This window comes from Vibrio sp. TRT 2004, assembly GCF_050113735.1.
Classification (GTDB): domain Bacteria; phylum Pseudomonadota; class Gammaproteobacteria; order Enterobacterales; family Vibrionaceae; genus Vibrio.
In genome coordinates, this window is record NZ_JBNJOH010000002.1 from 115344 (window position 1) to 172706 (window position 57363).

The 57363-nt window shown below is 45.3% G+C and carries 57 protein-coding genes, 1 riboswitch and 1 other annotated feature (2 of these 59 running past the window's edge); of the genes, 36 read left to right on the forward strand and 21 right to left on the reverse strand.

Annotated elements, in window-relative coordinates:
• A protein-coding gene (locus ACQEXR_RS01490) for a methyl-accepting chemotaxis protein (protein ID WP_427019644.1) crosses the window boundary here: on the forward strand, positions 1–2069 show its 3' portion. It extends 49 nt beyond the left edge of the window; 2069 of the gene's 2118 nt are visible here — the last part of the coding sequence; its start codon lies beyond the left edge, outside the window; its stop codon occupies positions 2067–2069.
• Positions 2070–2177: 108 nt separating this feature from the next.
• On the opposite strand, the gene rsmS is transcribed toward ACQEXR_RS01490, so the two are convergent.
• Genes rsmS through dinG form a run of 4 tightly spaced genes read right to left on the reverse strand, consistent with a single transcriptional unit; the run spans position 2178 to position 5791 of the window.
• A complete protein-coding gene (gene rsmS, locus ACQEXR_RS01495) occupies positions 2178–2348 on the reverse strand; it encodes a pleiotropic regulatory protein RsmS (RefSeq protein WP_331415928.1) in 171 nt (56 codons plus the stop codon).
• Positions 2348–2896: a primosomal replication protein gene (locus tag ACQEXR_RS01500; protein WP_331415927.1), complete on the reverse strand. Its 549-nt coding sequence runs from the start codon at positions 2894–2896 to the stop codon at positions 2348–2350. The genes rsmS and ACQEXR_RS01500 overlap by 1 nt, the downstream gene beginning before the upstream one ends.
• An 11-nt stretch (positions 2897–2907) precedes the next feature.
• Positions 2908–3687 (reverse strand): sulfite exporter TauE/SafE family protein, encoded by a 780-nt coding sequence (locus ACQEXR_RS01505; protein WP_138970282.1) that lies wholly within the window; start codon positions 3685–3687, stop codon positions 2908–2910.
• Positions 3688–3718: 31 nt separating this feature from the next.
• On the reverse strand, positions 3719–5791 hold the full coding sequence (dinG, locus tag ACQEXR_RS01510) for an ATP-dependent DNA helicase DinG (protein WP_427019645.1): 2073 nt from the start codon (positions 5789–5791) through the stop codon (positions 3719–3721).
• Between the two features lie 516 nt (positions 5792–6307).
• Between dinG and ACQEXR_RS01515 the strand changes: the two genes are divergently transcribed.
• Positions 6308–7276: a porin gene (locus ACQEXR_RS01515; protein ID WP_331415925.1), complete on the forward strand. Its 969-nt coding sequence runs from the start codon at positions 6308–6310 to the stop codon at positions 7274–7276.
• 138 nt (positions 7277–7414) lie between these two features.
• Positions 7415–8089 carry a DUF2057 family protein gene (locus ACQEXR_RS01520; protein ID WP_331415924.1) on the forward strand — a complete coding sequence of 225 codons (675 nt, stop codon included), beginning with the start codon at positions 7415–7417 and terminating at the stop codon, positions 8087–8089.
• A 53-nt stretch (positions 8090–8142) separates the two neighbouring features.
• On the opposite strand, the gene bioA is transcribed toward ACQEXR_RS01520, so the two are convergent.
• Entirely contained in the window at positions 8143–9423 is a 1281-nt protein-coding gene (gene bioA, locus ACQEXR_RS01525) for an adenosylmethionine--8-amino-7-oxononanoate transaminase (protein ID WP_427019646.1), read from the reverse strand.
• Positions 9424–9555: 132 nt separating this feature from the next.
• Here bioA and bioB point away from each other — a divergent pair, with 132 nt between their 5' ends.
• The 4 genes from bioB to bioD are packed head-to-tail and all read left to right on the forward strand — an operon-like array spanning position 9556 to position 13226.
• The gene (gene bioB, locus ACQEXR_RS01530) at positions 9556–10608 is read left to right on the forward strand and encodes a biotin synthase BioB (RefSeq protein WP_138970287.1); all 1053 of its coding nucleotides are present in this window, start codon (positions 9556–9558) and stop codon (positions 10606–10608) included.
• Positions 10595–11740, forward strand: coding sequence for an 8-amino-7-oxononanoate synthase (gene bioF / locus ACQEXR_RS01535; protein ID WP_427019647.1), 1146 nt, complete (start codon positions 10595–10597; stop codon positions 11738–11740). The genes bioB and bioF overlap by 14 nt, the downstream gene beginning before the upstream one ends.
• Entirely contained in the window at positions 11740–12540 is an 801-nt protein-coding gene (bioC, locus tag ACQEXR_RS01540; protein ID WP_427019648.1) for a malonyl-ACP O-methyltransferase BioC, read from the forward strand. Before bioF ends, bioC begins: the two co-directional genes overlap by 1 nt.
• Positions 12537–13226 (forward strand): dethiobiotin synthase, encoded by a 690-nt coding sequence (gene bioD, locus ACQEXR_RS01545; RefSeq protein ID WP_331415920.1) that lies wholly within the window; start codon positions 12537–12539, stop codon positions 13224–13226. The genes bioC and bioD overlap by 4 nt, the downstream gene beginning before the upstream one ends.
• A 52-nt stretch (positions 13227–13278) precedes the next feature.
• Here the strand turns inward: bioD and ACQEXR_RS01550 are convergent, their stop codons facing one another.
• Positions 13279–13446: a hypothetical protein gene (locus ACQEXR_RS01550; RefSeq protein ID WP_269377266.1), complete on the reverse strand. Its 168-nt coding sequence runs from the start codon at positions 13444–13446 to the stop codon at positions 13279–13281.
• Between the two features lie 308 nt (positions 13447–13754).
• Between ACQEXR_RS01550 and htpX the strand changes: the two genes are divergently transcribed.
• The 9 genes from htpX to ACQEXR_RS01595 all read left to right on the forward strand — a co-directional run bounded on the left by htpX (position 13755) and on the right by ACQEXR_RS01595 (position 20847).
• Positions 13755–14618 (forward strand): protease HtpX, encoded by an 864-nt coding sequence (gene htpX, locus ACQEXR_RS01555; protein ID WP_138970292.1) that lies wholly within the window; start codon positions 13755–13757, stop codon positions 14616–14618.
• A 182-nt stretch (positions 14619–14800) separates the two neighbouring features.
• Complete coding sequence (locus ACQEXR_RS01560) at positions 14801–15220, forward strand: nuclear transport factor 2 family protein (protein ID WP_331415919.1); 420 nt, start codon at positions 14801–14803, stop codon at positions 15218–15220.
• Positions 15217–15945, forward strand: coding sequence for an SDR family oxidoreductase (locus ACQEXR_RS01565; protein ID WP_331415918.1), 729 nt, complete (start codon positions 15217–15219; stop codon positions 15943–15945). The genes ACQEXR_RS01560 and ACQEXR_RS01565 overlap by 4 nt, the downstream gene beginning before the upstream one ends.
• Before the next feature lie 10 nt (positions 15946–15955).
• Positions 15956–17233, forward strand: a complete 1278-nt coding sequence (locus ACQEXR_RS01570) for an NAD(P)/FAD-dependent oxidoreductase (protein WP_427019649.1) — start codon at positions 15956–15958, stop codon at positions 17231–17233.
• A gap of 1 nt (position 17234) precedes the next feature.
• Positions 17235–18017: a DUF1365 domain-containing protein gene (locus tag ACQEXR_RS01575; RefSeq protein WP_427019650.1), complete on the forward strand. Its 783-nt coding sequence runs from the start codon at positions 17235–17237 to the stop codon at positions 18015–18017.
• Between the two features lie 15 nt (positions 18018–18032).
• Positions 18033–19280 carry a class I SAM-dependent methyltransferase gene (locus ACQEXR_RS01580; RefSeq protein WP_427019651.1) on the forward strand — a complete coding sequence of 416 codons (1248 nt, stop codon included), beginning with the start codon at positions 18033–18035 and terminating at the stop codon, positions 19278–19280.
• A gap of 16 nt (positions 19281–19296) precedes the next feature.
• Entirely contained in the window at positions 19297–19818 is a 522-nt protein-coding gene (locus ACQEXR_RS01585; protein WP_427019652.1) for a DUF2878 domain-containing protein, read from the forward strand.
• Positions 19772–20320: a chalcone isomerase family protein gene (locus ACQEXR_RS01590; protein WP_138970299.1), complete on the forward strand. Its 549-nt coding sequence runs from the start codon at positions 19772–19774 to the stop codon at positions 20318–20320. The genes ACQEXR_RS01585 and ACQEXR_RS01590 overlap by 47 nt, the downstream gene beginning before the upstream one ends.
• The gene (locus ACQEXR_RS01595) at positions 20317–20847 is read left to right on the forward strand and encodes a DUF3833 domain-containing protein (protein WP_426950518.1); all 531 of its coding nucleotides are present in this window, start codon (positions 20317–20319) and stop codon (positions 20845–20847) included. The genes ACQEXR_RS01590 and ACQEXR_RS01595 overlap by 4 nt, the downstream gene beginning before the upstream one ends.
• A 186-nt stretch (positions 20848–21033) precedes the next feature.
• Here the strand turns inward: ACQEXR_RS01595 and purB are convergent, their stop codons facing one another.
• The 3 genes from purB to mnmA all read right to left on the reverse strand — a co-directional run bounded on the left by purB (position 21034) and on the right by mnmA (position 24335).
• Positions 21034–22404, reverse strand: a complete 1371-nt coding sequence (gene purB / locus ACQEXR_RS01600) for an adenylosuccinate lyase (protein ID WP_427019653.1) — start codon at positions 22402–22404, stop codon at positions 21034–21036.
• Between the two features lie 145 nt (positions 22405–22549).
• Positions 22550–23170 carry a high frequency lysogenization protein HflD gene (gene hflD / locus ACQEXR_RS01605; RefSeq protein WP_138970302.1) on the reverse strand — a complete coding sequence of 207 codons (621 nt, stop codon included), beginning with the start codon at positions 23168–23170 and terminating at the stop codon, positions 22550–22552.
• 28 nt (positions 23171–23198) lie between these two features.
• Positions 23199–24335, reverse strand: a complete 1137-nt coding sequence (gene mnmA, locus ACQEXR_RS01610) for a tRNA 2-thiouridine(34) synthase MnmA (protein WP_138970303.1) — start codon at positions 24333–24335, stop codon at positions 23199–23201.
• Between the two features lie 195 nt (positions 24336–24530).
• Between mnmA and ACQEXR_RS01615 the strand changes: the two genes are divergently transcribed.
• Both ACQEXR_RS01615 and ACQEXR_RS01620 read left to right on the forward strand, forming a co-directional pair.
• Positions 24531–24800 carry a hypothetical protein gene (locus tag ACQEXR_RS01615; protein ID WP_427019654.1) on the forward strand — a complete coding sequence of 90 codons (270 nt, stop codon included), beginning with the start codon at positions 24531–24533 and terminating at the stop codon, positions 24798–24800.
• 260 nt (positions 24801–25060) lie between these two features.
• Positions 25061–26365 carry an inosine/guanosine kinase gene (locus tag ACQEXR_RS01620; RefSeq protein ID WP_331415908.1) on the forward strand — a complete coding sequence of 435 codons (1305 nt, stop codon included), beginning with the start codon at positions 25061–25063 and terminating at the stop codon, positions 26363–26365.
• 100 nt (positions 26366–26465) lie between these two features.
• Here the strand turns inward: ACQEXR_RS01620 and ACQEXR_RS01625 are convergent, their stop codons facing one another.
• Entirely contained in the window at positions 26466–26873 is a 408-nt protein-coding gene (locus ACQEXR_RS01625) for an H-NS family nucleoid-associated regulatory protein (RefSeq protein WP_427019655.1), read from the reverse strand.
• 566 nt (positions 26874–27439) lie between these two features.
• Positions 27440–27621: riboswitch (Lysine riboswitch) on the forward strand.
• Positions 27622–27734: 113 nt separating this feature from the next.
• Between ACQEXR_RS01625 and ACQEXR_RS01630 the strand changes: the two genes are divergently transcribed.
• The 9 genes from ACQEXR_RS01630 to hisIE all read left to right on the forward strand — a co-directional run bounded on the left by ACQEXR_RS01630 (position 27735) and on the right by hisIE (position 36857).
• Entirely contained in the window at positions 27735–29336 is a 1602-nt protein-coding gene (locus ACQEXR_RS01630; protein WP_427019656.1) for a Na+/H+ antiporter NhaC family protein, read from the forward strand.
• A 176-nt stretch (positions 29337–29512) separates the two neighbouring features.
• Positions 29513–29649 (forward strand) — a sequence feature (His leader region).
• A gap of 53 nt (positions 29650–29702) precedes the next feature.
• Positions 29703–30599, forward strand: a complete 897-nt coding sequence (hisG, locus tag ACQEXR_RS01635; protein ID WP_138970308.1) for an ATP phosphoribosyltransferase — start codon at positions 29703–29705, stop codon at positions 30597–30599.
• A 5-nt stretch (positions 30600–30604) separates the two neighbouring features.
• Entirely contained in the window at positions 30605–31897 is a 1293-nt protein-coding gene (hisD, locus tag ACQEXR_RS01640; RefSeq protein ID WP_426950527.1) for a histidinol dehydrogenase, read from the forward strand.
• Positions 31898–31907: 10 nt separating this feature from the next.
• Positions 31908–32948, forward strand: coding sequence for a histidinol-phosphate transaminase (gene hisC, locus ACQEXR_RS01645; protein ID WP_426950528.1), 1041 nt, complete (start codon positions 31908–31910; stop codon positions 32946–32948).
• A 58-nt stretch (positions 32949–33006) separates the two neighbouring features.
• Entirely contained in the window at positions 33007–34080 is a 1074-nt protein-coding gene (gene hisB, locus ACQEXR_RS01650; protein WP_427019657.1) for a bifunctional histidinol-phosphatase/imidazoleglycerol-phosphate dehydratase HisB, read from the forward strand.
• A gap of 10 nt (positions 34081–34090) precedes the next feature.
• Positions 34091–34705 carry an imidazole glycerol phosphate synthase subunit HisH gene (hisH, locus tag ACQEXR_RS01655; protein WP_331415903.1) on the forward strand — a complete coding sequence of 205 codons (615 nt, stop codon included), beginning with the start codon at positions 34091–34093 and terminating at the stop codon, positions 34703–34705.
• A gap of 27 nt (positions 34706–34732) precedes the next feature.
• The gene (hisA, locus tag ACQEXR_RS01660; protein ID WP_427019658.1) at positions 34733–35470 is read left to right on the forward strand and encodes a 1-(5-phosphoribosyl)-5-[(5-phosphoribosylamino)methylideneamino]imidazole-4-carboxamide isomerase; all 738 of its coding nucleotides are present in this window, start codon (positions 34733–34735) and stop codon (positions 35468–35470) included.
• Positions 35452–36225, forward strand: coding sequence for an imidazole glycerol phosphate synthase subunit HisF (gene hisF, locus ACQEXR_RS01665; protein WP_138970314.1), 774 nt, complete (start codon positions 35452–35454; stop codon positions 36223–36225). The genes hisA and hisF overlap by 19 nt, the downstream gene beginning before the upstream one ends.
• Positions 36222–36857, forward strand: a complete 636-nt coding sequence (hisIE, locus tag ACQEXR_RS01670; RefSeq protein WP_331415893.1) for a bifunctional phosphoribosyl-AMP cyclohydrolase/phosphoribosyl-ATP diphosphatase HisIE — start codon at positions 36222–36224, stop codon at positions 36855–36857. Before hisF ends, hisIE begins: the two co-directional genes overlap by 4 nt.
• A 169-nt stretch (positions 36858–37026) precedes the next feature.
• On the opposite strand, the gene ACQEXR_RS01675 is transcribed toward hisIE, so the two are convergent.
• Entirely contained in the window at positions 37027–38232 is a 1206-nt protein-coding gene (locus tag ACQEXR_RS01675) for a putative manganese transporter (RefSeq protein WP_427019659.1), read from the reverse strand.
• Between the two features lie 323 nt (positions 38233–38555).
• On the opposite strand from ACQEXR_RS01675, the gene ACQEXR_RS01680 reads away from it, so the two are divergent.
• Positions 38556–39461 (forward strand): manganese-dependent inorganic pyrophosphatase, encoded by a 906-nt coding sequence (locus ACQEXR_RS01680; protein WP_269377291.1) that lies wholly within the window; start codon positions 38556–38558, stop codon positions 39459–39461.
• Between the two features lie 67 nt (positions 39462–39528).
• Positions 39529–39906, forward strand: a complete 378-nt coding sequence (locus ACQEXR_RS01685; RefSeq protein WP_138970318.1) for a DUF2750 domain-containing protein — start codon at positions 39529–39531, stop codon at positions 39904–39906.
• On the opposite strand, the gene ACQEXR_RS01690 is transcribed toward ACQEXR_RS01685, so the two are convergent.
• The 7 genes from ACQEXR_RS01690 to pspF form a co-directional block, all read right to left on the reverse strand.
• Positions 39903–40685, reverse strand: coding sequence for a DUF2927 domain-containing protein (locus tag ACQEXR_RS01690; RefSeq protein WP_427019660.1), 783 nt, complete (start codon positions 40683–40685; stop codon positions 39903–39905). The two genes, ACQEXR_RS01685 and ACQEXR_RS01690, sit on opposite strands and share 4 nt — an antisense overlap.
• Positions 40686–40693: 8 nt before the next feature.
• Entirely contained in the window at positions 40694–41479 is a 786-nt protein-coding gene (locus tag ACQEXR_RS01695; protein WP_138970320.1) for an ATP-binding cassette domain-containing protein, read from the reverse strand.
• Entirely contained in the window at positions 41476–42474 is a 999-nt protein-coding gene (locus ACQEXR_RS01700) for an oligopeptide/dipeptide ABC transporter ATP-binding protein (RefSeq protein WP_426950537.1), read from the reverse strand. Before ACQEXR_RS01700 ends, ACQEXR_RS01695 begins: the two co-directional genes overlap by 4 nt.
• On the reverse strand, positions 42474–43361 hold the full coding sequence (sapC, locus tag ACQEXR_RS01705; RefSeq protein WP_138970322.1) for a putrescine export ABC transporter permease SapC: 888 nt from the start codon (positions 43359–43361) through the stop codon (positions 42474–42476). The genes ACQEXR_RS01700 and sapC overlap by 1 nt, the downstream gene beginning before the upstream one ends.
• Positions 43348–44310 carry an ABC transporter permease gene (locus tag ACQEXR_RS01710; RefSeq protein WP_138970323.1) on the reverse strand — a complete coding sequence of 321 codons (963 nt, stop codon included), beginning with the start codon at positions 44308–44310 and terminating at the stop codon, positions 43348–43350. Before ACQEXR_RS01710 ends, sapC begins: the two co-directional genes overlap by 14 nt.
• The gene (gene sapA, locus ACQEXR_RS01715; protein WP_427019661.1) at positions 44310–45929 is read right to left on the reverse strand and encodes an ABC transporter substrate-binding protein SapA; all 1620 of its coding nucleotides are present in this window, start codon (positions 45927–45929) and stop codon (positions 44310–44312) included. Before sapA ends, ACQEXR_RS01710 begins: the two co-directional genes overlap by 1 nt.
• 116 nt (positions 45930–46045) lie before the next feature.
• Positions 46046–47038 carry a phage shock protein operon transcriptional activator gene (pspF, locus tag ACQEXR_RS01720; RefSeq protein ID WP_426950540.1) on the reverse strand — a complete coding sequence of 331 codons (993 nt, stop codon included), beginning with the start codon at positions 47036–47038 and terminating at the stop codon, positions 46046–46048.
• 202 nt (positions 47039–47240) lie between these two features.
• On the opposite strand from pspF, the gene pspA reads away from it, so the two are divergent.
• The 7 genes from pspA to ACQEXR_RS01755 all read left to right on the forward strand — a co-directional run bounded on the left by pspA (position 47241) and on the right by ACQEXR_RS01755 (position 54590).
• Positions 47241–47909, forward strand: coding sequence for a phage shock protein PspA (gene pspA, locus ACQEXR_RS01725; RefSeq protein ID WP_427019662.1), 669 nt, complete (start codon positions 47241–47243; stop codon positions 47907–47909).
• A gap of 80 nt (positions 47910–47989) precedes the next feature.
• On the forward strand, positions 47990–48223 hold the full coding sequence (gene pspB / locus ACQEXR_RS01730) for an envelope stress response membrane protein PspB (protein WP_138970327.1): 234 nt from the start codon (positions 47990–47992) through the stop codon (positions 48221–48223).
• Entirely contained in the window at positions 48186–48605 is a 420-nt protein-coding gene (gene pspC / locus ACQEXR_RS01735) for an envelope stress response membrane protein PspC (protein WP_171052107.1), read from the forward strand. The genes pspB and pspC overlap by 38 nt, the downstream gene beginning before the upstream one ends.
• Before the next feature lie 141 nt (positions 48606–48746).
• Positions 48747–49778 carry an efflux RND transporter periplasmic adaptor subunit gene (locus tag ACQEXR_RS01740; protein ID WP_427019663.1) on the forward strand — a complete coding sequence of 344 codons (1032 nt, stop codon included), beginning with the start codon at positions 48747–48749 and terminating at the stop codon, positions 49776–49778.
• A gap of 1 nt (position 49779) precedes the next feature.
• Positions 49780–50868: an efflux RND transporter periplasmic adaptor subunit gene (locus tag ACQEXR_RS01745; RefSeq protein ID WP_138970330.1), complete on the forward strand. Its 1089-nt coding sequence runs from the start codon at positions 49780–49782 to the stop codon at positions 50866–50868.
• The gene (locus ACQEXR_RS01750; RefSeq protein WP_426950542.1) at positions 50861–53962 is read left to right on the forward strand and encodes an efflux RND transporter permease subunit; all 3102 of its coding nucleotides are present in this window, start codon (positions 50861–50863) and stop codon (positions 53960–53962) included. Before ACQEXR_RS01745 ends, ACQEXR_RS01750 begins: the two co-directional genes overlap by 8 nt.
• Before the next feature lie 64 nt (positions 53963–54026).
• On the forward strand, positions 54027–54590 hold the full coding sequence (locus ACQEXR_RS01755) for a DNA-3-methyladenine glycosylase I (protein ID WP_426950543.1): 564 nt from the start codon (positions 54027–54029) through the stop codon (positions 54588–54590).
• 11 nt (positions 54591–54601) lie between these two features.
• On the opposite strand, the gene ACQEXR_RS01760 is transcribed toward ACQEXR_RS01755, so the two are convergent.
• From ACQEXR_RS01760 to ACQEXR_RS01770, 3 genes are all read right to left on the reverse strand, one after another.
• Entirely contained in the window at positions 54602–55456 is an 855-nt protein-coding gene (locus tag ACQEXR_RS01760; RefSeq protein WP_427019664.1) for a lipase secretion chaperone, read from the reverse strand.
• A gap of 10 nt (positions 55457–55466) precedes the next feature.
• Complete coding sequence (locus ACQEXR_RS01765) at positions 55467–56402, reverse strand: lipase family alpha/beta hydrolase (protein ID WP_426950546.1); 936 nt, start codon at positions 56400–56402, stop codon at positions 55467–55469.
• A 232-nt stretch (positions 56403–56634) separates the two neighbouring features.
• Positions 56635–57363, reverse strand: the 3' portion of a protein-coding gene (locus ACQEXR_RS01770) for a cystathionine beta-lyase (protein WP_427019665.1). The gene runs 477 nt beyond the window's last position; the window shows 729 of its 1206 coding nt (coding positions 478–1206); its start codon lies beyond the right edge, outside the window; it ends in the stop codon at positions 56635–56637.

The following is a 57363-nucleotide window of genomic DNA, read 5'->3' on the forward strand; positions in this document are numbered from 1 at the left end:
GTCTTCTTATCACATCTCTCTCATTGATCGGCTTTTCTGTCTATAACGCTGTATCAAATCAGCAGCAAATTAAGCAGCAAAGTTCTCAATCTGTGATTAATAAGTCTGAACAGATTGTTGAGACACGCGCCTTGCTCAATGCCACAGAAGTTACTCAGTTTTTGAACGAAGCGCTCTACCGTGCAGAAATGCTGGCATCCAGTGCTATGTTCCAAAAGACGTTAAGTGAAGAGAATTTCGGTGACAGTGAAGAGCTGCGAACCGCTTTAGATGAGATGGTGCGCCGCTCTGTATTGAGTTTTGAGACCATTCAGGGTGCTTACTTAGTATTTCGACCAAATATGCTCGATAACGAAGACAGCAATTACGAGAATGCTGAGTATGTCGGCTCCAATGAAATTGGTCGCTTTGCTCCTTACTGGCTAACATCGCAAAATGGCGAAAACGTTGTGGCTAATGTACTGTCAGAAGCGGTATTGGCTGACGCGATCAACAGTGAACGCTTTTATTGCCCTATGGCGTCCAGCACCGCGTGTGTGACCACGCCGAGGTTAATTAACCAAGATGGAACTACTTTCTTAACCAGTTCAATATCTGTCCCGCTCATGCTCGACGATACCCCCATTGGGTTTTTCGGTATCGATTTGCGTCTTGATAGCCTCACAAATATCGTTGCGGAATCTGACCAACTGCTTTTCTCTGGCACGGGTTCGATTAATTTAGTCAGCCTCGACGGTTCTTTAATTGCAAGCGATGATGTGACTCAAACCATTGGTCAGCCTTATAGCAGTGATATTGTCTCAAGCGATCAATTGACCGATTTGTTGTTTGGTCAAGAGGTGAAAACTCAGTGGAGTAGTGATGGTAACTGGCTGAATGTTTTTGCGCCTATCATGGTGGCTAACCAGACATGGGGTGTGTTGTTTGACATGCCGCGTGAGAGTGTCTTGGCTGATGCGGAAGCACTGGATACCATTATTAGCGAACAAGTGGCTTCAAGTGTAAAAACTGAAGTGATCGCTGGTGCAGCTTTGATGCTACTCGGTCTTGCTACTATCGCGGTCGCGGCGTCACGTCTAGTGAAGCCTATTCGAGAAGTGGTGGTGCGCTTGAATGATATTGCGTCTGGTGAAGGTGACTTGACGCAACGATTGGAAGTTAAATCTCAAGATGAGATTGGCCGATTAGCGATTGGCTTTAACCAATTCCTTGATAAATTACAGTCAATCATCAGTGATGTGGTGGACACGACGCTTCAGATCGGTACCACCACACATCAGTCTCGTGTAGCTGCACAGCAAACTCGCACCAGCAGTGATTCACAGTTTAAAGAAGTCGATCTCGTGGCGACCGCTTCTGAAGAGATGACGCAAACTGCTAGCTTAGTGGTTCAAAACGCTGAAATCGCAGTGAGGGCAGCAGAGCAGGCCAATGAAGCCGCTGCGACTGGGCAACGTGTTATTGAGCTGTCTCAAGCGGAAATGGTTAGATTAGTTGATCGTATGACGGCTGCTGTACCTGTTGTGGAAGAGTTAGCAGCAAACAATGCGAATATAACGGACATTCTATCGGTTATCGAGGGTATTTCTGAACAGACTAACTTGCTTGCTCTTAATGCCGCGATTGAAGCGGCTCGAGCGGGGGAACAAGGGCGCGGTTTTGCGGTTGTGGCTGATGAGGTCAGAAACCTAGCCAGCCGTACTCAAGAGTCAGTGGGTGAAATCCGTAAAGTGATAGAGAACGTGCAAAATGGTACACGGGATGTGGTTAAGGCAATCCAAGACGGAAATGACTTAGCGAATGACTCCGCGCAGCAAGTTCAGAATGCTGCAGCAGAACTGAACCAAATTTTTGAAGCTATCGCGTCAATCAACGATATGAATACGCAAATAGTGAAAGCGGCTGAAGAGCAGCAATCTGTCTCCGCAGAGGTCAATCAAAGCGTGAGTAATATTCGTGATTTAAGTGCTCAAATCTTAACTCAAGCCGAAGAGTCGGAGATGGTAAGTAGGCAAATTGGCGACTTGTCTGATAAACAACAGCAGTTGGTCAATCAGTTTAAAGTGTAGCGCTGAGCCATGATCAGATAAATGCGAAAAGGGCTTCGAATCATCGAAGCCCTTTATTCATTGTTGTGGCAAGATCAGCTTATCCAATCGGTATTGGTCTAATCGTTCTTAATCTGCGTGAGTTTGTCGTAATCTCTTCTCAATATCCGATTGAACAATTTGCAGTGCTTTTAAAGCGATATCTGGCTCTACTTCGTTGCTTTCTAAGAGGTAAATAAGATCAACCGCTAGTTTGATTTCATCCGGAGCGTTTTCAAGTCCTTCATTGGTCGACGACATTATTGGTTCCTTTCACGATAGGTTATCTGCTTTTCAACTTTCAGTTTGGCTTCTTGGCAGCGTTTAAGTCTCTGCTCGGTAGCAATCAAAGCTTGCTGTGCCGCTTGCTGTTGAAACGGAGGAGCATACTGTAGAGCCAGCTCCTTGTCGCGAACCATTTCAAGTAAGCGACGCTCCCACTCCTGATGCTGAGCAAGATTTTGATATAGCTCGTTGATCGGTTTTTGAAAGTGGCTTTTATGCTTAGGCTCTTGTTTACGAATCTTTGTGGTTGCGAGTTCTCGTTGTAGCGCGCTTACTTGTGAGAGCAAACGCTCCGTTAGATATTCCGCTCGCAGTGCCGTTAGTTTGCCGGCGGTCTGTTCTCTAATGATGCTTTCAAGAGTCCCTTGAGTCTCTTTAACACATGGAACGAGCAATTTGGAACGACTTTGGAACAGTCGTTCGTCAAATAGTGGCTGGTGGTGCTCGCCCCTTTTGCGGTCGAGTGCAGCAGCATCGACAGCAAGCTGTTCCAAGGTTGATTGAAGCTGATTGAATTTGCTCATGGCGTTCTCAACTATAGATTAACAAACCAAGCTTCGTAGGCCAGTTTGACGGCTAAGATACTTACGACTGTAACAAAAACTGGTCGGATAAACTTGGCTCCGAATCGTATTGCTGAATGTGCGCCGACGAAAGCCCCTGCCATGAGACAGAGACCCATAGTCAATCCGAGTACCCAATCGATATGCCCCAGAATTGCGAAAGTAACTAATGAAGTAAAATTACTTGTGAAATTCATTGCCTTGGCCAGCCCCGAAGCAAGAAGAATATTGAGACGATACAGAGCCATCGAACTTACTGTCCAAAACGCGCCAGTACCAGGGCCTGCAACACCGTCGTAGAAACCTAAAGTCAAACCTTGCGCGTACTGTTTTTTGTTAAGTACTGGACAAGGCTGAGGCGTATCGTTCTTTACCGTGCTAGGGGTTTTATGCCAAATGGTATAAATAGCCGCGGCGAGGATCACCAATGGCAGAATTTTTTCCAGCCACTGTGTACTAATGAGGTCTACCACCAAGGTGCCGATAATTGCTCCGATCAAAGTCGAGAAGAAAGCACGTTTCCAGCAACTTGGTTTAAATAGCTTCTTACGGTAGTAGGTAAAAGCCGCGGTTGATGATGCAAAGGTGGCGGCTAATTTATTCGTTCCTAATGCAATATGGGGTGGTAAACCTAACGACAGTAGTGCAGGGACGGTCAGCATACCACCCCCACCAGCAACAGCATCAATAAACCCAGCAAGGAAAGCAACCAGTGCCAACACCAACAGTACGGTTGGCTCAAACAATTCCATAAAATAGTTCTTCTTATATAAATACGGATACTTATTCGATGATCCGCTTGAATGGTGGCAGTGAATCGAGTAGGGCGCTGCCATAGCGTTTGGTGATCACGCGACGATCGAGAATGATGACTTTACCAGAATCCCTCTCTTTACGCAGCAAGCGTCCGACAGACTGGATTAATTTTTTACTCGCTTCAGGAACCGTGATCTGCATGAAAGGATTTCCCCCTCGACTTTCTATGTATTCCGCATGCGCCTGCTCTACTGGTGAAGTCGGTACAGCGAAAGGGATTTTGGTGATGATCAAGTTTTCTAGCAATTCACCAGGTAAATCTAATCCTTCCGAGAAACTGCCAGTGCCAAATAAAATGCTGGTCTTTTGGCATTGAACTAAGGTTTTATGTTTTTTGAGTATTTCTGAGCGCGACTCCTTACCCTGAACTTGCAGTGCCCAGCCTCTTTTTACGAAATCGGTTGAGAGGGCTTGCGCGACTTGATTCATCTGCCAGTATGAAGAAAACAGGACTAAATTGGCTTTTTTGTCTGCAATTAAATCAGGCAGCTTTTCAATCAAGTGTTCAGTGAATTGTGGCGCTTGCGGTTCATACGCCATTTTAGGGACATAGAGCTCCGCTTGATTCTGATAGTCAAAAGGCGATGCTAAAGCCAAAAATCGCACACCATCTTCGCCCTTTTCACTGATGCCTGCTTGACGACAGAAAAAGCTAAACGAGTTTAAAGCACGCATAGTGGCAGAAGTGAGTACCGCGCCAATGCAACGACTCCAAAGTTGCTGGTCAAGTTGCCAGCCTACTTCCAAAGGTGAAACGTTGACGATGAAGTCGCCTTCACGCTCGGGGCTGACTTCCAACCAGCGAGCTAACGGCGCACCTTTTTCCCTTTGTGGTTCGGCCATTAGGTTCCATACCTGAGCGAGATTATCCATACGTTGGATATAAAATCCCAGTTCAGCAAGAGCTGGCTCTGCCAATCGATTTGAAAGTTCACCTTCTTTAACTCGTTCGGCAATCAGGTCTGCAATTTTTGCGACTGCTAGCGAACCTTTGTGGCTGAGTTTTTTGAGTTCTATAGATTCCTCTGTGAGCCACTGAGGCAACTCGCCATTCTCAAAACGATAAATGTTTTCTTCGAAATGGGCGGGATCAAAGCGAGTTGCTAGCTGAGTTAACGATGGGATCAGTTGCTGAACTGAGTCTTGTAGTTCGTTTCGAAATCGAGCGACACGTTTTTCGTCTGCCATATTGGCAAATTTCGTCACCGCTTGGTTAAGGCGTTCTAGCCAGCTAGCCGCGCCCTTCAGGCTTGCTGCGGCAGAAGAGTGGTCCCTGGCTACGTGTGGTAGGTGATGCGCTTCATCAAAAACATAAATTGTATTTTCTGGTTCAGGCAGAATGACACCACCACCAAGGCCCGCATCAGCCATGACTAAGCTATGGTTGGCGATGATGACATCTGCTTTATCCATTTCAGAGCGCGCTTTTTGAAACGGACAGTTGCGATGCGCTGGCATACTATTGTTGCAGCTATGTTTATCGCTAACGATTAATTGCCAAATATCATCGGCGATTGGCTTAGGCCAGGAGTCTCTATCGCCGTCCCACTTATTTTGCGCTAGTGAACGGTACATTGTTTCGAGTTGTTCGATATCTTTCTTCTTAGGTTTTGTCTCGAACATGGCTAACTGACCACCATCAACGCCACTGGCGGTTGCAAGTTTCTCGGCACAACAATAGCGCTGACGTCCTTTCGCTAAAATAAAAGAGAACTCACGATCAGTCAGGCGGCGATATAAAGGTAAATCCTTATTGACCAGCTGTTCTTGTAAAGCCACTGTCGCAGTAGATATGACCACTTTTCTATTGTTATGAATCGCGACAGGGATGGTCGCCATTAAATAGGAGAGGGACTTACCAATTCCAGTCCCAGCTTCTGCAACGAGCATACGGGTAGATTTGTGATATTCACCGCATAATGTTTTCGCTATCTCCGCAACGAGGTAATTTTGAGCTCGACGAGGCACAAAGTTTTCAAGCTGAGATTGGAGGTTTTGATAACTCGTTCGAATGGATTGTTGGATTTTACTGGTATTCATATTGTGACCTGTATTGCGGGTAGCGCATCATAGCACAGTTTGCTAAACGCTACTTAGTTCACGAAATAGAATCCTTAATAACGAAATGTGGATCTTCTTCACAAAAAAAAACTGAACCTTCAGATACTTACAATTAATTCTAAATGTAAAAAATATATCACGCCAAACTTGGGATTTGACTGGAATAATATTCTGATTTTTATGTTTCAGTATGTAGTTTTAGGGTTTATATGCTGTATTGGTGGTTTGTTAAGTTTTCGATACTGCGAGGCTAAAAGTTATGAGGTCGCTCGAAATTTGCTCATAATTTTATGTAAATAATTGATTTTAAATGAATAAATGTTTTTTTATTTTCTGTTTTTAGAATATTTGACACGCCGAATAATCTTTTGCAATCTAGACCTCGAAATTTAGTGACGTTGATATCCGACCCATTAGAGGAAGGAATCATCATCAAAAAACATAAAGGGAACCGGACAAGGATTTCCCATTCTATAGAAAAGGCAGTGGATTATTATGAAAAAGACTCTAGTAGCTCTTTCAGTTCTAGCAGCAGCTTCGTCTGCTCAAGCAATCGAACTTTACAACCAAGACGGTGTAACTGTTAACCTATCTGGTGATGTAGAAGTACGTTACCTAAAAGATATCGGCGTAGACCAAATCACTAAGCAAGAGATCGACGATGCTGATTTCGGTTTCGACACTCGTTACGCTGTAAACGACGACTTCCAAGTTGGTGCTTTCCTTGAGTTTTCTGGTGACAACGATGACCGTGCGAAAGGTAACTCTTCTGTAGGTAACGTTTACTTCGGTTTCTACCACAACGCTTACGGTACTCTAAAAGTTGGTAAACTAGATACTCAACTTGACGACGCTGGTATCGGTTCTGATTACCTTTTCGGTGTTAACTCTTTCTTCAACGATGCTAGCTTCGGTGGTGATGAAGCAGTACGTTACGATTACGACAACGGCTCTTTCTACGCAGGTCTAGGCCTAATCCAAGACAAACACGATGAAGATGCTATTGGCGAAGATGGTCACTACTTCGACGCTAAAGTTGGTTACCGTGTAGCTGACTTCGACTTCACAGTTTTCTACGGTGATGCAGAGCTTAAAGGTGTAGACAGCGATTCTGTTGCTCTAAACAAAGAAGAAACTCTAATCGCTGGTGAGATTCGCTACGCTGGTATCGAAAACCTAAACCTAGAACTAGGTTACTACAAAGTAGACACTAAAGAATCTGGTGCTTCTTCTGATGTAGATACTCTAGCAGTTGCTGCAGACTACACATGGAACAAAGTTACATTCGCTGGTGGCTTCAGCACAACTGATTACAGCGATGCAGCTACAAAAGACTTCGATCAGTGGTTCCTAAACGCGGGTTACGGTATTGCACCTAACACTACTGTTTACGTAGAGATCGGTGACAACGACAAAGACAACACTGACCTAGGTTACGGTGTTGGTATCAAAGCTTCTTTCTAATTGAAAGTCTTTGATTAATAACACGAAGCCACCCTTTGGGGTGGCTTTTTATTTTTTATAACAATGGCTTATTACTTTTAACTTGTTTAAGCTGCTGTTAAAATCAACCCCAATTGTCGCAGAATTAAAGAGATTTTTATGATGAAATGGATGCTAACGTTTTGTGCGCTGTTTTCTTTTACAGCAAGTGCTGCAGTCTTAACCCCAGCAAAAGGTTTATCGGTTCTTTACATAAATGGTGAACAGTCTGAGTCCAAAATTGGTAAATTGGATATACCTCAAGGGAGTGTTCAATTGGTTGTTCAAATGGATAAAGAACTAGGTCGTGGTAATTCTGCAAAAGTGTTTACTTCTTATCCATACGTTATTAATTTCAACGTGACAGGTAATGATATCGTTATTGATCACCCAACAGCGAGAAGCACCCAAGAAGCGGTAAATGCTTTCAAGTCAGAACAGCCAGAGTGGAAACTGTCTCAAGATGGCCAGTCTCTGAACTATACTCAAGACTTGTTGCCTTCAAACGGAAGTTTGTTTCCATACGTAGCCATGGATAAGCTAGTTGCAGAGTACAACCAGTCAAAAGGAATTTTCTTTGAAGGTGGCAAGCTAATTGACAAACCTGTAGAAGCTCAAGTTATTGCAGTAGCGACTACAAGCACAGCTGTTACATCAACAGCAAGTCAAGTTGAAAAAACGTCTCCAGCTAAACCTGTTGCCTCAAGCAATGTTGAACAACTAAAAGCTTGGTACCTAAAATCTTCTCAACAAGAGCGTAAAGAATTCCGCCGTTGGATGATTGACCAAGAGTAAAACAAAGCTTGAAGTTTCGAGTCGCGAGCTACTCGCAGCTCGAAACTTAAGTGTTAACCACTAAAGCATTCTTCACAATTCAACGCACATTCAACCGCATCTACTAATGCTTCTATATGCTCAGGTTCACTAATGAACGGCGGCATCATATAAATCAGTTTGCCAAATGGGCGGATCCAAACCCCTTTCTCGACAAACAGTGCTTGAATCGCTTCCATATTGACCGGCGTCGTGGCTTCAACCACGCCAATGGCACCAAGCCAGCGAACGTCTTCTACCAACTTGTGCTGCTTTAACTTAGGCAGTAACTCAGAAAAAAGCTGTTCGATTTGCTTTGTCTGCTGCTGCCATTCATTTTGCTCTAGCAATTCCATGCTGGCTGTCGCGACTGCGCAGGCCAACGGGTTGGCCATAAAAGTAGGGCCATGCATAAAGCAACCTGCATCACCGCCACATACCGTATCCGCAACATCACTTGAGGCTAGCGTTGCTGATAGCGTCATGTAGCCACTGGTTAATGCTTTACCTACACATAGAATGTCAGGGGATATCTCAGCGTGCTCACAGGCAAACATTTTTCCGGTACGACCAAAGCCGGTAGCAATTTCATCGAGAATCAGTAGCACGCCAAACTCATCACATAATTCTCTAACACCTTTAAGAAATTGAGGATGATAGATTCGCATTCCGCCAGCGCCTTGAACGATAGGTTCTAGGATCACGGCCGCTATCTGAGAATGGTTTTGAACGAGCTTGTGCTTAAAGTCGGCTAAATCAGCTTCATCCCACTCCTCCCAGAAGCCGGTTTTTGGCGAAGAGGCGAAGATGTGTTCAGGCAGAAATCCTTTATACAAAGAGTGCATTGAGTTGTTAGGGTCAGTTACCGACATTGCAGCAAACGTATCACCATGATAGCCATCTCTGAGTGTTAGGAACTTCGGTCTCACTTGACCTTTTGCATGCCAGTATTGAAGGGCCATTTTCAAGCTGACTTCCACCGCGACAGAACCCGAATCGGCCAAAAAGACATGCTGAAGATTATTTGGTGCAAATGAGAGTAGCTTTTTACACAGGTTAATCGCTGGATCATGAGTGATCCCGCCAAACATAACGTGAGACATCTTATCAATTTGGCTATGTGCGGCAGCATTGAGATGAGGGTGATTGTATCCATGAATCGCAGACCACCATGATGACATGCCATCAATTAGCTGCTCACCAGACTCTAAATGCAGCATGACTCCTTTGGCGGAAACAACTGGGTAGCAGGTCAGAGGTGTCAGCGTTGAAGTATAGGGATGCCAGATATGACGGCGGTCGAAAGCGAGATCCATGTTCAGTTCCTGAAATCTTGATGGTTAAAAATTAATCAAGTGTAAACTTTTGAAATTGCTGGGTGTTGACAGTCTACCTTGTGTCAGTAGACTAGCCAAGTATTCAAACTGACAATAATTAAAGGAAGCCCCGTGGAAGTACGTCACAACTGGACAGTTGCTCAAGTTAGAGAACTTATGGATAAGCCATTCATGGATCTTCTATTTGAAGCGCAACTGGTGCATCGTCAATATCAGCAGCACAATCATGTCCAAGTCAGCACCTTGCTTTCGATAAAAACAGGCGCTTGTCCTGAAGACTGTAAATACTGCCCCCAGAGCGCAAGATATACAACGGACGTAGAGAAAGAGCGTCTCATGGAAGTCGAGCGTGTTTTAGATGCAGCGCAGAAGGCTAAGAATGCAGGTTCGACCCGCTTCTGTATGGGAGCGGCATGGAAAAACCCAAAAGAACGCGACATGCCGCATCTGACCGATATGATTAAGGGCGTCAAAGGGATGGGGTTAGAAACCTGCATGACGCTGGGTATGCTTACTTCGGATCAAGCGAAAGCTTTAGCCGACGCAGGGTTAGACTACTACAACCACAACTTAGACACTTCGCCTGAATTCTACGGCAACATTATTACTACTCGTACTTATCAGGACCGTCTGGATACACTTTCTCACGTTCGCGATGCAGGCATGAAGATATGTTCTGGCGGTATTATTGGTATGGGTGAGAATGCCAATGATCGTGCTGGCCTGCTTGTTGAACTGGCAAACCTACCTACTCACCCAGAGAGTGTGCCAATCAATATGTTGGTCAAAGTGAAAGGTACCCCACTAGAGAAGGTGGAAGATGTTGAACCATTCGATTTTATCCGTCTGATAGCGATTGCTCGAATCATGATGCCTAAGTCTGCGGTACGCCTGTCTGCTGGTCGTGAGAACATGAATGAGCAGATGCAAGCGCTGTGCTTTATGGCGGGGGCCAACTCCGTTTTCTATGGTTGTAAACTGCTGACAACACCAAACCCTTCTGAAGACAAAGATATGCTTCTGTTCGATAAGCTTGGCATTAATAGCCAGCAAGTGTCTCAGAAGCCCGATGAAATCGAAGAGAATGATCTTCTTGATCGAGTTGTAGAACGAGTGGCTGCACGCCCAACGAAAGACGACTTATTCTACGATGCAGGCGTTTAATACTCGAATTGCTAAAGCCCTTGAGCAACGTAAAACTCAGGGTTTAAGCCGTACTTTACTCAATATAGAACAAGGTAATCGTGCCCACTTAGTTCACGAAGGTAACAGTTACCTTAATTTTTCCAGCAACGATTATCTTGGGTTAGCCGCGGATAAAGAGTTAACCAAAGCGTGGCAGCTAGGCCTAGAGCGTTATGGCAACGGTAGTGGTGCATCGCCATTGGTGACGGGTCATAGCTCTGCTCATCGCGATCTAGAACAGAGCTTATGCCAATGGCTGGGGTTTGAAAGGGCGATATTGTTTAGCTCGGGATTTTCTGCCAATCAAGCCATGCTATTTGCACTATTAGAGAAAGATGACCTGCTATTACAAGATAAGCTCAATCACGCCTCACTGATCGAAGCTGGTATGTTGTCGACTGCGAAGATGAAGCGTTTCAGACACAACGATGTTGACCACCTTTGCTCTTCCATTGATGGCAATACTTTGGTCGTCACAGAAGGGGTTTTTAGCATGGATGGTGATTTATCACCATTGGCAGATATCTATTCAGTGACACGTAAAAAAGCCTGGCTTGCGGTTGATGATGCTCATGGCATTGGTGTGCTTGGTAAAGATGGTCGTGGCAGTTGCCATCATGCGGGGATTCAGCCTGATTTGTTGGTAGTGACCTTTGGTAAAGCATTGGGTCTATCTGGAGCTGCAATTATGTGTAGCCGTGAGGTGGGGGACTATTTAACTCAGTTTGCCCGACATCATGTCTATTCGACCGCGATGCCCCCTGCACAGGCTGTAGCCTTAACTCAAGCGATCACTATGATTCAGGAACAGTCATGGCGAAGAGAAAAATTGTGCGAACTCTCTGAGTATTACCATTCTCTGTTAGGGAATGAACAAGGTTACTGTGCAACTCAAACGCCGATTAAGCCATTTATTCTTGGTAGTAGTGAAAAGGCAATCAATATCGCATCACAGCTCAAAGCTAACGGTATCTGGGCGACGGCGATCCGTCCCCCTACAGTTGCTGTTGGTAGTGCACGACTGCGCGTGACTCTCACGGCTAGCCATGAAAAAGCACACATACGAGCATTGGCAAATCAGCTAAAAACAGCTTTGAAGGAAGTGGATTAATGGAACAAGCGGTATTGATTACTCCTGACCGTGTCAACGACAAAGCAGCGATTGCTGATGCATTCGGCAGAGCAGCCAAAACGTACGATCAACATGCAGAGTTTCAGCGTGATGTGGGCTTACGTTTGTTGGCCCAAATGCCTCAAGATCTTACGGGTAAAACGGTATTGGATTTGGGATGTGGGACAGGCTATTTCTCATTAGAGCTGATAAAACGTGGTGCGACGGTGATCTGTTTTGACCTGTCGCAACAGATGCTCGACGCCGCTAAACAGCGCTGTGGTGAGATGGCTACGTACTTGCAAGGAGATGCCGAAGCGTTGCCATTTGAAAATCATAGCATTGATTTTGCATTTTCCAGCTTAGCGCTACAGTGGTGTGATGACTTATCCGTGCCACTTCGTGAGCTGCGTCGAGTGATAAAACCGCTGGGTTCAATTTATTTTTCGACTTTACTCGACGGTTCTCTAAATGAGCTAAAACTAGCGTGGAGCAAAATTGATTCATATCAACACGTGAATCAATTTATCTCAGTCAATCAGGTAAAAATTGCGTTAGCGCAATCTGAATGCCATACGCATCAACTAGACTTACCGACCATTACGGTTTGGTACAAGACGGCATTTTCTTTAATGCGTGATCTTAAGGGCATTGGTGCAACGCATGTGGGTGGCAGGGCAAATGGCTTGACTGGTCGCAAAGCGTTACAACGTGTCGAACAAGAGTATCAAACAAACCAAAATCATCAGGGTCTTCTGCCTGCAACATATCAGGTCTGTTTAGGGGTTATTCATCTATGATTGATGCATTTTTTATTGCGGGTACGGATACCGATGTTGGAAAAACAGTTGCGTCTAAAGCGATTTTAAACGCGCTAGCGGAAAAGGATTTAAAAACCATAGGCTATAAGCCTGTCGCTGCGGGTTGCGAAAAAACGGAGTTTGGATTGCGAAACTCGGACGCGCTCTATCTGCAAAAAGCCGCTACGTTGGAAGTGGCGTATGATGACGTCAACCCATACGCACTAGCGTTGCCAGCGTCACCACATATTGCAGCTAAGCGGGAAGGAGTCGTCATCGATTACGCCGTACTGAGTGATAAGCTGTCACAGCACAAGAAAAATGCGGATATCGTGTTAGTTGAGGGCGCTGGCGGTTGGCGAGTACCTGTATCGGACTCTGATTGTTTGTCAACGTGGGTGCAGCAGGAAAAACTGCCTGTTGTCCTTGTGGTCGGTATTAAACTTGGCTGTCTTAGCCATGCAATGTTGACGCTCGATGCAATCAAAGCGGACGGTTTACAAGTCATCGGCTGGGTCGCAAACCGGATCAACCCAGGCACAGAGCACTATGCTGATATCATTGAGATGCTAGAGCAAAAAATTGATGCGCCGAAAATTGGTGAAATACCTTACGTTCCAAGCGTGAAGCGCAAAGGGCTTGCAAAGTATATTGATGTGACGCCTTTGCTAAAGGGCGACTGTTAGAGATATTAAAAGGGCTGCCATTGGCAGCCCTTTTTGCATTTGGTCAACAGCATTATCGCTCTTGATTAAGCCCCATCAGCGCACTTTGAGTCTCTGCAATACGTTTTTGTGTTTGATTGTCTACAGAGATACCTAACTGCTGCTTTGCCTCATCTTCCGAGATCCCTAAGTGGCAGCACAACAGATCAATAGCCATTTGATAGTCGTTAGTTTCAACCATGATTTTGTCCCTTATCCCTATGTCCCATGGAGTGGATCAGTAGTAAATCTAGCATGTTTGATTGGACTCTCAATACGACCAAAGTCTAACGCCTCGTGGTGTTGAGAAAGCTGACGATACATTATGGCGCTAATCCATTGATTGTAATGAAATTGAGAAATTTGCTGCGTCCAGAAATCAAATGTTTCAATTTGCTGCTTAACCTTGATATTAAAAGGGATAGACTATATCTATTAGGTAAAGAACAAGCTGGTCGTGATTTGAATGCATCAGCACAGAGAAAAAGCTTCCGTTTTTGGAGAAAAGTAATGAAGCGAGTAATGTTATTCCTTGTAACCAACTTAGCTGTTGTACTGGTATTAAGTGTTGTCCTCAACATTGTGTATGCAGTGACAGGCATGCAACCAGGCAGCCTTTCTGGGTTACTGGTGATGGCCGCGGTATTTGGTTTTGGTGGTTCGTTTATCTCATTGCTAATGTCAAAGAGTATGGCATTGCGTTCAGTGGGAGGCATGGTTATTGAGAGTCCGCGTAACGAAACAGAACATTGGCTGCTAGAAACGGTGCGTCGTCAATCTGAGCAAGTGGGTATTGGCATGCCAACGGTAGCCATCTATGATTCAGCGGATATCAATGCTTTTGCAACAGGTGCGAAACGAGATGACTCTTTGGTCGCGGTTTCGACGGGCCTATTGCACAACATGACTCGTGATGAAGCAGAAGCGGTGCTTGCGCACGAAGTTAGCCACATTGCCAATGGTGATATGGTTACCATGACCCTGATGCAAGGTGTTGTAAATACCTTCGTTATCTTCTTGTCTCGTTTTATCGCTAACCTTGTTGCGTCGAACGACAATGAAGAAGAAGGTGGTAGTAATATGATGGTTTACTTTGGTGTCAGTATGGTACTCGAACTCATCTTCGGTTTCCTAGCGAGCTTTATTACCATGTGGTACAGCCGTCATCGTGAATTCCACGCAGATTCAGGTGCCGCACAGTTGGTTGGTAAGCACAAGATGATCGCAGCGCTAGAACGTCTTAAAGTAAGTCATGAATCACAGCTAGAAGGTTCTATGATGGCGTTTGGCATCAATGGTAAGCGTTCAATGACAGAACTACTCATGAGCCACCCTCCACTAGACAAACGTATTGCTGCACTGCGCAATTCTTAATCTGTCGCTATAATTATTTGAAAAGGCTTGGTTTATAACCAAGCCTTTTTTGATCCGTTTGAAAAATCCTACGTACAAAAGCCATAAGTTATACAAAATCATTTTTGTACAACTTTAATTTTTCATCTATGATTTGCATGTTATACAAATAAGATTTATGTATAGCTTTTAGGGAGTGACATATGGATGTCCAAGCTGTAAGCAAGGTATATCAACAACTGAACAAGGAAAATCTTCACCTTCTGTCGGATGTTTATCATCAAGAAGTGGTGTTTGAAGATGCTGCCCACCGCTTGGAAGGTTGGGACGCGCTTGAGCGCTATTTTGAGACACTCTACAAAAACGTCACACGTTGTGATTTTGAGATTCAGGAGCATCAGCAAACGGATGATAGTGGGTTTCTCACTTGGCGAATGGCATTAGAGCATCCAAAATTATCAAAAGGGACGGTGATTTATGTCAATGGCGTTAGTCATATTAAGTTTTCTGAAGGGCGAGTCATCTACCACAGAGACTATTTTGATTTGGGTGAAATGCTGTATGAGAACCTACCGTTACTTGGCTCAATTATAAAAAGCATCAAGCAGAGGTTAGGCCAATGAACTGCGTTCTGATTACGGGTGCGACATCGGGTATTGGCTATCAGTTAGCCAAAGATTACGCTGAAAATGGCTGGCATGTTATTGCTTGTGGACGTAACACTGCCGTTCTCAATGAAATGGTTGAGACGTCAACGTCGATCTCTTCACTAACCTTTGATCAAACAAACCTTGAGCAGACCAAAACGGCCTTGTCTCATTTGCCGATTACGCCCCAGTTATGGATATTCAATGCGGGTGATTGTGAGTACATCGAAGATGGGCAACTGGACGCTGAACTCATTAAGAGAGTTTTCGATATCAATGTGATTGGTTTGTCGAATGCTATCCACGCGTGTCAGCCGAATTTCAGCGCGGGGCATAGGGTGGCGATTATTGGCTCTATCGCCAGTGAAGTCGCGTTACCTAGAGCGGAAGCCTATGGTGCGTCAAAAGCGGCGGTCAGCTACCTCGCTAGAACTTTACAGTTGGACTTAAAACCACAGGGAATTGATGTTTCGATAGTCTACCCAGGTTTTGTGAAAACACCACTCACAGATAAGAACACCTTTGATATGCCAATGATGGTGACTGCGCAACAAGCATCCCAACAGATTCGTCATGGTTTAGCGAAGGGCAAAGGCCATATTTATTTTCCAACTAAATTTACATCAATTTTGCGATTGATTGGTGCATTGCCATACCGTTGGCAAAATGCTCTGACTGCAAAGTTGCTCGCCCAGGGATAGAGGTAACGATATGAAAATCGCAATTATAGGCAGTGGAATTTCTGGATTAACGTGTGGTTATTATCTTAGTCGTGACCACGATGTAACCTTGTTTGAAGCGAATGATTATATTGGAGGGCATACCGCGACGGTTGACGTCGAACTTGAGGGTAGTCGCTACTCCGTTGATACGGGCTTTATCGTTTATAACGATCGAACCTACCCGAATTTTATCGCCTTGATGAATGAGATTGGCGTGGAAGGAAGACCAAGCCAAATGAGCTTCAGCGTCCGAAATGACAGTAATGGGCTTGAGTATAATGGCCACACATTAACCACCTTATTTGCACAGAAGAGAAACTGGCTAAATCCTAAGTTTTACTCATTTATATTTGAAATATTGAGATTTAACCGCCTAGTCAAAGAGTGTGTTGATCAAACAACGGGCGAGAACACCTTAGGCGACTTCTTGACCTCTCACCGTTTTAGCGATTACTTCTGCGACAACTATATTCTTCCAATGGGGGCGGCCATTTGGTCTTCAACTCTCGCAGATATGAGGGCGTTTCCACTCCAGTTTTTTGCGCGTTTTTTCTTAAATCATGGACTGCTTGATGTGACAAACAGACCTCAATGGTATGTGATTAAAGGTGGATCTAGAGAGTACATTAAGCCATTGACTAAAGGGTTTGCGGACAAGATTCGACTCAATAGTCCGGTCGAGTCAGTGAGTCGTGATCAAGCTGGGGTTACGGTCAGAGTTAATGGTCAAACCGAACGTTTTGACCAAGTGATTTTTGCTTGTCACAGCGATCAAGCTAAGCATTTGTTGGCTGATATCAGCTCGGTAGAGAGCGAAATCTTATCCGATTTAGCCTATCAGCCAAATGAAGTCGTGCTTCACACGGATGAATCTTTGCTGCCAAAACGAAAAGCGGCATGGGCATCATGGAACTATTGGTTGGATGGCGGTGAGCAAGAGCAATCTCGACCACCTACGTTGACCTACAATATGAACATCCTACAGCACATCCAAGCGCCAAAAACGTTTTGTGTTTCTTTAAACAGCAGCGATCAGATAGACAAAGACAAAATACTGAAAAGTTTTGTCTACCACCATCCGGTGTTTAGCCGCGACTCGATGGCCGCTCAGGCAAGACGCAATGAAATTAATGGCTTGTCTCGGACATGGTTTTGTGGCGCGTATTGGTACAACGGGTTCCATGAAGATGGCGTTCGCAGTGGACTGGATGTCGTGAGAGGAATACGATTAGCCAGTGAAACCCTTCAATCTCAGGGAGCGGCTTAAGATGTCCTTGGAACAGCGTAACCATTTGCTGGTTGGAAAAGTCCGACATCGTCGTTTTACGCCCATTGAACATGCGCTGAACTATCATCTATTTATGCCTTGTCTTGATCTGGATGATCTCGACGCTCTGCAACAGAGAGTGTGGGGGTTTGGTCAGAGATGGTGGCATTGGGCGAGATTTAAGCGCCAAGACTATCTCGGTAGTGGGGACTTAAAACAAGCGGTATTGAGTAAGGTTCAACAGCTGGGTGGAGAACCGATTCAAGGAACCGTGAAAGCGGTCATCCATCTTCGATACTTTGGCATTTACTTCAGTCCGGTGAACTTTTACTACATTTACGACCAACAAGGTCATTGGAGATACTTGCTTGCGGAAGTCAGTAATACTCCTTGGAATGAGCGCCACTACTATCTGCTCGATGCTGATGACCGGAATACTTGGACTCACAGCAAAGCATTTCATGTCTCGCCATTCAATCCGCTAGAACAGCAATACCACTGGAACATCAAACCTCTGGGCGACAAGTTATCTGTTCACTTGGCTTGTCACCGAGAGAGTAAGGAGTTTGATGCTACGCTTAAAATGAACAAACATCCTTTTAATTCAAAAGTATTACTCAAGCACCTGATCGTTACACCCATAATGGCAGTAAAAGTGATGACAGGGATTTATTGGCACGCTTTAAAGCTCTGGATTAAAGGTGCACCGTTTTACTCTCATCCGAAATATCAACAAGGGCTTGACAGTTCAACGGATAACAGCGGCGCGGAACTAAAAAAATAACAAGGAACCGATGACATGATTAACTCACAGACACTGGCTTTGCCTGTTCAGTTAAGTTCAGTACAAAAAACAGCCCGAAATATCGCATTTTCTTGTCTCTGCAAGCTACAAGTTGGTTCTTTAACTGTGATTGAATCATTTAGTGATGAACCAGCACTGCGCGTAAGAGAGCAGTTTGGCAAGCCTAAAGAAGGTCAACCCAGCGCTATCATAGAAGTAAAGAATCCGGCCTTTTATGCCCGTTTGCTCAAGGGGGGCAGTATTGCTGCGGGTGAGGCATACATGGATGGTTGGTGGGATAGCCCTAACCTTACTCAACTGATGGAGTTGATGGCACTCAACTTGTCAGCGTTAGACTCGATAGAGAGCCGTTCTAGTTTGTTGTCCAAGCTTACTTATCAAGTCAGCCATTGGTTAAACAGAAATACGGTGGCCAATTCAGCCAAAAACATCGAAGCGCACTATGACCTGAGCAATGACCTTTACCAAACATTTCTTGACCCAAGAATGCTCTACTCGTCTGCTGTGTTTAACGATGACAGTGACTCTTTAGAGCACGCGCAAATCAACAAGATGGAGCGTTTGTGTCAGCAACTCAAGCTGACAGCGAACGATAGCGTTATCGAAATCGGCACAGGTTGGGGGGCAATGGCGATCTATATGGCGCAAACATATGGCTGCCATGTTACGACAACGACGATTTCGGAGCAGCAATACCAATATGCGAAACAGGCCATAGAGGCGAAAGGCTTGACCGATAGAATCACGTTACTTAAGAAAGACTATCGTTTGCTTGAAGGTGAATTTGACAAGCTGGTCTCGATCGAAATGATTGAAGCGGTTGGTAAACAGTTTTTGACGTCGTACATTCAGAAGTGCCAATCGTTACTCAAACCTGGTGGTCTGATGGCGATACAAGCAATTACCATTGCAGATCAACGTTATGACTACTACAGCAACAACGTTGACTTTATCCAGAAGTATATCTTTCCGGGTGGTTTTCTTCCTTCAATCACCGCTTTAACTCAAGCCACCACTAAGCATAGTGACTTGGTACTAAGAGATCTGTTTGACATAGGACAGGACTACGCACGCACGCTTAGTCACTGGTATGAGCGTTTCAATGCTGCGCAAGAACAGGTTTATAAACTCGGATTTGATGAACGTTTCATTCGCATGTGGAACTATTACTTCTGCTATTGTGAAGGCGGATTCCGAGCAAAATCGATCAGTACAGTGCACATGACGTTCCAACGTCCTTAACAAAGAGAGTGAGCTGATGAAGCGTCTCATACTCATCTCAACTTGGTTCCAGGTTATCTGGTTCGTGGCTGTTATTGGGCAAACATCATGGCATTGGCTGACGTTGTTGTTAGTCACCTTCACTCTCTTAATCACCGCTTTGCGTAGCGAATTTGCTTGGAAAAAGCTCGCGGTGATTGTGGCAGTGGGCATCAGCGTAGACTCGGTTAATATGGCGTTAGGACTCTTGCATTTTGAGCAAGGGTACCTTCCGTTATGGTTAGTCTCTCTATGGGTTATTTTTGCCTGGTACTGCTATTTTTTATATCCGGTAGTGAGCCAATACCCATTATCTATCGTATCAGTCATAGGTGGAATTGGTGGAGCACTCAGTTACAGTGCCGGTGAGAAGCTTAACGCGGTGACTTTCGGATTGCCGATAGTGTTAACAGCAGGCATCTTGTTAATTGAGTGGACCATTATGGTCTTATTGATTTTTAAGGTGTACGGATATGAAAATCATCCTGATACTCGTCACTTATCTAGTAGTGACAGCTAGTGCGTTGGCTTCTGTTGTCTCTGACAGGGTGGAACAAGATTGGCGCAATTGGTCAAAGGTAGGACAAGCGCAACTTACCATGCTTTTCTTTGATATTTACCACTCTCAGCTTCTTACACCGAGTGGGCGATATACACTTGACCCTGATATTACCCCGCATCCTTTGGCACTATCTATCACCTACCAAAGAGAGATTTCACAACAGCAATTGATCGATGCGACGCTAGAACAATGGCAAAAGCTCGGCTACCAAGCAACACAAACCCAGCAATGGGCAGAGCATTTAGCGAGTATCTTCCCGAATATCAAGAAGGGACACAGTTTGACATATGTAACAGATGGTGTTCAGGGACAGTTTTATTTCTCTGAGCAGCAAGCGAGCATTAAGCTCATCGGTGTGATAGAAGAAGAACAGCTTAATGATGCATTTTTGGCTATTTGGCTCTCGCCCGATACTGAATATCCTAGCTTGAGAGAGCGTCTGATTGGGAGAGCACAATGATAACTCAGCTACGTGCGGCTATCGCCACTCTGGTAATCCTGTTTTTACTAGGCTGTGCGGCGGAATTGGATGATTACCAATCCACTCAACCTAAATTTGACCTGTTCGAGTATTTTCAGGGAGAGTCGACGGCTTGGGGAATGGTGCAGGACTACTCCAGTAAACAGACGCGGCGTTTCGAAGTTAACATCAAAGGGAGCGTAGCGGGCAATGTGCTGACCTTAGTTGAAGATTTCGTGTTTGATGACGGAGAGACATCGCAGAGAATCTGGTCAATCGAGCGGGTTGGTGGTGGTCAATACCAAGGGCGTGCCGACGACATTATTGGTGTTGCCACAGGACGAGAAGTTGGTAATGCTCTGCAATGGCAGTATGATTTTGAATTGAAGATGGAACAATCAACGGTGGTGGTGACCTTCGATGATTGGTTATACAGACAAGATGACAAACATGTGTTCAACCTTACCAAAATCAAAAAGTTTGGCATTGAGGTAGGCACGATCACCCTGTTTTTCCAGAAGCAATAAACAGTTGTGGATAACTGGCTCGGGCTTCACCCTACTGGCAGTGGGTGTTGGTAGAAAAATGATCCAACTTTTGGTCTTGAAGGTGTCGACAGGACTCGTTCCTAAAGCGAGATAATAATCCAGCTCACCAAAATAAAAAGGGTTGACGCCTTAACGCCAACCCTCTCACTACTCGATACTCGATACTTACAGCTTGTCTGTCAGCTCAATCGCTTGACCGATGTAGTTTGCTGGCGTCATCTCTTTAAGACGTGCTTTTTCGTGCTCAGGAAGTTCAAGACCGTCGATAAAGCGACGCATTGTTTCACCATCTACACGTTTACCACGAGTTAACTCTTTAAGCTTCTCGTATGGTTTTTCGATACCGTAGCGACGCATCACAGTTTGTACAGGTTCAGCTAGAACTTCCCAGTTCTTGTCCAGTTCTGCTAGTAGTGCTTCACGGTTAACTTCGAGTTTGCTGATGCCTTTTAGAGTAGACGTGTAAGCGATGATTGCATAGCCAACACCAACACCTAGGTTACGTAGTACTGTTGAGTCCGTTAGGTCACGCTGCCAGCGAGAGATAGGCAGTTTTTGTGCTAGGTGACCGAATACAGCATTCGCTAGACCTAGGTTGCCTTCAGAGTTTTCAAAGTCAATTGGGTTAACTTTGTGTGGCATCGTTGACGAACCAATCTCACCAGCAACGGTTTTTTGTTTGAAGTGACCGAGTGCGATGTAGCCCCATACGTCACGATCGAAGTCGATTAGGATGGTGTTAAAACGCGCAACCGCATCAAACAGTTCAGCGATGTAGTCGTGTGGCTCGATCTGAGTTGTGTAAGGGTTCCAAGTCACACCCAGCGACTCAGTGATGAACTCTTCGGAGAATGTGTGCCAATCTAGCTCAGGGTAAGCGGATAGGTGAGCGTTGTAGTTGCCGACAGCACCGTTGATTTTTGCTAGGATTTCAACGTTAGCGATCTGCTTGTATTGACGTTCCATACGGTACGCAACGTTTGCCATCTCTTTACCCATGGTTGATGGAGAAGCTGGCTGGCCGTGTGTACGTGACAGTAGTGGAATATCACGGTATTCAACAGCAAGAGCTTTAATCGCGTCGATGATGTTTTTGATTTCAGGAAGAATAACTTCGTCGCGAGCTTCTTTCAGCATTAGAGCGTGAGAGGTGTTGTTGATATCTTCTGATGTACATGCGAAGTGAATGAACTCATTTACTGCGTGTAGCTCAGGAACGCCGGCAACTTTCTCTTTCAGAAAGTATTCAACCGCTTTAACGTCATGGTTTGTTGTGCGTTCGATCTCTTTGATACGAGCGGCATCTTCTTCAGAGAAATTTGCGGCTAGGTCATCTAGGAACTGATTGGCTTCTGCACTGAATGCAGGGACTTCTGCGATGGCATCTGTAGCTGCTAGCTTTTGTAACCAGCGGATTTCAACGATAGAGCGGTACTTTAGTAGACCAAACTCACTAAAGATGCTGCGAAGTGCAATAGTTTTACTTCCGTAACGACCGTCTACTGGTGAAACAGCAGTCAATGCTGACAGTTCCATGATGTTCTCCTGAATTGAGTTTCGAAATTTTGTGAGCTTTATACCAGCATCTTAGTGATTTGTCACGAATATTGCGCAAACGTTTGCGCGGGGTTTATTTTGGTATAAAGAAACAGCTCGCGCTAAGGCACGAGCTGGGAATTAATTATGACATTCTCGCAAGTAGGATCTGTGCTTGTTCTACCATCTTTTTTCGTCCAAAGATGAGGTGACGACGCTTACCGCCCACTTGTCTCCATAGTACCGCGCTGCGAATGCCAGACAACAGCAGAGCTCGAACTTTATGTTGATTTGTAGTCTGTTGCAGCACAGAAGGTGTCCCCGTTACTTGAATGCGAGGCCCCACTGGGCTAATGACATCAAGATAGACGCTGGCAAGGTTACTCAGCATCTGTTCGTCGAGTAAATCAAAGTGATCGAGTTGGCGTTCGAGCATTTGGATACGGTCGCCGAGCTGTGACATCGCATCGTTACGGCTTTGAAGCTTGCGCTCTAATGCCATCAAACTAATGATGTAACGGGTAATCTCACTGCCAGAAGGGGTGCTATCGATTCCTTTGACCAAACATTCTAGCCCCAGCTTCAAATCGACTTCACGACCATAAACACTGACCGTATTTGCAGGGTTAGTGTTTAAGATCGCTTTTAATGAAGTTTCAAACGCGTCAGAGTCACAGTGACCGTTTTTAGCGACTTGTTGAACCAAAGCAACAGCTTGGCAGATTCCAGCAAATGCGATAGTGCGGTCATAAAGTGTGTTAGCCACGTAATTCTACTCCAATGATTAAGATAAATTAAATTCGCTCTTCGATGATGCCGCCACCTAAGCAGACTTCACCTTGATAGAAAACAGCAGATTGTCCCGGTGTCACCGCAATTTGCGGCTCGTCGAAGATGACTTTGATGTTCTCATCATCAATAGGGATGATAGTACATGGGATATCTGTTTGACGGTAGCGAGTTTTCACAGTGCATTGTAACGGTTCTTTAATCGCTTCACGATCAACCCAGTGCAATTGGGAAGCGATAAGTCCTTGAGACTTCAACATTGGGTGATCTTTACCCTGCACCGCGATAAGAACGTTGCGTTTGAGATCTTTTTCGCCAACGAACCATGGGTCTTCATTACCGCCGCCGCCTTTCTGACCACCAATGTGCAGACCTTTACGCTGGCCAAGAGTGTGATACATCAGGCCATTGTGCTTGCCAATCACTTTACCTTCAGGTGTTTCTATATCGCCTGGTTGAGCAGGTAAGTAACGACCTAGGAAATCGGTAAACTTACGTTCACCAATAAAGCAGATACCCGTGGAATCTTTTTTCTTCGCGGTGATCAGATCTTGTTCTTCTGCAATACGGCGAACTTCAGGCTTTTCTAACTCACCAACAGGGAATAGGCTGCGTGCCACTTGATCGCTGCTTAGCGTATAGAGGAAGTAACTTTGATCTTTGTTGCTGTCTAGGCCGCGCAGCATTTTAGGTTTTTCACCTGCTGCAAGCTCTTCAGCCGTCGGGAACGTACGGCGAACGTAATGACCCATAGCGATGTAATCAGCATCAAGAACTTCATCAGCAAATTCGAGGAATGCTTTGAATTTGATCTCTTTATTACACAAGATATCTGGGTTTGGCGTGCGGCCTGCTTTGTATTCAGCTAGGAAATACTCAAACACGTTGTCCCAGTATTCCGCTGCAAAGTTAATGGTGTGTAGGTGGATGCCTAGTTTGTCGCACACTGCTTGCGCGTCTGCAAGGTCTTCAGCTGCTGTACAGTACTCTTCATTGTCATCCTCTTCCCAGTTTTTCATGAATAGGCCTTCAACTTGATAGCCCTGTTGCTTGAGAAGATAAGCAGAAACGGATGAATCCACACCGCCGGACATGCCAACGATGACTTTCTTTTGACTGTTATCAGTACAGTTGTCAGACATTACTAAACACCACTTAAATAAACTGGAGGCAGATTTTATCAGAAAGCATAGCAAGGGGACAGATCCGAGATCGAACTCACACTTCGATTTTGGTCAATTTCCCCTCAATCACTGACTGAAACCTGAGAATAATTGAGTATAGAGAATCTATATATGGCATAGTTGCAGAAATTCAAGTTACACAGAGCAACTGAAATGAGCGACCAGAACCAAATCATCGAAGAGCAACAATTGATTGAGGTGATTGAAAATCAGCTAGAGGATGGAAACCCAATTAAAGTCAAAGAGACTTTGATGCGTTTGATGATGACAGGCACCTCCCGTGAAGACGCCATTGCCATGATGGCTTGTGCCGTGGCTATTGAGATTTATGATGTCATGAAAAACGACGGTGAGTTCAACCTAAAGCGTTACGCTGAAAATCTAGCAAGTTTACCGGATCTAAGCTTTATAGAAGGCGAGTAATCCGTCATATCACATTTGATCAGGTCTCAGTGAAATTGAATGTGAGATCTGACATTCTGTTTGGGAACGGAGAGCGAATGTGCTCGAAGTAGCAACAATCAGCCACTTTGTTGATGAAAATCCCTTCTTATTTAATACGTACTAAATCGCCTCAGATTTAATTACGATTGCAAACGTTTGCTATAATTCCTCTAGTTGCCGCGCTAAAAAGGGCGAGGTAGAATCCGGCATCCTTTCATCCCTTATTCAGAATCATCAATATGAAATTTCCTGGTCAACGCAAATCGAAGCATTACTTTCCTGTTCACGCTCGCGATCCGCTTGTGACTCAATCACAAGAAAGCAAAAAAATGTCGCGTACGCACATTATTGGTATCGATCAAACCTTGGTAGATATTGAAGCGAAAGTAAACAGCGAGTTGATTGATAAATATAAGCTGAGTAAGGGGCACTCACTGGTTATTGATGATGAGACAGCTGAAGCGTTATATAACGAGTTGAAAGAAAGCCAACTTATCACCAATGAATACGCTGGTGGTACCATCGGTAATACGCTTCATAATTACTCAGTCTTAGCGGATGATCGTTCAACACTGCTGGGTGTAATGATCCAGGATATTAAAATTGGTAGTTATGGCTACCGCTACCTATGTAATACCTCTAGCCGAATGGATCTCAATTATCTGCAAGGTGTTGATGGTGCAATTGGCCGCTGTTTTGCTCTTATTACTGAAGATGGTGAACGTACTTTTGCTATTAGTGAAGGTCAGATGAACCAACTTCATCCTGATAGTATTCCAGAAAAAATCTTTAAAAATGCTTCGGCTCTTGTACTCACCGCTTATTTAGTTCGTTGTAAAGAGGGCGATCCGATGCCTGAAGCGACGATGAGAGCGATTGAATACGCTAAGAAATATGAAGTGCCGGTCGTACTGACACTTGGAACTAAGTTTGTGATTCAAGACGATCCTCAATTCTGGCAGGATTTCTTACGTGATCACGTTAGTGTCGTTGCAATGAATGAAGATGAAGCAGAAGCGTTAACGGGTGAGTCTGATCCTCTAGCGGCGTCAGATAAAACTCTGGAATGGGTTGATTTAGTATTATGTACTGCGGGTCCTGTTGGTCTATTTATGGCTGGTTACACTGAGGATTCAGCTAAACGTGAAACGTCTTTGCCTCTTCTTCCTGGTAGTATTGCAGAATTCAACCGTTATGAATTTAGCCGACCAGCTTCAAAAGACTTATGTGAGAATCCAATTAGAGTTTACTCTCATATTTCGCCATATATGGGTGGTCCGGAAAAAATCAAAAATACCAACGGAGCGGGGGATGCAGCACTATCGGCGTTGTTGCATGATATGGCGGCAAATAAGTACCACAAAAAAAACGTGCCTAACTCAAGTAAACATGCGTATTCATATTTGACTTACTCCTCTTTCTCACAAGTTTGTAAGTATTCTAACCGAGCGAGTTATGAAGTTTTAGTTCAGCATTCACCGCGTTTGTCTCGTGGTTTACCTGAGCGTGAAGATAGCTTGGAAGAAGCGTATTGGGAACGTTAATCAACGAATAAATAACAAACCTCACTCGAGTGAGGTTTGTTAGCGATAAAAAAGCGCCCAATGGGCGCTTTTTTAATTGCTTGTAACAAACGTTGACCGATTAGATTAGGAAATCGTCTAGAGATTTACCAGCGTCTAATAGCTCTTGAATTGCAGAAGGCGTACGACCTTGACCTGTCCATGTTTTCTCTTGGCCTGTGCTGTCAGTGAACTTATATTTTGCAGGACGAGGAGCGCGCTTAGATTTCGCTTTGCCTTTAGTTTCACCGGTAAGTGCAGAAATTAATGCTTTAACGTCGATACCATCGCTTGCAATTTGCTCCGCAATTGCTGCTAGCTTCGCTTCTTGTTCAGCAGCTTGTGCACGTTCAGCTTCTTCTGTTTCTTTACGTTCGCTAACAACAGTCGTTAATTTATCTAGCGCTTCTTCAAGTTGCTCTAGTGTTAGTTCACGTGCGAAAGCACGTAGGCTACGGATGTTTAATAGTGTTTTAGTTAGTTCCGACATTAATTCGTCTCTTCGTATATAAGTTGTCGATAAATGAATCATAAACTTCAAATTTAAATAATACAATCTTCTGCAATAAAAAATATAAAAAAACAGCGGATGTTTCGGTGTTGCTGTCTCAATGAATTAAAAAGCGAAGAGCGAAATAGAGTCGTAAATCTGATTAATTAAATTACGACAGAGTTACTGTTATTACAGTTTCATATCAATATGGGAAGAGCTATATATCAATCCTATTAATTGTAGGGTTGTTACTGTTTTAACCTTTAGACATATATACACGTTGTTAATGTGGGTATGTTAACCAGAGTCAATAAAGACCATATAGGGTCAGCTTGTTTTCCCTGCGCATCTATTATTACCGGCTAAATAGTAGTGACTATTAAACCGGATGACTATTCATCCGTCATGGAATCTTAGTCAGTCGCTTCGAATGGGACAAATTAACAATAAAATCGAATAATATGTTGAATCGACTCTCAGGTTAAGTACAATGGCTGGAACCTAATGCGATTGTCGGGTTAAATTATTGTTAAATTGACTTTTCGGTAGTTTAATATTTTACACATCGCGGTAGAGGCGCGGAATAAATCAGTAATGTTTGTTGGGGTGATGCCAATGAACAAACAGGAAAGGTTATTTCGCCGAAGTGAGTATTCATATCAACGATGCTTGCTGGGGTTGCACCCGAAAGGGGTAACACTGCCATAGTCTATAATTTGTAAAACTATGGAGCGCTACTGTAGGGCTGGGTTAAGCATTCGCTTGCTCGTCGCTAATTTCACTTAATTGTTAGGAAATGATTTCCTTCAATTAGTCTGCAGTAGATCTCTAACCATTTATTACTGGTTTTTGAAGATCATGAATTTAATTGATTTTGCATCATCTCCTATTTCTCTCTTGCCACCATTAGTGGCTTTGAGTCTTGCTATCGTAACGCGCCGCGTTTTGGTATCACTCGGTGTCGGTATCTTACTTGGCGCTATCTTACTAAATGACTATGATGCATCAAATACGATGGGTTACGTCGATTCAACGGTATTTAGTGTTTTTGTCGAAGATGGTGGCTTAAACGTTTGGAATATGAGCATTGTTGGTTTCCTTATCCTGTTGGGTATGATGACTGCATTGCTGACGCTTTCCGGCGGAACTCGTGCTTTTGCTGAGTGGGCACAAACACGTGTTAAGAGTAAACGTGGCTCAAAATTACTGGCTGCTTTTTTAGGCGTTTTCATTTTTGTTGATGATTACTTTAACAGCTTGGCGGTAGGTGCCATCTCTCGTCCTGTGACGGATCGTTTTTACGTATCACGAGCGAAACTGGCATATATCCTCGATTCAACCGCAGCACCTATGTGTGTGATCATGCCGGCTTCGAGCTGGGGTGCCTACATCATGACGATCATCGGTGGCATTCTTGTTTCTCATGGCATCACTGAATACTCTGCGCTTGGTGCGTATGTACGTCTGATTCCAATGAACTTCTACGCGATTTTTGCACTGCTAATGGTGTTTGCGGTAGCTTGGTTTGGCTTAGACATTGGTAAAATGCGTGAGCATGAGATTGCAGCATCGCGTGGACATGGGTTTAGCGCAGAACAAGCTGAAGATAGCCAAGAAGCGCATGAGTTGAATGAAGAGCTGGATATTCGCGAGAGCGAAGGCGGTAAAGTATTAGATTTGATCTTGCCAATTGTATTCCTGATCATCGCAACTGTTGCTTCAATGCTTTACACCGGTGGCCAAGCGTTGGCTGCTGATGGTGTCGAATTTAATCTGCTGGGTGCGTTTGAGAATACCGATGTCGGTACCTCTCTTATCTACGGTGGTTTAGTCGGGCTTGCGTTTGCACTATTCACCGTGGTTAAGCAGGGCATTGCGATGGGCGAAATCTCACGTACGCTTTGGATTGGTGCGAAATCAATGTTTGGTGCAATCCTTATTCTAGTGTTTGCGTGGACGATTGGCTCTGTTATTGGTGATATGAACACGGGTAAGTACCTTTCGACTCTTGCACAAGGCAATATCAACCCACATTGGTTACCAGTGATCTTGTTCCTGCTATCTGGCTTAATGGCATTCTCGACAGGTACCTCATGGGGTACGTTCGGTATCATGCTTCCAATTGCGGGTGATATGGCTGGTGCAACGGATCTGGCGCTGATGCTGCCAATGCTAAGTGCAGTACTTGCTGGTTCGGTATTCGGTGACCACTGTTCTCCAATCTCTGATACCACAATTCTGTCGTCTACAGGTGCGCGTTGTAACCATATCGATCACGTATCCACTCAGCTACCTTATGCACTGGCGGTGGCGGCGGTCTCGTGTATTGGCTTTGTTACCTTAGGTATGACTGCTTCAATTGGACTTTCATTTGCGGTTTCTTCGATTGCTTTCGTCGCGATTTGTGTGCTTCTTTCGGTATTGTCTAAATCGAAAATGGCAAATTGCCACAACGCATAACCACATCATTTGAACGAAAAATTTAAAGGGAGCTTCGGCTCCCTTTTTATTTGTATATGACAAAATGAAAAAAGTTTAAATAAATGGTTGAAAAATGTTGATAGCTTAGTTAGTGTGGATAACAACAAAGCGAAACAGAAGAGCTTATTAAGTATGCGTAATTTAGTCATGAATATTCATCATCACCATCACCCAGTCTAGTCTTTCGGGAGATGCACGCATACCCGGGAGACAGGAAACTCCCGGAGGCTAATATCGCAAACTACAAGATTTAGAACCCTCGGGAGACCAACTCTTCCGAGGGTTTTTCAGTTTTACAGTCTTGAAAAGTTTATCGATTTCAAATATTTGCACAGGGAAAATGTCATGCAAACACAACGCCTAAGAATTGCAATCCAAAAGAAAGGTCGCCTAAGTAAAGAGTGTCAGACTCTACTAAAAACGTGCGGCGTTAAATTCAATATCATGGGTGAGCGTCTTGTGGTTCACTCACTAAATATGCCGATTGACCTGTTGCTTGTTCGTGACGATGACATTCCTGGCCTTATTATGGACGGTGTGGTTGATCTTGGTTTTATCGGTGAAAACGAACTGGAAGAAGTGCGTCTTGACCGTAAAGCGCTGGGTGAACCATGTGACTTCGTCCAACTGCGTCGCTTAGACTTTGGTGGTTGCCGCCTATCTATCGCCATCGACAAAGATGCTCAGTACAACGGTCCACAAGATTTAGCGGGCAAACGTATCGCGACCACATACCCACAATTGCTTAAAGCCTACATGGACGAGCAGGGCGTGCCTTTTTCAACGTGTATGCTGACTGGCTCTGTTGAGGTAGCGCCACGAGCGGGTTTGGCTGACGCGATTGCCGACTTGGTATCGACAGGCGCGACGTTGGAAGCCAATGGTCTCAAAGAAGCAGAAATTATTTTCAAATCTAAAGCGACGCTTATCCAACGTGTTGGTGAGTTTGATGCTGAAAAGCAGGCGCTTATTGAAAAGCTGCTCACTCGTATGCAGGGTGTTCAACAGGCAAAAGAGTCTAAGTACATCATGCTGCACGCGCCGACAGACAAACTCGATAAAATCAAAGCGCTACTTCCAGGTGCGGAAGATCCAACAGTTCTACCACTATCAAGCGAGATAAACAAAGTTGCCGTTCACCTTGTGAGTACAGAGAACTTGTTCTGGGAAACAATGGAACAGCTAAAAGAGCTGGGTGCGAGCTCAATCCTTGTCCTTCCAATCGAAAAAATGATGGGGTAACAACCATGAGAACAGTTGTCTGGCAATCGCTAAGTGAATCTCAGCAGGACTCGATTTTAGAGCGTCCAGCGATTACTGAAGGTGCAAACATTACTGCCGCCGTCTCTGATGTGATTGCAAAGGTTCGCACAGGTGGTGATGCAGCCTTGGTCGAACTGACCGAAAAATTTGATGGCGTTAAGCCCGAGTCTATTCGTGTGTCTGAGCAAGAAATTGAAGCAGCGTGTGATCGTCTAACGGATGCGATGAAGCAAGCTCTGAATCAAGCTTATTCTAATATTGCCAAGTTCCACAAAGCGCAAAAGCCGCAACCAATTAAAGTTGAAACTCAACCTGGTGTATTGTGTGAACAAGTCACTCGTCCAATCCAGAAGGTCGGCTTATACATCCCAGGTGGAAGTGCGCCACTCCCTTCTACGGTATTAATGCTTGGCGTTCCTTCAAAGATCGCAGGTTGTCGAAAAGTGGTGTTATGTTCACCGCCGCCAATTGCGGATGAGATCCTCTATGTCGCAAGACTGTGTGGTATTGATGAGGTGTATAACGTTGGTGGTGGCCAAGCGATCGCTGCGATGGCTTACGGCACCGAATCTGTGTCTAAAGTAGACAAGATTTTTGGCCCAGGTAATGCTTACGTGACGGAAGCGAAGCGTCAGGTGAGCAACGACTTCCGTGGCGCTGCGATTGATATGCCTGCTGGACCATCAGAAGTACTTGTCATTGCAGATGACACAGCTGAGCCAGACTTTATCGCCGCCGATCTGCTCAGTCAGGCTGAACACGGTCCAGACTCTCAGGTGGTTCTTGTGACACCATCACCTATTATCGCCGATCAAGTCATCGATGCTGTACAACGTCAGTTGAAGCAGTTGTCACGTGCCGATATTGCAGAAAAAGCCTTGGCTTCAAGCTTGGTTATTATCGCGGACTCGATTACTCAGGCGGTATCGATTTCAAACTACTACGGTCCAGAGCACTTAATAGTACAAACCAAACAGCCGAGAGAATTACTGCCATTACTTGACAATGCAGGCTCTATTTTCTTGGGTAATTGGTCACCAGAATCGGCGGGCGATTATGCCTCTGGTACTAACCACGTATTACCGACTTACGGTTACACACGTACTTATTCTAGTCTCGGCTTAGCGGACTTTTCTAAGCGCATGACAGTGCAAGAGCTGTCTGCTGAAGGATTAATCAATCTTGCTCCAACCGTCGTGACTATGGCCGAAGCCGAAGGGCTAGATGCTCACAAAAGAGCGGTGACAATTCGCGTAGAAAAATTGGCAAAGGCGTAAGGTAGAGACAATGGAAAAGCTAGCACGTAAACAGATTCAACAACTCACTCCTTATCTCTCTGCGCGTCGCATTGGCGGGACAGGGGATGTATGGCTGAATGCCAATGAGTCACCGTTTAATAATGAATACAAAACGGATTTCGCTCGCCTAAACCGGTACAGCGAATGCCAGCCAAAAGAACTGATCGCAGCTTATGCCGCATACGCAGGTGTGAAACCAGAGCAAACACTCACGTCGCGTGGTGCCGATGAAGGTATCGAATTGCTCGTTAGAGCGTTTTGTGAACCGGGCGAGGATGCGATCCTCTATTGCCCTCCAACCTATGGCATGTATGCAATCAGTGCTGAAACTATCGGTGTTGAGCGCAAAACAGTTCCACTGACACAGGATTGGCAGCTTGATTTACAAGGTATCGAACAAAACCTTGAAAACGTTAAGCTGGTGTTTGTATGTAGCCCGAATAACCCGACTGGCAACCTAGTCAAGCGTGAAGATATCATCACTTTACTTGAAATGACTAAAGACAAAGCCATCGTGGTTATGGATGAAGCCTATATTGATTTTTGTCCAGAGGCATCCACCGTCGGACTGTTAGAGCAATACCCGAACTTGGCGATTTTACGCACTTTGTCTAAAGCGTTTGCCTTAGCTGGGCTTCGCTGTGGTTTTACACTCGCTAACGAAGAACTAATTAATGTGTTACTCAAGGTCATCGCGCCTTATCCAGTGCCAATTCCTGTCGCGGAAATCGCCACTCAGGCTCTGTCCGAAGCTGGCCTGGCACGCGCTAAGTTTCAGGTATTGGACCTCAATGCCAATCGCGCCTACTTACAGGTTGGTTTGTCGATGATCCATGGTCTAGAAATATTCGAAGGTTGGGGTAACTACTTATTAGTGAAATTCCCTGATGGTGATGCGCTATTTAAAGCCGCTTGGGACCGAGGCATTATTTTACGTAATTCGCCAATTGAAAATTGTGTCCGAATCAGCATCGGTAGCCGTGATGAGTGTGAAAAGACACTCGGATTTATCAGAAATTATTATAACTAAAGCATCATTGGCAGCGGCTGATTGCGGCTGCCAACCATTTTGAAATAAGGAAGTTCCCGTGAGTAAACAGCAAAAAATCCTTTTTATTGATCGTGATGGCACCTTAATTGTTGAGCCGCCGGTTGATTTCCAAGTGGATCGTTTAGACAAATTGAAGCTTGAACCATTTGTTATTCCTAGTCTGCTGTCGCTACAAGAAGCAGGCTATCGCTTAGTTATGGTGACTAACCAAGATGGGTTAGGGACGGACAGCTATCCGCAACAAGATTTCGATGCACCGCACAATATGATGATGGACATTTTCGAGTCGCAAGGCGTCAAGTTTGATGACGTTCTTATCTGCCCTCACTTCGAAGAAGACAACTGTTCATGTCGTAAGCCTAAGCTAGGCATGGTTAAAGAGTATTTGCAGGGCGGTAAGGTTGATTTCCAGAACTCCGTTGTTATTGGCGATCGTCACACAGACTTGCAATTGGCTGAAAACATGGCTATTCGCGGTATTCTATACAACCCGGAAACGATGGGCTGGAAGCAGATCCTCAAGGACTTGACGGTAAAAGCTCGTGTCGCAGAAGTGGTTCGTACGACGAAGGAAACAGATATCAAAGTCAAAGTAAATCTGGATGAGCAAGGTGGAAACCAGATCTCTACCGGATTAGGTTTCTTCGACCATATGCTGGATCAAATCGCTACACACGGCGGTTTCCAAATGAATTGTCAGGTTGAAGGCGATCTGCATATTGATGATCACCACACCATTGAAGATACCGCTTTAGCTTTAGGACAGGCGCTGAAAGATGCTCTGGGTGATAAACGTGGTATTGGCCGTTTTGGCTTTAGTTTACCAATGGACGAATGTTTAGCTCAATGTGCTCTGGACCTATCGGGTCGTCCATATCTTAAATTTGATGCCCAGTTTAGCCGTGAACAGGTTGGTGACTTATCGACAGAGATGGTCGTTCACTTCTTCCGTTCATTGACTGACACATTAGCTTGTACTTTGCACCTTTCATCAGCCGGTGACAACGACCACCACATCATTGAGAGTCTGTTTAAAGCCTTTGGTCGCACGCTTCGTCAAGCGATTAAGGTAGAAGGCACAGAGTTACCAAGCAGCAAAGGCGTATTGTAAGGATAGAGTTATGACAGATCAGAAAGTTGTCATTATTGATACCGGTTGTGCCAATGTCTCTTCAGTGAGATTTGCCATTGAACGTCTCGGCTACCAAGTGAGCATATCGAAAGATCCTCAAGTCGTTTTGGCCGCAGATAAGCTGTTTCTGCCAGGTGTAGGCACGGCGAGCGAAGCAATGAAAAACCTTGAGGAGCGCAACCTAATTGAGCTGGTTAAACAGGTAGAAAGGCCTCTGCTCGGAATTTGCTTAGGGATGCAGCTTTTAGGTAAGTTTTCGCAAGAAAAAGGCCAAAAAGCAGACGAAATCGTTGAGTGTCTTGGCCTTTGTCAAGGTGAAGTCCGACTGATGGACACTGGTGATCTGCCACTGCCTCATATGGGCTGGAATACGGTGAAAGCCAAACCCGATCACCCTCTATTTAGAGGTATCGAAGAGGGAGAATACTTTTACTTCGTCCATAGTTTCGCCATGCCTGTTGGTGAATACACCATCGCACAATGCGATTACGGTAATCCGTTTACCGCTGCGGTTCAAAGTGGCAATTACTATGGTGTGCAGTTCCACCCAGAACGCTCATCTAAAGCCGGTTCGAAGCTTATTCAGAACTTTTTAGAGCTGTAATTTAAAGAATCAAAGGGAAATAGTTTAGTGATTATTCCAGCATTAGATTTAATTGAAGGGCAGGTAGTTCGCTTATATCAAGGGGATTACGGCCAAGTAACAGAATACAAAGTCGATCCGGCCGAACAGTTCAACCTCTATCACAAGGCAGGCGCGGATTGGCTTCACCTTGTTGACTTGACTGGTGCGAAAGATACAACAGCACGCCAACTGGATTTGATTGCCAAATTACTGGCTAGTACGCCAGCGAGCATTCAGATTGGCGGTGGCGTGCGCTGTGAGCAGGATGTGGTTGATCTGCTAGAAGCGGGTGCACAACGCGTTGTAGTCGGTTCAACCGCGGTTAAGCAGCCTGAGCTGGTAAAGGGTTGGATGGAAAAGTACGGTGCGGAGAAAATTGTTCTAGCACTCGACATCAATATTGACGAACAAGGTGTCCGTAAGGTCGCGATTTCTGGCTGGCAAGAAGACTCAGGTGTCACGATTGAGGCGCTTATCGATGACTATCTAACCGTTGGGCTAAAACACGTGCTTTGTACCGATATCTCGCGTGATGGTACGTTAGAAGGTTCAAATGTAGAACTCTACGTTGATCTGTGTAAGCAGTACCCTCAAGTTCAGTTCCAGTCATCCGGTGGTATTGGTTCTCTTGCAGATATCGAAGCTCTGAAAGGCAGCGGTGTGGCAGGCGTGATTGTTGGTCGAGCACTGCTTGATGGTAAGTTTACTGCAAAGGAGGCATTTGCATGTTGGCAAAGCGAATAATTCCGTGTCTTGATGTGCGTGATGGGCAAGTAGTCAAGGGCGTGCAGTTTCGTAATCACGAAATCATCGGCGACATTGTACCGCTTGCTCAGCGTTATGCTGAAGAGGGTGCCGACGAACTTGTTTTTTATGACATTACTGCCTCGAGCGATGGTCGTGTCGTAGACAAGAGTTGGGTTAAACGAGTGGCTGAAGTGATTGATATTCCTTTCTGTGTCGCTGGTGGCATTAAGTCCGCCGAAGATGCCGCTCGCATATTAGAGTTTGGCGCAGATAAGGTCTCGATCAACTCACCGGCGTTAGCGAATCCACAGCTAATTACCGATCTCGCGGATAAGTTTGGCGTACAATGCATTGTCGTTGGTATCGACTCTTACTTTGACCAAGCGTCAGGCAAGTATCAGGTTTATCAGTTTACGGGTGATGAGGCGCGTACGAAAGCGACTCAATGGGAAACACGTGATTGGGTACAAGAAGTACAACAGCGTGGTGCTGGTGAAATCGTATTGAATATGATGAACCAAGATGGTGTTCGCAACGGGTACGATTTGGAACAACTCAATATGGTACGTGCAGTTTGCAAAGTACCACTGATTGCCTCCGGCGGCGCAGGTGCAATGGAGCACTTTGCTGAGGCATACCAAAAAACGAATGTAGATGGTGCGCTGGCGGCTTCGGTATTCCACAAGCAGGTCATCAACATTGGTGAGCTAAAACAGTATCTGAAACAACAAGGTGTAGAGGTGCGTTTATGAGTTTTACCGCAGCGGAAGTGAATACACTGGCAGAGAGAATTGATTGGGATAAGGTGGATGGATTAGTTCCAGCAATAGTCCAGGACTTTCAGTCTAGCCAAGTCCTTATGATGGGCTACATGAATCAAGATGCGTTGGCTAAAACCGGGGAAACGGGACAGGTGACGTTTTTTTCTCGAACTAAAGAGCGTCTATGGACCAAAGGCGAAACGTCCGGAAATGTTCTGCAACTGAAGAATATTGCCCTTGACTGTGACAACGATACGTTACTGGTTAAAGTCGATCCTATAGGTCCAACTTGTCACACGGGAACCACAACGTGTTGGGATGCCGATCAGCAAGAAGAGACTCAAATGGTGTGGCTTCATCAACTTGAGCAGCTACTGGCTGCCCGCAAGGACGCCGACCCTGAGTCTTCTTATACTGCACACTTATATTCCCGTGGTACCAAGCGTATTTCGCAAAAAGTGGGCGAAGAAGGCGTTGAAGTCGCGCTTGCGGCGACGTCGGGCGATAAGGCGGAGTTAATCTGTGAGTCTGCAGATCTTATTTATCACTTGATGGTTCTGCTTCAAGATCAGGGCTTGTCGATGAATGACGTCATCAACAAACTAAAGGAACGTCATAAGTAGTTTCGGCGACATAGACGTACCGAAAAAAGTCAAACAAAAAGCCGCAGTCTGAACAAGCGGCTTTTTTTGTCATCGAGGATATATTCGCGATTCATCGATAACGTAATAGGTGCGCCCTCTAGTGGGGCGCTATTTGGGTCTTATGACCTAGCCTTAGACACTGATAGTGCTAAATTTCGAATAGAAAATAATAGCCGTAACCGACGAGAAATGCCGGAATCGCTGAATAAACGGTCGCCACTAGTGCTGCCTTAGGAGCGAGTGCGATAGCAGGAAAGAGCGCATCTCCATCGTTAGATATCGCATTGGCTAGTTGAGCGGACAGTGGCGCCACGCCAGCAATATAGAGACTGGTTACCAGAATTTGCGGCCCACATCCTGGCAGTAGCCCAACAGCAAGACCGATTAGGGGCATCCAAGCGCCTAAACCCGCGAAGCTCGTCGATATATCGACTTGTCCGAAGAAGCTAAACAGTTCAAACGCCATAAACGCAATGATCACCCAAGCCGTGACAAAGTTGGTATCTTGTGCCGCCTTCTGGATAGGATGCGATGAGACCTGCTTAGCATCTTCTGCCACGGTAGATTCGTAGTCTTTTATCTCTTTAGTGAGAGACCAGAGCAGAGTGCTACTGATGATCAATATCGTTCCTATCCACTCAATAGTCATGGTTGGCAAACTGAGTATTTGATTGATGTCGAGTTGAAAAGATCCCATAAAGGCGATGGCGGTTGCTGGAACCAATAGCCACTTCCAAAACACACCTTGTAAATTGATGGCATGTAGTTCAACGCGTTTGGTCGCGATGCGACACACATCTACGCTAGGGGGAATTCGTTGAGTGTCGGGTCGTAAAAAGTCGTCGGCATGGATCTCGTTCACCATCCAGCCAGAAACACAGCCCACGATTACACCAAGGCCGATAATCGCAAAACCGATATCCGGTTTACTGGCGAGGAGAAGGAACGCCGCATCCCCCATTGTCGAGGTAAGTACCGCAACGATTGCGCCAAATCCAACCCGCCCACTGACAAACTGCGTGGTGACGATAATCGCACCGCCACAACCTGGCAACGCGCCAAGTAGTGCAGCAAACAAGACCTGATGATTTCGTGAGTTTTGATAAAGGTTAACAATGCGATTGTTTTGACTGAAAAAGCCCGATAGATAGTGATAAATCGCGAGGGTAACGGCAACGTAGCTCGATACAGCCCAGAAGGCGTCTGATAGGGTGTTGACAGTAACCAGCCTAGTGGTTGGATTAACCACGAGCACAATTAAAGCAACGGGCAGCAGCAAGCGTTTGTAAGCTGGAGCGAACTGCGCCAGTGTTAGCCAGTTCGGCAAGGTTTGTAAAAGGCGTGAGTGACTCATAGATATCGAACCTTAATGCGAATTATTATCAATAATATGCTAATGAGAATTATTTTCAATAATGATTTTTAACTTTCCTTGATGATTGGGGTTAGCAAGATGATGCGTATTTGAGACCAAAGGGGGGGCGACGCATCAATCACGAAAGAGTGTGATAAGTGCTAAACTTAATTGTCGAGCGGTGTGCAATGAATCGAATAGTCATTGCTTATGCCGAAATATTCTCGCCTAGGCGATGACAAATTATCAGAATCAGGTAAAATATTGCCCTCGTGAGTAATGACCCATCGTATGGGAAGAAATTTAGTCAGATAGGAAAAAAGATGATTCTAGTTGTAGGTCACAAGAACCCTGATAGCGATAGTATCTGTAGTGCGTTGGTAGCGACAGAGCTACTGAAAGCTCGTGGTGTTGAAGCTATGCCGATTCGCCAAGGTGAGATTAACCGTGAAACCCAACATATTCTTGAAGTTGCGGGTGCAGAAGTTCCTGAACTACGTACTTCGGTAGCGGGTGAGAAAATCTGGTTAGTAGACTACTCAGATCTAGCACAAGCGCCGGATGATGTGGCTGAAGCAGAAATTCTTGGTATCGTTGACCACCACCGTCTAGGTGATGTGATGACAGTGAACCCAATGGAAGCTTGGATCTGGCCTGTTGGTTGTACTAACACTGTACTGTTCAACATGTTTAAGATTGAAGGTCATGAGATTAAGCCTCAAATTGCTAAGCTTATGATGTCAGCTATCCTATCTGATACAGTAGGTTTCGCTTCTCCAACATGCACTCAGAAAGACAAAGATGCGGTTGAAGAGTTAGCCAAAATCGCTGATGTATGTGATGTTGATGCATTCATTAAAGATCTACTGATCGCTAAAACAGATATCGAAGGTCTTTCTGCGGCACAACTTGTAGAAAAAGATCTAAAAGGTTACCCATTCAACGGTCGTGACGTTGTAGTTGGTCAGGTTGAACTTGCGACACTAGAGCAAGTAGACGGCATGATCGATGCACTAGAAGCGGACCTAGAGCGTCGTTGTTCTGAAGAAGGCCTAGCGTTTGCAGCAGTAATGCTAACCGACATCACAACAGCGCAAACTCGCCTACTTTATAAGGGTGAGTGGGCAGAGAAGCTTGTTAAGCATGAGAAAGATGGCATGCTTATGATGGAAAACACTCTAAGCCGTAAGAAACAAGGCTGGCCTTGGCTTCAAACTGAACTGGCTTAATTTCCAGCTCAATGAATTTTAAACGCCCATGGCTTTCGCCGTGGGCGTTTTATTTAGAGGAACAAAAATGTCACTATCTAAAGAGCAGTTAGAAACCGTTAGCAAGATGCGTCCTGATGAGCGATTTAATTACTGTATTAAAGAGATCGCGAAACATCGTCAAGTATGGATTCTGACCGATGAACATGGCTGCGTAATGCTCAATACAGAAGATGAAGACTGTGTCCCAGTTTGGCCTCATGAGGAGTTCGCAACTCAATGGGCAACGGGGGACTGGGAACATTGCAAAGCTGAATCAATATCGACTGCAAAATGGTTTAGCCGTTGGACGCATGGTCTGGAAGATGATGAGTTGTCAGTTGTTGTTTTCCCGAATGACAACGAAGAAGGGGTCGTTCTTTACCCTGATGAATTCGAATTTGAACTAAAAAAGCGCGCTAATTAGTAGCCAATGAGCTGAAATAGTTCGCCACTTTTAGCAACAGAAACGGCTCGTTCCAGCGTGCCGTTTTTTTTGTATCTACGCAAAATGTTAGCAACGACTGGCTTCGCTTCCTGTTCGCTCATTCCCGCCTTTAATTCGGGTTCATAGAGTAACTTGAGCAGTATAACATCCAGTGGAGACAGCAGATCTTCAGGGGTTTGGTCGTTAAAAATAGAGGGGTATGCACTTTCTGAATCGTTAGGTAATCCCATGACCTGAGTGATTTCTTCAACAATACAAGCGAGCAGTTTACCGTGTTCTCTTGCTTGGTCGACAGGAATAATGACGGCGGCACCAGACATAGAGCTATCGGGATTGAGCCGATACCCCGCTTTACAAATGGCACCATAAACATTATCCAAGGCAGGCTTGCCAAGTTCACGTTCAATGTCCTTACGCCACTGAGATTCCTGAGTAAAAATCCAGATAATGTTTGCCTGTTCACGTGATGAAACTCGGGTAATGGAGTGGCCAGTGATCGCGGCAAGATGACGAATGTGGGCATTGGTTAACTCATCATGCAGTTCGCTGTCAGGAACCCTATGGTCGACCCAGATGCGCACTGGCTTGTTCCATTTCACCAGAGGCTTTTTCCCTGCGGAATACTCGTTGCGTAAGGCGACATTGACAAATGCACTCTCGACAAAGCGAGTATCAAGCCAAGTCTGTTGATTGGAATAAGCGAGCGCCGCAGAAGGCAGCGTGAAAGAGAGTAGACTGATTAACGCTATCCTTAGCATCTCGTATCCTATTTGAAGCAGGTTGCCTTGTTAAAATGGCTCTCTACCAATCTTTGAGTGATAGGGTGTTCTGGGTAAGAGAGTACCTGATGAGTCTCTCCACTTTCTACCACTTCACCTTCGTGCATCACCATCACTTTATCGGTAATGTGTTTTACTACGCCGATATGCTGCGATACATAGATGAAGGAAACGCCCATTTCCTCCTGCAATTCCAAAAACAGGTTAATGATTTGAGAACGCATTGCCATGTCGAGACCGTTTAGGGCTTCATCCGCGACTATAATGGATGGCTGCAATATCAGCGCTCGCGCAAGACAAACACGCTGCTTTTGACCAGTCGCAAGCATCTGCGGATAGAAGTACGCGTGTTCAGGTAACAGGCCGACACGCAGTAACGTCTCTTTGACACGTTTGATTCGCGCTTCAGGAGGCATGCTGGTATTTCGTTTCAAAGGCCCTTCCAGAATGCGACCAATTTGAATGCGCGGGTTTAATGAGGTATTTGGGTCTTGGAAAATCATTCGAATCAGTTTACAGCGTGTCGAGTAATCTTCATGTTCTAAGCGTTCACCATTGACTCTTATTTCGCCCGATGTCGGTTCGACTACGCCAGATAGCATACGTGCTAAGGTCGATTTCCCTGAGCCATTCTGTCCGATAAAGCCAATGGTTTGCCCTGCCTCAAGACTAAAGCTGACAGGTTTCACCGCCTCGTGAACTTTTTTACGAAAGAGTCCGGCTCGAGTGACAAAGGTTTTTGATAAGTCGGTGACTTCTAATAGGGCACTCATGCTTTTTTCTTCTCCATGTTGAGCGGGAAGTGGCAGGCAAACTTGTGATTCTTGATTCTTCGAGTCATAGGTATTTCTACACATTGGCGCTGAGCATACGGGCAACGCGGACCAAGTCGGCATCCGATTGGCAAGTGCTGCAATGGAGGAATGGTTCCTGGCAACGATTGCAGCTTCTCTTTGTGTGGGATCCAATCACTAAAGTCAGGCATCGCTTTCAGTAGCGCAACGGTATAAGGGTGCTTCGGCTTGCTAAGTATCTTTTTGGTATCGGCTGATTCTACTGACTGACCACAGTACATAACAGTGATTCGATTTGCCCACTGAGTAATAGTGGTTAAGTCGTGACCAATCAATAGGATAGAGGTATTGTGAATCTGGTTCATTCGACTCAACAGACGCAAAATTTGCGACTGAGTAATCGGATCCAAATCGTTCGTTGGCTCATCGGCGATCAGCAGTTTTGGCTTGGCAGCAATTGCCATTGCAATCATGATCTTCTGACATTCACCGTCGGTCAGCTCATATGGGTAGCTGCGCATGATCTGTTGGTGATTCTTAATCCCCACTTTATGCAGCAAAGCGGTCGCCTGTTTTTGACGCCATTTAAAGCGTTGCCACCATTTTCCTTCAAATGAACGAGAAGGAATCGCTTCAATCAGCTGTTTTCCTACCTCTTCTGATGGATCTAGGCAGGTTGATGGCTCTTGGAAAATCATCGCGATGTCACGTGCGATGACCCGGCGACGTTCTTTTGGCGTGAGTTGCAACAAGTCCACGTTGCCGAGACGCATTCGGTCCGCGGTCACTTTCCAATTGTCTTTACAGACACCGACAATCGCTTTTGCGACCAAGCTTTTACCTGAACCTGATTCACCTACCAAACCACGAATCTCGCCCTCATTCATGGTTAGGCTCATTCGGTCTACGGCTTTCATCATGCCTTGTGGTGTTTCGATCTCAATAGTGAGGTGGCGGATATCTAACAACGGCATTACTCGATCCCCGCATTTAGCGCTTGGCGAACACCTTCACCAACGAGGTTAATCACAATTACAGTAAACATGATGGCTAGACCAGGAAGTGTCACCGTCCAAGGTGCCAAGTAGATCAACTCGACAGAGTCACCCAATACCGCACCCCACTCGGTGCTGGGGGCTTGTGCACCCAGACCCAAGAATCCAAGCGCAGTGATATCTAAAATAGCAATAGACCATGCCAAGGTTACTTCACTGGCGACCACAACAAGTACGTTAGGTAAGATCGAGTTCCAGAGCAGATAGAAGTCGTTCGCACCGTCTAACCTTGCCGCCATGATGTAATCTTTTTCGACTTCTGTGTGGACGGCAATATAGACGGATCGAATAAAGCGTGGGATCAGGGCTAAACAGATCGCAAGTAAGATATTGAACTCGCCAAAACCAAGAAATGCGACGAAGATGATCGCAAGCAGCAGCGACGGAATCGACATCACTGTATCGAGTAGATGGTTTAACGTACTTGATAACAAACCCTTTGTCATACCCGCGAGAACGCCGATAACACAACCTACAACAGTGGCGATAATCGTGACAAGGAATGCGGCACCAAAGGTGAATCTTGACCCTTCAATCAAGCGAGACAATATGTCACGCCCTAGGTCGTCTGTACCAAGGAAATATTCAACAGTCCCCGCTGGATTCCATGAAGGTGGGATCAAAAGCTCACCAGTTTGAGCTTGTGGGTCATGAGGCGTGATCCAAGGTGATAACAGAGTGATGACAATGATGAATAATAGGCACCACAGTCCGAACATCGCTAAATTGTTAGCGCGGAAGCTACGCCAGAATCGCTCGAATTGGGTTGGGATATGTTCTTCTTGATAGACGTTATCGGTTAGCATACCACTCTTTCCTTACTAGCGGGTTGATCATAGCGCCAATCAAATCCGACAAGATGTTTGCGGTTAGCACGAAGGTAGCAACAACAATCACCCCTGCTTGAATAGAGACATAGTCTTGTTGAGAAAGTGCATCAAGAAGCCAGCGACCGATGCCAGGCCAGTTAAAAATCGATTCAGTGATGATCGCCAGAGTGAGCATACTAGACAGCTGAACACCAATCTTTGGAATGATCGGTGGGATAGCGTTGCGCAGTACATGTTGAGTGACAATCTCGTGGGTCGAGAGACCTTTTATGCGCGCAGCACGAATGTAGTTTTGGCTCATCACTTCAGCTACCGATGTACGCATCAAGCCAATTACCTGTGTTGTTGGGGCCAGTGCTAGGACTAAACAAGGTAAAATGAGATGCTCAATGACACTTTGCAAGGCGTGAGCACGATAAGCTCCATTAGCAAAGAAAGCATCGATGATGGCAAACCCTGTGACATGATCGATCTGATAGAGCAGATCGTAACGACCCGCAACAGGGAAGATTTCAAAATGTAGGGAAAACACCATGATCATCAGTAGCGCAATCCAGAATAGCGGAGCCGAATAACCTGACATTGAAGTAAACGAGATTGCCGTATCGATCCACTTACCTTGTTTCATACCCGCCAGAGTACCGATGGGAATACCAATAAACAGAGAGATAGAAAAGGCAATCAAACACAGTTCTAACGTTGCGGGGAAGACGGTTTTCAACTCATCAACGATGGCCACGCCGGTTTTACTGACGCCGAAATTAAGTTGCATTAACTCGCCGAGGTAGGTTAGCCAACCACTCCAAAAATCTTGTAGCGCCCACGCTGAGTTGGGCTCTAGGCGTAAGATGCTAAAGCCAACCATGGTCAGGATCAGCAGAGTAATGATAAATAGGTTGAGTCGTCGAACAGCATAGAGCAGCATTAGCGAACCCTCTCGACGGTATCAAATGGCTGAGCGTTAAACGGACTCACTTTAAATCCTTTCAATGAACTATCGTGCGCTTGCAACTGCATTCCGTGGTTGAGTGGAATAACAGGAAATTCTTCATTCAAAATATTTTGCGCTTGTTTATACAGATTCTTTCGGTAACGAAGTTTGTCGACTTCAAGCGCTAGGTCGAGTAAGAAATCGAAGTCTGGGTTACACCAACTGGATACATTAAGACCCACTCGATCTGAATCACACGACAGCAGCGGTCGTAAAAAATTGTCAGGGTCGCCAGTATTCGCAATCCAACCCGTTAAGTACAGGTCAATATTGGCGTTGCTATCCACATCACCACGACTGTAGCGGTCGTTGGTTAACAGATTGAGTTTTATGCCAACATCGGCCAAGTTTGCTTGGATTAATTCGGCCGTTTTTCTAGGGCTAGGGTTGTAAGCACGTGGCTCTAGAGGCACTGACATTGTCAGCTCTAACCCTTTGCTGTATCCCGCTTCTCGTAGTAACGCGATGGCGTAATTACGGTCATAACGAATCTGGATAGTGTCTTTCTGATATGCCCAAGACGAGGGAGGTAAGACAGAATAAGCCTGACTGCCAGTGCCATAGTAGACTGAATCGAGAATGTTCTGTCTGTTTATCGCGTAATTCAGAGCTTTGCGTATGCGAGCATCATTCAACGCTGGGTGCGAGGTGTTTACAGCAACAAAAGAGATATTCATTGCAGGTTTTGCTGTCAGCTTAACGTCGTCACTCTGTTCAATAATCGGTAACTGGCTTGAGAGCGGTGAATTGAGCACATCACACTCTTTGCGTAACAGTTTCGCCAACGTTCCTGTCCCACGCTGTGAAATATCGAATACCACTTGCTCCATCTTTGGCTGCGATTTCCAATAGCCTTTGTGTTTCTTCAAGCGGATCAAATCGTTAACCTGATATTCAGCCAAATAGAAGGGACCAGTACCAACGGGATGAGAGTCGATCATGCCTTTATCATCACGCAGCTCTAACTGACTAGCATACTCTTTTGAAAGAATAACGGCATGGCTAGTGGCGATGTTAGACAGAAAACTATTGTCGGGGCGGCTAAGAGTAAACTTGACGCGGTACTCGGAAAGGGCAGTCACATCAATCACAAGGTTATTGAAGTCGATACCACTAAACCAAGGGTACAGGCCGCTGCCCACATAATGAAATGGGCTGGTGCTATCTATGATTCGATGGAAGCTGAAGACAACGTCATCGGCATTCATGGTGCGTGAGGGCGTAAACCAAGCGGTCGTTTGAAACTGTACGCCTTTACGTAAGTCAAAGGTGTACTCAGTCCCTTGTTTGTTTACTTGCCAAGCAGTAGCGAGACTTGCAACGGGCTGGTAATTATCATTATCTAAGGTCAGCAGAGTGTTATAGATCTGGGGACTCAAGGTCTCAGAGGTAATACCGTTGTCTACCAACTGCGGGTTGAATGTTGCTGGGCTGCCTTGACCACAATAAACAAAACCGTTTTGACGAATTTTGCTGTGATCAATTTCTTCACCGCAGCCAGCTAAGAGGCTGAGGCTAAATAACCCTAATGTAAACTGTATGAATGCTTTCATAGAAAGAACAATTGTCTGGGACAAAGCATAATGGAACTGATCATTATGCCTTAAGATCCTAATAATTTACCACTAAATACAATCAGTAACCAAAGCAAAAGTACAGTTTTGCAAGGTTAATTGAGGTTTGTTAGGTCGTACTTACGAACCATCCCTCTCAATTGATGGTAGCTCAGCCCGAGCATTTCTGCGGCTTTCCGTTGATTGAACTGACTCTGTTTCAATGCTTCAGTCAGAATGAGCTGATCTTGCTGCTCTTGCCACAGCTTGTAGTCGAGCGGAAACGTGAACGTGTGAGCCGGAGAGATATCGTCATCTTGCACACTAGAATCTGTTGTTTGCCAGCCAGATTGAAAAGGGTCGAAGACAAGGGTGTCGATCGGATCTTGTTGTTGACCATGCTGGTATACGGCTCGTTCAATGACATTTTTCAGTTCACGAACATTACCTGGCCAATGGTAATGGAGAAGGCTTTTCTCTGCTTGGGCGGAAAAGCCAACAAAGTACTCATAGCCCAATTCACGGCACATCTTAATCGCATAATATTCTGCCAGCAGTAAGATATCTTCTTGCCTTTCTCGCAGAGGAGGCAAATGAATGACATCAAACGCGAGTCTGTCGAGCAAGTCAGCACGAAAATCACCACTCTCTGCCATTTGAGGAAGGTTAGCATTGGTTGCACAAACTAAACGCACATTGGCGTTAAGCAACTGATGTCCCCCTACACGTTCATACTGCCCATACTCAATAACACGCAAGAGTTTTTCCTGCACCAGTAGTGGAGCGGTGGCAAGTTCATCAAGAAATAGTGTTCCATTTTCTGCACGTTCAAATCGCCCTTTATGTCTGCCTTTTGAACCAGTAAATGAGCCCTGTTCATGACCAAATAGCTCTGAATCGATGAGACCTTCGCTAAGCGTCGAACAGTTGAGTGAGATAAGTGGCTGATCCCAACGTTTAGACAAATAATGTAGGCGCTGCGCAATCAGCTCTTTACCCGTACCTCGCTCGCCAATAATTAATACTGGTCGTTCTATGGCGGCCAGCTTCGAGACTTTGTCGAGTACCGATAGAAAAGCAGGGGATTCCCCGATGAGATTTTGCTGCATGCTGCGACTCCGTGGCGAAATTTACCAATAGTTGGTTAAATTCAGCATACATCGATATGGTATGTATTGGTATGTTTTTATAAATAACTGATTTGTAATGTTTATTTTTTTGGCATGTAATTTGTTATATAGAACTAGAACCAAGGTATTTTGTTGAGCCGATGAAGATCGGTTCTCGCTAACTGTAATAAGGAGCCTAGCTATGGGTATTTTCTCTCGATTCGCAGACATCGTAAATTCAAACATCAGTGCTCTATTGGATAAAGCTGAAGATCCGGAAAAGATGATTCGCCTTATCATTCAGGAAATGGAAGATACGCTAGTTGAAGTGCGTACCAATTCAGCGAAAGCGATTGCTGATAAGAAAGAATTGGCGCGCAAAGTTGAGTCTATTGAAGACACAATCAATGAGTGGCAGCAAAAAGCAACGCTTGCGCTAACCAAGCAGCGTGAAGATTTAGCGAGAGCGGCTCTGATTGAAAAACAGAAGCTGCAAGACCTTCTTAAAGGTCTTCACACTGAACAGACATTAGTGGAAGAGACGATTGATAAGCTGACTGGCGAAATCGGCAAACTCGAAACTAAAATTACCGAAACTCGCGCTAAACAGCAGGCGTTAGCGATTCGCAGCCAAACGGCTTCAAATCGTCGCGATGTGCAAAAGCATCTTCACACGGCGCGTACCAGTGAAGCAATGGCCAAGTTTGAACAGTACTCGCGCAAGATCGATGAGATGGAAGCCGAAGCGGATCTCTATGCTAAAACGGGCAATGCCAAATCCTTGGTTCAAGAGTTTGCTGAGTTGCAAGCCGAAGACGAAATTGAGAAAGAGCTACAAAAACTCAAACAGCAGATGGAAGACAAAAAGTAATTCTCGGTTTGTTTTGTTAATTTAAATAGGCAGATAGTTTGGTTTGTTCCAACAATCTGCCTTTACTAAGGAGTTATTGTATGTCGTCATTTCTCATTGCTGGGCCATTGATTGTTTTTCTGATTTTTGTTGCACCTTTATGGTTATTTCTTCATTACCGCAGCAAGAAGAATGCAAGCACAGGGTTGTCGAGTGAAGACCTTCAGCGTCTAGAGCAACTCTCCGATAAAGCAGAAAAAATGCACAAACGGGTCGAAACGCTAGAACGCATTTTAGATGCAGAATCTCCAACTTGGAGGCGTCGTTATGAGTAGCAAAGAACTATATCGTGATACGGTAAATGGCAAAATTACAGGGGTATGTGCGGGTCTCGCCAACTATTTTTCGTTGGAAGTTTGGTTGGTACGTATTCTGGTCATTTCTGCGGCGCTGCTTGGTGGGAGTTTTTTAGTTTTGCTCGCCTATGTCGCGATGACATTAATGATAGAAAAGCAGCCAGCGAACTATGTTGAGACAATAAAGGCTCAGCAGGAGCATAAGTTAAAAAACAAACCATGGCAGCAAGGGCAAACGCCGGATTCTTTGCTTAATACCATTGATAAGGATTTGTCTCAGCTCGAAACACAAATCCGTGACATTGAAGCGTATGTCACTTCAGATGCCTTTAAAGTCGATAGAGAGTTTAAGGCTTTATAGCTCTATTGTTCAAAAGTGCGACTCCATACTCATATCAAGGCAAATTATTAATTTTCATAATAATTTACCTCAAGTGCTGTGGAAGTCGCGTTATCATTCATCTATCTTTGTAACTAATAGCTACAAACGGATGATTGACTCATGCATAAATCTTTGTTGTTGCTTGCCATAACCTCGGCACTAAGCGGTTGTGGTAAGGAACTCCCTCCTGTCCCTGAACCAGAATCCAGACCTGCTAAACTATTTACTGTTTCTGTCGGCAATGCCCAATTTGAACGTGATTTTCCTGCCACGTCAGAAGCCGGTGATAAAGCAGTGCTGGCGTTTAGAGTGCCCGGTCAAATGCAATCCATCGATGTCCTAGCGGGGCAGATGGTGAAAAAAGGGGATGTACTGGCATCACTCAATCCAGATGAGTACACATTACTCGCCAAGCAGGCCGAAGCCCAGTTTCGTTTAGCGGATGTTCAATATCAGCGTTATAAAAAGCTGCGTGAAGATAAAGTCGTCTCAGAGCAAGATTTTGATCAAGCCAAAGCTAACCATAATTCTGCTAAAGCGACGCTAGAGCAGGCCCGTGCGAATCTCAGATACACCAAGCTGGTTGCACCTTATGATGGCACTATCTCGCTTATTGCTGCGGAAAATCATGAGTATATGGCCGCCAAACAGGGTGTAATGAATGTTCAGACCAACCAGCTAATGAAGGTGATTTTCCAATTACCCGATCACTTGCTCAATAAGTTTGCTAGTGGGGTAAATTTAACCGCAACCATGACCTTCGATGCCTTCCCTAATAATCAATATGATTTAGTGTTTCAGGAAGTGGATACCGAAGCTGACACCAAAACGGGATCATATAAAGTCACTATGGTGATGGAACGGCCTGAGGATGTGGGTATTCTGCCAGGTATGGCAGGTTCAGTGCACGTTGCTGTTGAATCCACCGGCGCCACTCAAATACCTCAATCCGCGTTAATGGAGCAAGACGGAAAAACGTATGTTTGGCGTGTTGACTCCCAAGGTATCGTTTCTCAAGCCCATGTCGAGATAAACGACAAACTTCAGGTGCAAAGTGGCCTCAGTGAAGGTGACCAAATTATTGTGTCTGGTGTCAGTGGTATTGAGGCGGGTGTCAAAGTCCGCGAATGGATTAAAGAGCGAGGGTTGTAAGATGAAACAGTGGTTATGTCTCGGTCCTCTCGCATCTTTAGTCATGTTGGCTGGATGTGGTGGTGAACCGCAGTATGTCGATTTTGGTACACCTAAAGTGAAAGTCGTTGATCTGTCTAGTCAGTCTGTTGTTGAGGATAGACTCTACTTTCCAGCGGTCGCAAATGCGGCTGAGCGTTCACATCTCAGTTTTCGTGTCGCGGGTGAAATTAGTCGGCTCTATGTTAAAGAAGGTGACCAATTAAAACAGGGTGACTTAATTGCAGAGTTAGACCCAACGGATTACCAACTTGCAGTCGACAATGCTTCGGCGCGTTATAGTGTAGTGGATAGTCAATACAAGCGTTCTAAACCGTTAGTCGATAAGGGCTTGTTAGCTAAGTCGCAGTTCGATGAAATAGCGGCAAATCGTCAAATCGCTTACGCCGAACTCGAACTTGCTAAACTACGCTTGTCCTTTACCAAGCTTCATGCTCCGGTGGATGGCATCATCTCTCGTGTCAATGCCGATCAGTTTGAAAACATTCAAGTTGGGCAGCAAGTGGTCAACATCCATAGTGTCGACAGTGTTGAAGTGCTGATTCAGTTGCCTGACCGTCTTTATACAAATCAGCCGAATCAGGCTACCTTGTCAAAAATTCAGGCGGTCGTAAAAGTACCGAGTGGTAATCAATATTCAGCTCAGATCAAAGAGTTCACCACTGAGCCAGATCCTGCCACTGGCACCTTCACGGTGACATTATCAATGCCAATGCCGGAAAAGGAGTACATTCTTGATGGTATGCCTGTGGAAGTGACATCGAAAGGTGAGAATGTCGGTCTAAAGCTCAACCTCGGGGTTCAAATTCCAATTGAAGCCATTTTCAATGGGGATGGCGATGATCTGGATAAAGAGAACAAATATGTATGGCGCTTAAATTCGGATAGCACAGTGACCAAGCAGCAAGTGATTGTAGGTAAGGCTAGTAAGGATCTAATCCAGATCTTAGATGGCTTAAGCCAAGATCAAACCGTGGTGGTTGCGGGTCTGTCGAGATTGAGAGAAGGAATGCAAGTTCAAGTGGTTAAACAGGAGGCAGGCAATGAGTGAAGTGAATAATAACTTGCCTCAGGATGATGACAAGATCACCGGCATAGCGGCGTACTTTATTCGCAACCGTGTTATCAGTTGGATGATATCACTGATATTTCTGATTGGTGGTACAGCGGCATTTTTTGGATTGGGGCAGTTAGAAGATCCCGCTTTTACTATCAAAGATGCCATGGTTGTCACCTCATATCCGGGCGCGACACCTCAGCAAGTTGAAGAAGAAGTGACTTATCCGCTAGAGAAAGCCATTCAGCAACTCACCTACGTAGATGAAGTCAATTCTATATCGAGCCGAGGGTTGTCGCAGATCACCGTGACAATGAAAAACAACTATGGCCCTGATGATTTGCCTCAGATTTGGGATGAACTGCGCCGTAAAGTGAATGACTTGAAAGGGCAGTTACCACCGGGCGTCAATGCTCCGCAAGTCATCGATGATTTTGGAGACGTTTATGGCATTTTGCTGGCCGTAACGGGAGATGGATATAGTTATAAAGAGCTACTCGATTATGTCGACTATCTAAGACGAGACTTGGAACTTATCGATGGCGTGAGCAAGATTTCCGTTTCAGGACAGCAACAAGAGCAGGTGTTCATCGAAATCTCGATGAAGCGAATGAGCAGTCTTGGTTTGTCTCCTAATACGGTGTTCAACTTACTGGCGACGCAAAACGTTGTATCAGATGCCGGTGCGATCAGAATTGGTGATGAGTACATTCGTATTCATCCGACTGGTGAGTTCCAGAATGTGGATCAGTTGGGCGATTTGATTCTGACCGAAAGTGGTGCTCAAGGTTTGATTTACTTGAAAGACGTCGCGGATATCAAACGTGGTTATGTCGAAGTACCAAGTAATATTATTACCTTTAACGGCAAGTTGGCGCTGAACCTTGGGGTCTCTTTTGCTCAAGGGGTGAATGTAGTTGAAGTTGGTAAGCGTTTCGACCGCCGCTTAGCGGAGCTAAAATATCAGCAGCCTGTGGGTGTCGATATTGCAGAGATATACAGTCAGCCAAAAGAAGTCGACAAATCGGTGAGTGGATTTGTTGTGAGTCTTGGTCAAGCGGTGGCGATTGTAATTATCGTACTGCTTTTCTTTATGGGGCTGCGCTCAGGTCTGTTGATCGGATTGATTCTGTTATTGACGGTACTTGGCACCTTTATCTTCATGAAGTATTTCGCGATTGATTTGCAAAGGATTTCTCTTGGTGCACTGGTTATCGCTTTGGGTATGCTGGTGGACAATGCCATTGTGGTGGTCGAAGGGATATTGATAGGAACCCAGAAAGGTCGAACGAGGTTGCAAGCGGCAACCGACATTGTGACTCAGACTAAGTGGCCACTACTAGGGGCTACGGTTATTGCTGTGACGGCTTTCGCACCAATCGGTTTATCTGAAGATGCAACAGGTGAATACTGTGGCACTTTGTTTACCGTACTGTTGATATCGTTGATGCTAAGCTGGTTTACCGCAATCTCATTAACACCATTCTTTGCTGATATCTTCTTTAAGGGACAAAAGTTCAAGCAAGAAGGTGAAGAGAGCGATCCATACAACGGCATGATCTTTGTTATGTACAAAGGCTTCCTTGAGTTCTGTATGAAGCGAGCATGGCTGACCGTTGGGGTTCTAATACTTGGTCTGGCAGCGAGCATCGCAGGATTTACTCAAGTTAAGCAATCATTCTTCCCATCGTCGACGACGCCAATCTTCCAAACCGATGTTTGGTTACCTGAAGGGACAGATATTCGAGCGACTAACACCAAGCTAAAAGCGTTAGAGTCATGGTTATCGAGCCAAGATGGCGTTGAGCACGTTACGACGACTGCAGGTAAAGGCTTACAGCGCTTTATGCTGACCTACGCGCCGGAAAAGAGTTACGCAGGTTATGGTGAGATTACAACTAGGGTCGCCAGCTATGAGCAGTTAGCTAATTTGATGACGCAATTTAGGCAGCACCTTGAAGACAACTTCCCAGAAATTAACTACAAGCTGAAACAAATTGAGTTAGGTCCTGGTGGTGGTGCGAAAATTGAAGCAAGAATCATTGGCTCTGACCCGACTGTATTACGTGGTATTGCGCAGCAAGTTTCGGACATCATGCATGCAGACCCAGGTGCGACGAACATTCGTCATGACTGGCGTGAGCGTACTAAGGTACTTGAACCTCAGTTTAACGAAAGTCAGGCGCGACGTTACGGCATCACTAAATCAGACGTGGATGAATTCCTCGCAATGTCGTTCTCGGGTAAATCGATAGGTGTCTACCGAGACGGAACAACGCTAATGCCGATCGTGGCACGTTTACCTGAAGATGAGCGAGTCGATATCCGTAACATTGAAGGAATGAAGATATGGAGTCCTGCACTCGGTGAGTACATTCCATTACAACAAGTCACTATGGGTTACGACTTACGCTGGGAAGACCCGATTATTGTGCGTAAGAATCGTAAACGTATGCTGACGGTAATGGCCGACCCTGACATACTCGGTGAAGAGACAGCCGCGACGTTGCAGAAACGTTTGATGCCGCAGATAGAAGCTATTGAATTGCCACCAGGTTATTCTTTGGAATGGGGCGGTGAATACGAGTCTTCTGGTGAAGCACAGGCATCTTTATTCACTACCATGCCAATGGGTTACCTGTTCATGTTCTTGGTCACTGTGTTCCTATTTAACTCGGTCAAAGAACCACTGATAGTGTGGTTGACTGTACCGTTAGCCATTATTGGGGTAACCACGGGCTTACTGGCACTTAATACTCCGTTTGGCTTTATGGCCTTGCTGGGTTTCCTCAGTTTGTCCGGCATGTTGCTGAAAAACGGTATCGTCTTGCTTGACCAAATTGAGATAGAGATGCATTCGGGTAAAGATCCATACGTTGCGGTCGTAGATGCGGCACTTAGCCGTGTGCGACCTGTATGTATGGCGGCGATTACCACGATATTGGGTATGATTCCTCTTTTACCTGATATCTTCTTTAAGCCGATGGCGGTGACGATTATGTTTGGTTTAGGGTTTGCAACGGTACTGACACTTATTGTCGTACCAGTGTTGTATCGTCTATTCCACAAAGTCAAAGTGCCAAACTAACGGGTTGAATACAAAAGCGCCCCTGACTCTGTTGGGGGCGTTTGTTTTTTTAGGGAGAAAAGGAATGAGCAAGGAGACAACCTGTGCATGGGCGATGAACCATGAACTTGAGCGTAATTATCATGACGCTGAGTGGGGAGTGCCTGTTTACGACGACACCGTGTTATTTGAGTTCATCACTTTAGAAGGGGCGCAAGCCGGCCTAAGTTGGATTACTATTTTGAAAAAAAGAGCAGGCTATCGTGCAGCTTTTGAAAACTACCATCTAGAAACCCTCGCTCAATATGATGAATCGGAAGTAGAACGCATCATTGAGAATTTTGATGTGGTTAAACATCGTGGCAAGATCACCTCGGTATTCGGTAATGCCCGTGCCGCATTGGCCCTAAAGGAAGAGTATGGCAGCCTTTCTGATGCATTGTGGCAGTTTGTTGATGGACAGCCCATCGTCAATCACTGGACCGAGATGAGTGATGTGCCTGTCTCTACTGAACAGTCAAAAGCGATGAGCAAATTTCTCAAGAAAAAGGGGTTTAAGTTTGTTGGTGAGACGATCTGCTATGCCTTTATGCAGGCGGTAGGCATGGTGGATGATCATCTAGTTAACTGTCCCCAAAAATCCCGTTAGCAATGGTTACATTAATGCTGTTGATCATGAATCCTTTCCAGTGCCTGAACCCGTTTCAGTTGAATAGGATCGAAGCTTTGCTTTCTAAGGAGGGCGATTTGCTCGACTCTATCCTGTTCTGAAAGGAAGGAGGCTGTCAGAATCTCTTCCCTTTGCTGCAAATAGGAATCTAGCGTTGTTTGGAATCTTTCACGCTCTAAATCGAGCGTTTCAAGACGTGCGGCCGCTTCAGAACCGACTCGCTCGACACGGGCTAGATGCTTTGCTTGGGTATCAAGTGCTGACATTGAAGTAAGCACTGCGATCAGTTGGTTGTTTATTTCTGCGGTCTGAATGTACTCTGGCATATCTGCAAGTTGTTGTCCAATTATGCTCAATTGTTGTTGGCTATCTAAATCGTCATGAAGGAGTTTCATCTTGTTGATTGCCAATTCGCGTAAAAGATTTTCCTCAGAGAACAATAGGTCAATTTGTGATTGAGAAAAAAATTGCTGTTGCAGCTCCAGAATACGCAGGTGCAATTGTTCGAAATCGATCGCGGTAATCGATTGTGATTCTAATGGCTCAAGTTCAGTGAGTGCCTGTTTGTATTCTAGGTAGAGTGAGAATAGTGCTTGTTGTTGAATGGACTCCAACTCTGTGGAAGCATTCTGACTGACTCTTTGTGTGATTTCTTCGAGGCTTTGTTCCCCTAAGCTGCTCAATGAATAATCGAAGAAGTGCTTTGTCGTGGCAGTATCAGCGGCGACATCTTGCTGGGACGGTGCGTCTGAGATCTTGGCTTGCTGATCTGGAGATGGATAAAAGACCGCGCCTACCCCAACACAAGTCATGATGATAATGGTAAAGAGAGCGGCCTTTTTCATCAAGTAATCCTTATAACCCTTGTTGTTTCAGACGATTCGCGTGCTGACGATACAGAGTGACCGGGTCGGTCTCAAATAGATGGTGAATCCCTAAAAGCCCATTGATTTCATCGAGATGGTTCATTCGATAATCATCACGAATCACCTTACCTAAATGAGTACTGCACGCACCCACCAGACCGTCATTCGGTTCACTAAAAGCCCAGCCAAGGACGACTAACGCTCCGTCAGTAGGATCTAAAAGATTGGTAAAAGTGGAAGAGCCAGTCCAAGAGTAGTAGTAAACCCCATTGTCAGCGAGTAAGTCTCCGTTGCCACATTCCGTGGTTGGTATTCCGTATGGGTGATTTTGGTTGAACGCCAGCGAGCCTTCAGTGGTTAATGCCTCGAGTGATGCCAAGGGATCTTGGTCTAACTCTGTTCCACCAGAGAGCAGATTAATCAGTGTGGTTAGCCCTCCAGCGAGCTTTACCGCCAAACCTTCTAATCCTGAATCTTCAGGAACGGTTCCCCTAACTAAATCTGCGACTTTCGAACCTTTATTCACTCCACCAATGCTGGTTACTGAGGCGACGAGGTCAGGCCGTACTGACGCCACATAACGAGCGGTTGGACCACCGTGACTATGGCCAATTAGATTGACCTTGGCTGTACCTGTCGCCGCTAAAACCATCTCTACCTGACTAAGTAGTTGTTCGCCTCTTACTTCGGTGCTGTTAGTCGCGGAAACCTGTGCGACGTAAACAGTGGCACCGTCTCGGGTTAATGCGTGAGGTATGCCGTAGAAATAATCGACTCCGGCGAGAGAATCGAAACCAAACAGCCCATGAACAAGCACAATGGGGTAGTGAGTTTGAGTGTAACCGCTCGCGTGCGCGAGATTGGTTAGCATGGGATGTCCAACCGCTAACGTGCAGCTAAGGACTAGGGAGTAGAGCAGTTTCAAGTTTAACCCCTTCTGGTATGACCTCTGATGAGATATTTAACCGTAGAAGAAAATAATGATAATACGAAAAGAGAGTGGTTAATAAGATGTTAAATCGTGATGACGGGCTAAAAAACAACAGTTTTGATGCACTATGAGTGAGTGGTGAAGTATCTAAGTTAATTATCAATAAAATCAGGGTATTAAAAAGCCTCGCGAACGAGGCTTACCAATAGCTGCGGCTTTTTCGCAACTAAGCCGTCGCTTCTTTCTCAAGAATTAAAGCGTTGTAACGTGCGAAACCAGCTTCAAGGTCTGCAATAAGATCGTCAACATTTTCCAGACCAATATGTACACGTATTAGTGTGCCTTCAAAATTAGGATTGGCAACGGTGCGCAGGTTCTCAAAACTTTTAGGTTCGTTGGCTAAGATTAAACTCTCAAATCCACCCCAAGAGTAACCCATACTAAAGTGCTGCATACCATCAAGTAATGCGGTAGTTGCACGTGGATAGCTGGTTTTTAGAACAAACGAAAACAGGCCGTTACCGCCGGTAAAATCACGGTTAAAGAATTCGTGGCCTGGGCAAGAATCCAAGGCGGGATGACGCACGTGGTCAACTTCAGGTCTTGTTTGGAGCCACTGTGCCACTTTGAGGCTGTTTTCTGCGTGTTGGCGCATGCGAACGTCGAGTGTTCGTATACCACGCAGCCCAAGGTAAGCGTCATCCGGAGAAACACACTGACCCATTAAGTAGCTTTGTTCGCGAAGTTGGTCCCAATGCTTCTCGTTGGCTACCGCGGTTCCAAGCATCACGTCTGAGTGACCGACAATGTATTTAGTCGCCGCTTGAATAGAAATATCGACGCCGTGATCAAATGGTGAAAAGTTCACTCCCGCAGCCCATGTATTGTCGAGCATGACAATCATCTCATTTTCATGAGCGATACGCGCTAGGGTAGGAACATCTTGAACTTCCAT

Bases quoted from the DNA above. Each gene is read 5' to 3' on its own strand.
- ACQEXR_RS01585 (WP_427019652.1), top strand. From the start codon at position 19,297: ATGAAGCGTCTCATACTCATCTCAACTTGGTTCCAGGTTATCTGGTTC.
- hisD (WP_426950527.1), top strand. From the start codon at position 30,605: ATGAGAACAGTTGTCTGGCAATCGCTAAGTGAATCTCAGCAGGACTCG.
- hisF (WP_138970314.1), top strand. From the start codon at position 35,452: ATGTTGGCAAAGCGAATAATTCCGTGTCTTGATGTGCGTGATGGGCAA.
- hisIE (WP_331415893.1), top strand. From the start codon at position 36,222: ATGAGTTTTACCGCAGCGGAAGTGAATACACTGGCAGAGAGAATTGAT.
- bioD (WP_331415920.1), top strand. From the start codon at position 12,537: ATGATTGATGCATTTTTTATTGCGGGTACGGATACCGATGTTGGAAAA.
- dinG (WP_427019645.1), bottom strand. From the start codon at position 5,791: ATGAATACCAGTAAAATCCAACAATCCATTCGAACGAGTTATCAAAAC.
- hisG (WP_138970308.1), top strand. From the start codon at position 29,703: ATGCAAACACAACGCCTAAGAATTGCAATCCAAAAGAAAGGTCGCCTA.
- purB (WP_427019653.1), bottom strand. From the start codon at position 22,404: ATGGAACTGTCAGCATTGACTGCTGTTTCACCAGTAGACGGTCGTTAC.
- ACQEXR_RS01550 (WP_269377266.1), bottom strand. From the start codon at position 13,446: ATGGTTGAAACTAACGACTATCAAATGGCTATTGATCTGTTGTGCTGC.
- pspC (WP_171052107.1), top strand. From the start codon at position 48,186: ATGCAGAATCTCCAACTTGGAGGCGTCGTTATGAGTAGCAAAGAACTA.
- sapC (WP_138970322.1), bottom strand. From the start codon at position 43,361: ATGCTAACCGATAACGTCTATCAAGAAGAACATATCCCAACCCAATTC.
- ACQEXR_RS01625 (WP_427019655.1), bottom strand. From the start codon at position 26,873: ATGTCGGAACTAACTAAAACACTATTAAACATCCGTAGCCTACGTGCT.
- ACQEXR_RS01515 (WP_331415925.1), top strand. From the start codon at position 6,308: ATGAAAAAGACTCTAGTAGCTCTTTCAGTTCTAGCAGCAGCTTCGTCT.
- ACQEXR_RS01740 (WP_427019663.1), top strand. From the start codon at position 48,747: ATGCATAAATCTTTGTTGTTGCTTGCCATAACCTCGGCACTAAGCGGT.
- ACQEXR_RS01700 (WP_426950537.1), bottom strand. From the start codon at position 42,474: ATGCCGTTGTTAGATATCCGCCACCTCACTATTGAGATCGAAACACCA.
- ACQEXR_RS01755 (WP_426950543.1), top strand. From the start codon at position 54,027: ATGAGCAAGGAGACAACCTGTGCATGGGCGATGAACCATGAACTTGAG.
- bioC (WP_427019648.1), top strand. From the start codon at position 11,740: ATGGAACAAGCGGTATTGATTACTCCTGACCGTGTCAACGACAAAGCA.
- ACQEXR_RS01690 (WP_427019660.1), bottom strand. From the start codon at position 40,685: ATGCTAAGGATAGCGTTAATCAGTCTACTCTCTTTCACGCTGCCTTCT.
- ACQEXR_RS01675 (WP_427019659.1), bottom strand. From the start codon at position 38,232: ATGAGTCACTCACGCCTTTTACAAACCTTGCCGAACTGGCTAACACTG.
- rsmS (WP_331415928.1), bottom strand. From the start codon at position 2,348: ATGTCGTCGACCAATGAAGGACTTGAAAACGCTCCGGATGAAATCAAA.
- hisH (WP_331415903.1), top strand. From the start codon at position 34,091: ATGACAGATCAGAAAGTTGTCATTATTGATACCGGTTGTGCCAATGTC.
- ACQEXR_RS01500 (WP_331415927.1), bottom strand. From the start codon at position 2,896: ATGAGCAAATTCAATCAGCTTCAATCAACCTTGGAACAGCTTGCTGTC.
- ACQEXR_RS01595 (WP_426950518.1), top strand. From the start codon at position 20,317: ATGATAACTCAGCTACGTGCGGCTATCGCCACTCTGGTAATCCTGTTT.
- hisC (WP_426950528.1), top strand. From the start codon at position 31,908: ATGGAAAAGCTAGCACGTAAACAGATTCAACAACTCACTCCTTATCTC.
- ACQEXR_RS01695 (WP_138970320.1), bottom strand. From the start codon at position 41,479: ATGAGTGCCCTATTAGAAGTCACCGACTTATCAAAAACCTTTGTCACT.
- pspF (WP_426950540.1), bottom strand. From the start codon at position 47,038: ATGCAGCAAAATCTCATCGGGGAATCCCCTGCTTTTCTATCGGTACTC.
- ACQEXR_RS01615 (WP_427019654.1), top strand. From the start codon at position 24,531: ATGAGCGACCAGAACCAAATCATCGAAGAGCAACAATTGATTGAGGTG.
- ACQEXR_RS01505 (WP_138970282.1), bottom strand. From the start codon at position 3,687: ATGGAATTGTTTGAGCCAACCGTACTGTTGGTGTTGGCACTGGTTGCT.
- ACQEXR_RS01575 (WP_427019650.1), top strand. From the start codon at position 17,235: ATGTCCTTGGAACAGCGTAACCATTTGCTGGTTGGAAAAGTCCGACAT.
- htpX (WP_138970292.1), top strand. From the start codon at position 13,755: ATGAAGCGAGTAATGTTATTCCTTGTAACCAACTTAGCTGTTGTACTG.
- ACQEXR_RS01620 (WP_331415908.1), top strand. From the start codon at position 25,061: ATGAAATTTCCTGGTCAACGCAAATCGAAGCATTACTTTCCTGTTCAC.
- bioA (WP_427019646.1), bottom strand. From the start codon at position 9,423: ATGGATCTCGCTTTCGACCGCCGTCATATCTGGCATCCCTATACTTCA.
- ACQEXR_RS01630 (WP_427019656.1), top strand. From the start codon at position 27,735: ATGAATTTAATTGATTTTGCATCATCTCCTATTTCTCTCTTGCCACCA.
- bioF (WP_427019647.1), top strand. From the start codon at position 10,595: ATGCAGGCGTTTAATACTCGAATTGCTAAAGCCCTTGAGCAACGTAAA.
- ACQEXR_RS01760 (WP_427019664.1), bottom strand. From the start codon at position 55,456: ATGAAAAAGGCCGCTCTCTTTACCATTATCATCATGACTTGTGTTGGG.
- ACQEXR_RS01565 (WP_331415918.1), top strand. From the start codon at position 15,217: ATGAACTGCGTTCTGATTACGGGTGCGACATCGGGTATTGGCTATCAG.
- ACQEXR_RS01685 (WP_138970318.1), top strand. From the start codon at position 39,529: ATGTCACTATCTAAAGAGCAGTTAGAAACCGTTAGCAAGATGCGTCCT.
- ACQEXR_RS01750 (WP_426950542.1), top strand. From the start codon at position 50,861: ATGAGTGAAGTGAATAATAACTTGCCTCAGGATGATGACAAGATCACC.
- ACQEXR_RS01590 (WP_138970299.1), top strand. From the start codon at position 19,772: ATGAAAATCATCCTGATACTCGTCACTTATCTAGTAGTGACAGCTAGT.
- ACQEXR_RS01745 (WP_138970330.1), top strand. From the start codon at position 49,780: ATGAAACAGTGGTTATGTCTCGGTCCTCTCGCATCTTTAGTCATGTTG.
- ACQEXR_RS01710 (WP_138970323.1), bottom strand. From the start codon at position 44,310: ATGCTGCTCTATGCTGTTCGACGACTCAACCTATTTATCATTACTCTG.
- ACQEXR_RS01560 (WP_331415919.1), top strand. From the start codon at position 14,801: ATGGATGTCCAAGCTGTAAGCAAGGTATATCAACAACTGAACAAGGAA.
- ACQEXR_RS01580 (WP_427019651.1), top strand. From the start codon at position 18,033: ATGATTAACTCACAGACACTGGCTTTGCCTGTTCAGTTAAGTTCAGTA.
- mnmA (WP_138970303.1), bottom strand. From the start codon at position 24,335: ATGTCTGACAACTGTACTGATAACAGTCAAAAGAAAGTCATCGTTGGC.
- ACQEXR_RS01520 (WP_331415924.1), top strand. From the start codon at position 7,415: ATGATGAAATGGATGCTAACGTTTTGTGCGCTGTTTTCTTTTACAGCA.
- pspA (WP_427019662.1), top strand. From the start codon at position 47,241: ATGGGTATTTTCTCTCGATTCGCAGACATCGTAAATTCAAACATCAGT.
- ACQEXR_RS01680 (WP_269377291.1), top strand. From the start codon at position 38,556: ATGATTCTAGTTGTAGGTCACAAGAACCCTGATAGCGATAGTATCTGT.
- sapA (WP_427019661.1), bottom strand. From the start codon at position 45,929: ATGAAAGCATTCATACAGTTTACATTAGGGTTATTTAGCCTCAGCCTC.
- pspB (WP_138970327.1), top strand. From the start codon at position 47,990: ATGTCGTCATTTCTCATTGCTGGGCCATTGATTGTTTTTCTGATTTTT.
- ACQEXR_RS01570 (WP_427019649.1), top strand. From the start codon at position 15,956: ATGAAAATCGCAATTATAGGCAGTGGAATTTCTGGATTAACGTGTGGT.